This is a genomic window from Nocardioides albidus (genome assembly GCF_006335005.1).
Lineage (GTDB): Bacteria > Actinomycetota > Actinomycetes > Propionibacteriales > Nocardioidaceae > Nocardioides > Nocardioides albidus.
Map to the genome: position 1 here is coordinate 24089 of NZ_VDMP01000021.1, position 57671 is coordinate 81759.

At 70.0% G+C, this 57671-nt stretch carries 52 protein-coding genes and 2 pseudogenes (1 of these 54 cut by a window edge); 21 read left to right on the forward strand and 33 right to left on the reverse strand.

What is annotated here, in order from left to right:
• Positions 1 to 177 (forward strand): annotated as a pseudogene (locus FHP29_RS22605) (keto-deoxy-phosphogluconate aldolase); the annotation flags it as partial.
• Positions 178 to 187: 10 nt separating this feature from the next.
• Here FHP29_RS22605 and FHP29_RS07835 read toward each other — a convergent pair.
• Positions 188 to 622: a nucleoside deaminase gene (locus FHP29_RS07835; protein ID WP_139622475.1), complete on the reverse strand. Its 435-nt coding sequence runs from the start codon at positions 620 to 622 to the stop codon at positions 188 to 190.
• A 94-nt stretch (positions 623 to 716) separates the two neighbouring features.
• On the reverse strand, positions 717 to 1211 hold the full coding sequence (locus tag FHP29_RS07840; RefSeq protein ID WP_139622318.1) for a tRNA adenosine deaminase-associated protein: 495 nt from the start codon (positions 1209 to 1211) through the stop codon (positions 717 to 719).
• Between the two features lie 72 nt (positions 1212 to 1283).
• Between FHP29_RS07840 and upp the strand changes: the two genes are divergently transcribed.
• The 3 genes from upp to pntB all read left to right on the forward strand — a co-directional run bounded on the left by upp (position 1284) and on the right by pntB (position 5041).
• Complete coding sequence (upp, locus tag FHP29_RS07845; RefSeq protein ID WP_139622319.1) at positions 1284 to 1928, forward strand: uracil phosphoribosyltransferase; 645 nt, start codon at positions 1284 to 1286, stop codon at positions 1926 to 1928.
• A 128-nt stretch (positions 1929 to 2056) separates the two neighbouring features.
• Positions 2057 to 3604 (forward strand): Re/Si-specific NAD(P)(+) transhydrogenase subunit alpha, encoded by a 1548-nt coding sequence (locus tag FHP29_RS07850; RefSeq protein ID WP_139622320.1) that lies wholly within the window; start codon positions 2057 to 2059, stop codon positions 3602 to 3604.
• 3 nt (positions 3605 to 3607) lie between these two features.
• Entirely contained in the window at positions 3608 to 5041 is a 1434-nt protein-coding gene (gene pntB, locus FHP29_RS07855) for a Re/Si-specific NAD(P)(+) transhydrogenase subunit beta (protein ID WP_139622321.1), read from the forward strand.
• 67 nt (positions 5042 to 5108) lie between these two features.
• Here pntB and thpR read toward each other — a convergent pair whose 3' ends face one another.
• The 3 genes from thpR to FHP29_RS07870 form a co-directional block, all read right to left on the reverse strand.
• A complete protein-coding gene (thpR, locus tag FHP29_RS07860) occupies positions 5109 to 5669 on the reverse strand; it encodes an RNA 2',3'-cyclic phosphodiesterase (RefSeq protein ID WP_139622322.1) in 561 nt (186 codons plus the stop codon).
• Positions 5670 to 5677: 8 nt separating this feature from the next.
• On the reverse strand, positions 5678 to 6424 hold the full coding sequence (locus FHP29_RS07865) for a VIT1/CCC1 transporter family protein (protein ID WP_420813397.1): 747 nt from the start codon (positions 6422 to 6424) through the stop codon (positions 5678 to 5680).
• Between the two features lie 116 nt (positions 6425 to 6540).
• Entirely contained in the window at positions 6541 to 7686 is a 1146-nt protein-coding gene (locus FHP29_RS07870; protein ID WP_139622323.1) for an acyl-CoA dehydrogenase family protein, read from the reverse strand.
• A gap of 210 nt (positions 7687 to 7896) precedes the next feature.
• Here FHP29_RS07870 and FHP29_RS07875 point away from each other — a divergent pair, with 210 nt between their 5' ends.
• The 4 genes from FHP29_RS07875 (at position 7897) to FHP29_RS07890 (ending at position 12726) form a co-directional block, all read left to right on the forward strand.
• Positions 7897 to 8526: a PadR family transcriptional regulator gene (locus FHP29_RS07875; protein WP_240044385.1), complete on the forward strand. Its 630-nt coding sequence runs from the start codon at positions 7897 to 7899 to the stop codon at positions 8524 to 8526.
• 134 nt (positions 8527 to 8660) lie between these two features.
• On the forward strand, positions 8661 to 9647 hold the full coding sequence (locus FHP29_RS07880; protein WP_139622324.1) for an ATP-binding cassette domain-containing protein: 987 nt from the start codon (positions 8661 to 8663) through the stop codon (positions 9645 to 9647).
• The gene (locus FHP29_RS07885) at positions 9644 to 10396 is read left to right on the forward strand and encodes an ABC transporter permease (protein ID WP_139622325.1); all 753 of its coding nucleotides are present in this window, start codon (positions 9644 to 9646) and stop codon (positions 10394 to 10396) included. Before FHP29_RS07880 ends, FHP29_RS07885 begins: the two co-directional genes overlap by 4 nt.
• A 149-nt stretch (positions 10397 to 10545) precedes the next feature.
• On the forward strand, positions 10546 to 12726 hold the full coding sequence (locus tag FHP29_RS07890; protein ID WP_139622326.1) for a sensor histidine kinase: 2181 nt from the start codon (positions 10546 to 10548) through the stop codon (positions 12724 to 12726).
• Here FHP29_RS07890 and FHP29_RS07895 read toward each other — a convergent pair.
• Together FHP29_RS07895 and FHP29_RS07900 are read right to left on the reverse strand one after the other, a co-directional pair.
• Positions 12689 to 13327: a response regulator gene (locus FHP29_RS07895; protein ID WP_139622327.1), complete on the reverse strand. Its 639-nt coding sequence runs from the start codon at positions 13325 to 13327 to the stop codon at positions 12689 to 12691. The two genes, FHP29_RS07890 and FHP29_RS07895, sit on opposite strands and share 38 nt — an antisense overlap.
• A gap of 106 nt (positions 13328 to 13433) precedes the next feature.
• Entirely contained in the window at positions 13434 to 15593 is a 2160-nt protein-coding gene (locus FHP29_RS07900) for an MMPL family transporter (protein ID WP_139622328.1), read from the reverse strand.
• Between the two features lie 133 nt (positions 15594 to 15726).
• Between FHP29_RS07900 and FHP29_RS07905 the strand changes: the two genes are divergently transcribed.
• Positions 15727 to 16497, forward strand: coding sequence for a TetR/AcrR family transcriptional regulator (locus FHP29_RS07905; RefSeq protein WP_139622329.1), 771 nt, complete (start codon positions 15727 to 15729; stop codon positions 16495 to 16497).
• 21 nt (positions 16498 to 16518) lie between these two features.
• Here the strand turns inward: FHP29_RS07905 and FHP29_RS07910 are convergent, their stop codons facing one another.
• From FHP29_RS07910 to FHP29_RS07925, 4 genes are all read right to left on the reverse strand, one after another.
• A complete protein-coding gene (locus FHP29_RS07910) occupies positions 16519 to 17211 on the reverse strand; it encodes an NAD-dependent deacylase (RefSeq protein ID WP_139622330.1) in 693 nt (230 codons plus the stop codon).
• Between the two features lie 81 nt (positions 17212 to 17292).
• Positions 17293 to 18714 (reverse strand): NAD(P)/FAD-dependent oxidoreductase, encoded by a 1422-nt coding sequence (locus tag FHP29_RS07915; protein WP_139622331.1) that lies wholly within the window; start codon positions 18712 to 18714, stop codon positions 17293 to 17295.
• 4 nt (positions 18715 to 18718) lie between these two features.
• On the reverse strand, positions 18719 to 19228 hold the full coding sequence (locus tag FHP29_RS07920) for a DUF5994 family protein (protein WP_139622332.1): 510 nt from the start codon (positions 19226 to 19228) through the stop codon (positions 18719 to 18721).
• A 65-nt stretch (positions 19229 to 19293) separates the two neighbouring features.
• Positions 19294 to 20868 carry an FMN-binding glutamate synthase family protein gene (locus FHP29_RS07925; protein ID WP_139622333.1) on the reverse strand — a complete coding sequence of 525 codons (1575 nt, stop codon included), beginning with the start codon at positions 20866 to 20868 and terminating at the stop codon, positions 19294 to 19296.
• Positions 20869 to 20937: 69 nt separating this feature from the next.
• Here FHP29_RS07925 and FHP29_RS07930 point away from each other — a divergent pair, with 69 nt between their 5' ends.
• The 7 genes from FHP29_RS07930 to FHP29_RS07960 all read left to right on the forward strand — a co-directional run bounded on the left by FHP29_RS07930 (position 20938) and on the right by FHP29_RS07960 (position 32147).
• Positions 20938 to 21618 (forward strand): lipoyl protein ligase domain-containing protein, encoded by a 681-nt coding sequence (locus FHP29_RS07930; RefSeq protein ID WP_158296515.1) that lies wholly within the window; start codon positions 20938 to 20940, stop codon positions 21616 to 21618.
• Positions 21619 to 21630: 12 nt separating this feature from the next.
• On the forward strand, positions 21631 to 22527 hold the full coding sequence (locus FHP29_RS07935) for a LysR family transcriptional regulator (protein ID WP_139622335.1): 897 nt from the start codon (positions 21631 to 21633) through the stop codon (positions 22525 to 22527).
• Positions 22528 to 22613: 86 nt separating this feature from the next.
• Positions 22614 to 25262, forward strand: a complete 2649-nt coding sequence (aceE, locus tag FHP29_RS07940) for a pyruvate dehydrogenase (acetyl-transferring), homodimeric type (protein WP_139622336.1) — start codon at positions 22614 to 22616, stop codon at positions 25260 to 25262.
• 11 nt (positions 25263 to 25273) lie between these two features.
• Positions 25274 to 26545: a 2-oxo acid dehydrogenase subunit E2 gene (locus tag FHP29_RS07945; RefSeq protein ID WP_139622337.1), complete on the forward strand. Its 1272-nt coding sequence runs from the start codon at positions 25274 to 25276 to the stop codon at positions 26543 to 26545.
• 29 nt (positions 26546 to 26574) lie between these two features.
• On the forward strand, positions 26575 to 29961 hold the full coding sequence (locus tag FHP29_RS07950) for a pyruvate carboxylase (protein ID WP_139622338.1): 3387 nt from the start codon (positions 26575 to 26577) through the stop codon (positions 29959 to 29961).
• 187 nt (positions 29962 to 30148) lie between these two features.
• Positions 30149 to 30850, forward strand: coding sequence for a DUF3885 domain-containing protein (locus tag FHP29_RS07955; RefSeq protein WP_139622339.1), 702 nt, complete (start codon positions 30149 to 30151; stop codon positions 30848 to 30850).
• 139 nt (positions 30851 to 30989) lie between these two features.
• Positions 30990 to 32147, forward strand: coding sequence for a Fic family protein (locus FHP29_RS07960; protein ID WP_139622340.1), 1158 nt, complete (start codon positions 30990 to 30992; stop codon positions 32145 to 32147).
• A gap of 344 nt (positions 32148 to 32491) precedes the next feature.
• Here FHP29_RS07960 and FHP29_RS07965 read toward each other — a convergent pair whose 3' ends face one another.
• Entirely contained in the window at positions 32492 to 32803 is a 312-nt protein-coding gene (locus FHP29_RS07965; protein WP_139622341.1) for a hypothetical protein, read from the reverse strand.
• A 958-nt stretch (positions 32804 to 33761) separates the two neighbouring features.
• Positions 33762 to 33935, reverse strand: a complete 174-nt coding sequence (locus FHP29_RS22615) for a nuclear transport factor 2 family protein (protein WP_139622342.1) — start codon at positions 33933 to 33935, stop codon at positions 33762 to 33764.
• Here FHP29_RS22615 and FHP29_RS23105 point away from each other — a divergent pair.
• Positions 33934 to 34023 (forward strand): annotated as a pseudogene (locus FHP29_RS23105) (hypothetical protein); the annotation flags it as partial. The gene FHP29_RS22615 and the pseudogene FHP29_RS23105 sit on opposite strands and share 2 nt — an antisense overlap.
• Before the next feature lie 65 nt (positions 34024 to 34088).
• Positions 34089 to 34235: a winged helix-turn-helix transcriptional regulator gene (locus FHP29_RS23110; RefSeq protein WP_476703663.1), complete on the forward strand. Its 147-nt coding sequence runs from the start codon at positions 34089 to 34091 to the stop codon at positions 34233 to 34235.
• A gap of 527 nt (positions 34236 to 34762) precedes the next feature.
• On the opposite strand, the gene FHP29_RS07980 is transcribed toward FHP29_RS23110, so the two are convergent.
• A complete protein-coding gene (locus FHP29_RS07980) occupies positions 34763 to 35398 on the reverse strand; it encodes an isochorismatase family protein (protein WP_139622343.1) in 636 nt (211 codons plus the stop codon).
• A gap of 106 nt (positions 35399 to 35504) precedes the next feature.
• Between FHP29_RS07980 and FHP29_RS07985 the strand changes: the two genes are divergently transcribed.
• Positions 35505 to 36458 (forward strand): GlxA family transcriptional regulator, encoded by a 954-nt coding sequence (locus tag FHP29_RS07985; protein WP_139622344.1) that lies wholly within the window; start codon positions 35505 to 35507, stop codon positions 36456 to 36458.
• A gap of 210 nt (positions 36459 to 36668) precedes the next feature.
• Here the strand turns inward: FHP29_RS07985 and FHP29_RS07990 are convergent, their stop codons facing one another.
• The 9 genes from FHP29_RS07990 to FHP29_RS08030 form a co-directional block, all read right to left on the reverse strand.
• Positions 36669 to 37466 (reverse strand): CbtA family protein, encoded by a 798-nt coding sequence (locus tag FHP29_RS07990; protein WP_139622345.1) that lies wholly within the window; start codon positions 37464 to 37466, stop codon positions 36669 to 36671.
• Positions 37432 to 37635, reverse strand: coding sequence for a CbtB domain-containing protein (locus FHP29_RS07995; RefSeq protein ID WP_205013947.1), 204 nt, complete (start codon positions 37633 to 37635; stop codon positions 37432 to 37434). Before FHP29_RS07995 ends, FHP29_RS07990 begins: the two co-directional genes overlap by 35 nt.
• The gene (locus FHP29_RS08000) at positions 37632 to 38069 is read right to left on the reverse strand and encodes a nitrile hydratase accessory protein (RefSeq protein WP_139622346.1); all 438 of its coding nucleotides are present in this window, start codon (positions 38067 to 38069) and stop codon (positions 37632 to 37634) included. The genes FHP29_RS07995 and FHP29_RS08000 overlap by 4 nt, the downstream gene beginning before the upstream one ends.
• On the reverse strand, positions 38066 to 38665 hold the full coding sequence (nthA, locus tag FHP29_RS08005) for a nitrile hydratase subunit alpha (protein WP_139622347.1): 600 nt from the start codon (positions 38663 to 38665) through the stop codon (positions 38066 to 38068). The genes FHP29_RS08000 and nthA overlap by 4 nt, the downstream gene beginning before the upstream one ends.
• A complete protein-coding gene (gene nthB / locus FHP29_RS08010; protein ID WP_139622348.1) occupies positions 38658 to 39368 on the reverse strand; it encodes a nitrile hydratase subunit beta in 711 nt (236 codons plus the stop codon). The genes nthA and nthB overlap by 8 nt, the downstream gene beginning before the upstream one ends.
• Positions 39365 to 40906, reverse strand: a complete 1542-nt coding sequence (locus FHP29_RS08015; RefSeq protein WP_139622349.1) for an amidase — start codon at positions 40904 to 40906, stop codon at positions 39365 to 39367. Before FHP29_RS08015 ends, nthB begins: the two co-directional genes overlap by 4 nt.
• A 143-nt stretch (positions 40907 to 41049) precedes the next feature.
• Positions 41050 to 42195, reverse strand: coding sequence for an acyl-CoA dehydrogenase family protein (locus FHP29_RS08020; protein ID WP_139622350.1), 1146 nt, complete (start codon positions 42193 to 42195; stop codon positions 41050 to 41052).
• Positions 42196 to 42244: 49 nt separating this feature from the next.
• Positions 42245 to 43588, reverse strand: a complete 1344-nt coding sequence (locus tag FHP29_RS08025) for an aldehyde dehydrogenase family protein (protein WP_139622351.1) — start codon at positions 43586 to 43588, stop codon at positions 42245 to 42247.
• Between the two features lie 182 nt (positions 43589 to 43770).
• A complete protein-coding gene (locus FHP29_RS08030) occupies positions 43771 to 44532 on the reverse strand; it encodes an acyl-CoA thioesterase (RefSeq protein WP_158296517.1) in 762 nt (253 codons plus the stop codon).
• Positions 44533 to 44624: 92 nt separating this feature from the next.
• On the opposite strand from FHP29_RS08030, the gene FHP29_RS08035 reads away from it, so the two are divergent.
• Entirely contained in the window at positions 44625 to 45305 is a 681-nt protein-coding gene (locus FHP29_RS08035; RefSeq protein WP_139622353.1) for a TetR/AcrR family transcriptional regulator, read from the forward strand.
• Positions 45306 to 45310: 5 nt separating this feature from the next.
• On the opposite strand, the gene FHP29_RS08040 is transcribed toward FHP29_RS08035, so the two are convergent.
• Together FHP29_RS08040 and FHP29_RS08045 are read right to left on the reverse strand one after the other, a co-directional pair.
• Positions 45311 to 46690 carry an LLM class flavin-dependent oxidoreductase gene (locus tag FHP29_RS08040; RefSeq protein WP_139622354.1) on the reverse strand — a complete coding sequence of 460 codons (1380 nt, stop codon included), beginning with the start codon at positions 46688 to 46690 and terminating at the stop codon, positions 45311 to 45313.
• Positions 46691 to 46796: 106 nt separating this feature from the next.
• Positions 46797 to 47201 carry a PAS domain-containing protein gene (locus FHP29_RS08045; protein WP_139622355.1) on the reverse strand — a complete coding sequence of 135 codons (405 nt, stop codon included), beginning with the start codon at positions 47199 to 47201 and terminating at the stop codon, positions 46797 to 46799.
• A 258-nt stretch (positions 47202 to 47459) separates the two neighbouring features.
• On the opposite strand from FHP29_RS08045, the gene FHP29_RS08050 reads away from it, so the two are divergent.
• On the forward strand, positions 47460 to 49001 hold the full coding sequence (locus FHP29_RS08050; protein ID WP_139622356.1) for a class I adenylate-forming enzyme family protein: 1542 nt from the start codon (positions 47460 to 47462) through the stop codon (positions 48999 to 49001).
• Between the two features lie 61 nt (positions 49002 to 49062).
• Here the strand turns inward: FHP29_RS08050 and FHP29_RS08055 are convergent, their stop codons facing one another.
• The 8 genes from FHP29_RS08055 to FHP29_RS08090 form a co-directional block, all read right to left on the reverse strand.
• A complete protein-coding gene (locus FHP29_RS08055; protein WP_139622357.1) occupies positions 49063 to 50712 on the reverse strand; it encodes an urease subunit alpha in 1650 nt (549 codons plus the stop codon).
• Positions 50709 to 51500: an urease subunit gamma gene (gene ureA / locus FHP29_RS08060; RefSeq protein WP_139622358.1), complete on the reverse strand. Its 792-nt coding sequence runs from the start codon at positions 51498 to 51500 to the stop codon at positions 50709 to 50711. The genes FHP29_RS08055 and ureA overlap by 4 nt, the downstream gene beginning before the upstream one ends.
• Positions 51501 to 51537: 37 nt before the next feature.
• Complete coding sequence (locus FHP29_RS08065; protein WP_139622359.1) at positions 51538 to 52656, reverse strand: class II histone deacetylase; 1119 nt, start codon at positions 52654 to 52656, stop codon at positions 51538 to 51540.
• A 15-nt stretch (positions 52657 to 52671) separates the two neighbouring features.
• Positions 52672 to 53691 (reverse strand): ABC transporter permease, encoded by a 1020-nt coding sequence (locus FHP29_RS08070; RefSeq protein WP_240044406.1) that lies wholly within the window; start codon positions 53689 to 53691, stop codon positions 52672 to 52674.
• Positions 53692 to 53693: 2 nt separating this feature from the next.
• Entirely contained in the window at positions 53694 to 55241 is a 1548-nt protein-coding gene (locus FHP29_RS08075; RefSeq protein WP_205013948.1) for a sugar ABC transporter ATP-binding protein, read from the reverse strand.
• A complete protein-coding gene (locus FHP29_RS08080) occupies positions 55238 to 56377 on the reverse strand; it encodes a sugar ABC transporter substrate-binding protein (protein ID WP_158296518.1) in 1140 nt (379 codons plus the stop codon). The genes FHP29_RS08075 and FHP29_RS08080 overlap by 4 nt, the downstream gene beginning before the upstream one ends.
• Before the next feature lie 312 nt (positions 56378 to 56689).
• Positions 56690 to 57508 carry a maleylpyruvate isomerase N-terminal domain-containing protein gene (locus FHP29_RS08085; RefSeq protein WP_139622362.1) on the reverse strand — a complete coding sequence of 273 codons (819 nt, stop codon included), beginning with the start codon at positions 57506 to 57508 and terminating at the stop codon, positions 56690 to 56692.
• Between the two features lie 43 nt (positions 57509 to 57551).
• Positions 57552 to 57671 carry the end of an SDR family oxidoreductase gene (locus FHP29_RS08090; RefSeq protein ID WP_240044388.1) on the reverse strand. Its footprint extends 648 nt past the window's final position, so only the last 120 of its 768 coding nucleotides appear in the window; the start codon falls outside the window, past its right edge; the stop codon is at positions 57552 to 57554.

Below are 57671 nucleotides of genomic sequence, written 5' to 3' on the forward strand. Positions count from 1 at the left end.
CCCCAGGCCCGGTTCTGCCCGACGGGCGGGATCACCCCCGCCTCAGCCGCGTCCTACTTGGCCCTGCCCAACGTCGGCTGCGTCGGCGGCTCGTGGATCACGCCCGCCGACGCCGTCGCCGCGGGTGACTGGGACCGGATCAGCGGGCTCGCCGCCGAGGCCGCCGCGCTGCGATAGTCCCTGGGCACTACGCGCGCTGGGCGGCGAAGAAGCCGTCGAGCAGGGCAGCGGACTCGTCGGCCAGCACCCCGGCGACCACCTCGGGGCGGTGGTTGAGCCGCCGGTCGCGGACGACGTCCCACAGCGAGCCGACCGCGCCGGCCTTGTCGTCGTAGGCGCCGAAGACCACCCGGTCCACGCGGGCGAGCACGGCGGCGCCGGCGCACATGGTGCACGGCTCGAGGGTGACGACGAGGGTGCAGCCGGTCAGCCGCCACTCGCCCCGCGCGGCGGCGGCCTCGCGGAGGGCGACGACCTCGGCGTGGCCGGTCGGATCGGCGTCACGCTCGCGGACGTTGCGCCCCGTCCCGACGACCACCCCGGCGGGGTCCACGACGACGGCTCCGATGGGCACGTCGCCGGAGGACAGCGCGGCCGAGGCCTCGGCGAGCGCCGCCCGCATCGGCTCCTCCCAGCGGGCGAGCGGGGTGCTCACGCGGGGTCCCCGACGAGTTGTTCGGCGGAGCGAAGCGGGGGAGAAGAACTCGGTGGGGTGCTCACGCCGAGGTGAGGCCGACGGCGTCGTCGAAGAGGTCGCCGAAGCCGAGCCCGCGAGCGATCTCGGAGAGCATCTCGTCGGGGTAGAGCTCGTCGTCGTCGAGGATCGCGGCGAGGTCCATGGCGTTGACGCCGAGGTCGCTGAGCAGCTCGAGGTCGCCGGCCGGCTCGGGGTCGTCCTCGTCCTCCACCGTCGGCAGGCCGAGGTGCTCGACGACGGCGGCCGCCAGCTCCCACTCGGTCGCCGCGGTGACGTCGGAGAGCATGACCCGGGTGCGCGGACCCGCCACCCGCACGACGAAGAAGAAGTCCTCCTCGACCGCGACCAGTCCGACCGCGCCGCCGTCGCCGGGGAACCGGCGCAGCGCAGCGGCCAGGGTCTCGACGTCCGTGGCGTGGTCGGGCGTGAGCTCGGCGACCCGCCACACCCCCTCCTCGCGGTAGGCGGCGAGCGCGAAGTCGACGGACTCGATGGCCGTGCCGCTAGCGGTCATGTCGTCAAGCGTGGCACGGGAACGGGCACAGGGCCAGAGGAATCACAGGGCCAGAGGAATAGGGTGCTCTCCATGCGCACCCTCGTCGTCGACCACCCGCTCGTCGCCCACAAGCTGACCGTGCTGCGCAACAAGGACACCGACTCCCCGACCTTCCGGTCGCTGGCCGACGAGCTGGTGACGCTGCTGGCCTACGAGGCGACCCGTGACGTCCGTGTCGAGCCGGCCGACATCGAGACCCCGGTGGCGCCGACGACGGGCACCCGGCTCGCGACGCCCCGCCCGCTCGTCGTGCCCATCCTGCGCGCCGGGCTCGGCATGCTCGACGGCATGATGCGGCTGCTGCCGACCGCGGAGGTGGGCTTCCTGGGCATGGTCCGCGACGAGGAGACGCTGGCCGCGACGACGTACGCCGAGCGTCTGCCCGAGGACCTGTCCGGGCGCCAGTGCTACGTGGTCGACCCCATGCTCGCGACCGGCGGGACCCTCGCCGCCGCGATCCGGTTCCTCGTGGACCGCGGCGCCGACCACATCACCGCGGTCTGCCTGCTCGCCGCGCCCGAGGGCTGTGCCCGCCTCGAGGAGGAGCTCGCGGACCTTGAGATCCCGGTCACAGTCGTGACGGCCGCGATGGACGAGCGGCTCAACGAGAGGGGCTACATCGTCCCCGGCCTCGGTGACGCGGGCGACCGGATGTACGGCATCGCAGCGGGCTGACCCGGGCTCGTCCCGCTCATCGCGACGGGCATCGCGTAGATGTACGTCACACGTAAGACGGCAACCGCGATGCAGCCTGGCGTGTGTAGGTTGACCAGCGCTGTGTCCACAGAATGGCTGGAGGCTCGATGCTGATCGGCATCCCGCGTGAGTCGAAACAGGGCGAGACCCTGGTTGCGGCGACTGCGAAGACCGTATCCCAACTGTCCAAGCTCGGCTACGAGATCGTCATCGAGTCGGGAGCCGGCGATCTCGCCGACCAGCCCGACAGCGCTTTCACGACGCTCGACGACCCGGCTGTGCGGGTCGGGACGGCCGACGAGGTGTGGGCCGCCGACGTCGTCGTCAAGGTCAACGCCCCCACCGACGAGGAGATCGGCCGGCTCCGTCGCGGCGCCACGATCATCTCGATGATGGCGCCGGGCCGCAGCCCCGAGCTGCTCGAGCGGCTCCAGACCCAGGGCGTGACCGCCCTGGCGATGGACGCGGTGCCGCGGATCTCGCGTGCGCAGTCGATGGACGTGCTGTCCTCGATGGCCAACGTCGCGGGCTACCGCGCGGTCGTCGAGGCCGCCCACGAGTTCGGCCGGATGTTCACCGGCCAGGTCACCGCCGCGGGCAAGATCCCGCCGGCCCGGGTCTTCGTCGTCGGCGCCGGTGTCGCCGGCCTGGCCGCGATCGGCGCCGCGTCCGCGATGGGTGCGGTCGTGCGCGCGTTCGACGTGCGCCCCGAGGTGGCCGAGCAGGTCGAGTCGATGGGCGCGGAGTTCGTCCACGTCGAGTTCGAGGCCGAGGTCTCCTCCGACGGCTACGCCAAGGAGATGACCGCCGAGCAGGTCGCGGCCACCGCCGCGATGTACGACGAGGAGGCGCGCGCCGCCGACATCGTCATCACCACCGCGCTCATCCCCGGACGTCCGGCCCCGTCGCTGATCACCGCCGAGACCGTCGCCGGGATGCGCAACGGCTCGATCATCGTCGACATGGCCGCGGCCAACGGCGGCAACGCCGCGGGCACCGTCGCCGACCAGCGGGTCGTCACCGAGAACGGCGTCACGATCCTCGGCTACACCGACCTCGCCGGCCGGCTCGCCGCGCAGACCTCGCAGCTGTACGGCACCAACATCGTCAACCTCCTCAAGCTGCTGACCCCGGAGAAGGACGGCGCGCTGACGCTGGACTTCGACGACGTCGTCCAGCGCGGCATCACGGTGGTCCGTGACGGCGAGTCGACCTGGCCGCCCCCGGCGGTGCAGGTCTCCGCGGCCCCGGCCAGCGCGGCGCCCGCCGCCGCCGTACCGGCGAAGGAGCCGAAGGCGCAGCTCACCCCGGGCGGCAAGGTCGCCGTCGTGCTCGGCGCGATCGGCCTGTTCTGGCTCATCAACGCGCTGGCGCCGACCGACGAGCTGCGGCGCCACTTCACCGTGCTGATGCTCTCGATCGTGATCGGCTACTACGTGATCGGGAAGGTCGCGCACGCGCTGCACACGCCGCTGATGTCGGTGACCAACGCGATCTCCGGCGTGGTCGTGGTCGGTGCGCTCGTGCAGGTCGCCACCGCCGACAAGCTGGTGCTCGTCATGTCGGCGGTCGCGATCCTGCTCGCCTCGATCAATGTCTTCGGCGGCTTCGCGGTCACGCGCCGCATGCTCGCGATGTTCAGCAAGGGAGCCTGATCCATGGACATCACCTCGATCACCGGTGCGGCGTACATCGTCGCCGCCCTGCTGTTCATCCTCTCGCTGGCCGGCCTGTCCCGGCACGAGTCGGCCCGCAGCGGCCTGACCTTCGGCATCGTCGGGATGGCCGTGGCGCTCCTCGCCACGGTCGTGGGCGTCATCGACGTCAGCGAGTTCCTGCCCACGGGCGGCGACCGGGCGCTGGTCATCATCCTGATGCTCGCCGCGGTCGCGATCGGCGCCGTCATCGGCCTGTGGCGCGCGCGGATCGTCGAGATGACCGGCATGCCCGAGCTGATCGCGGCCCTGCACTCGTTCGTGGGTCTCGCCGCGGTCCTCATCGGCTGGAACGGTCACATCCTGGGCTCGCACGAGTCGATGGACAGCCTGGTCAACATCCACGAGGCCGAGGTCGCGATCGGCATCTTCATCGGTGCCGTCACCTTCACGGGCTCGATCGTGGCCAACCTGAAGCTGTCGGCCAAGATGAAGTCCGCGCCGCTCATGCTGCCGGGCAAGAACCTCATCAACGTCGGTTCGCTGGTGCTGTTCGCGATCCTCACGGCGATCTATGTCTCGCTCGACACCCACGACAACACCTCGGCCGACCTCCTGCTGGGCGTCCTGACCATCCTCGCCCTGGCGCTGGGCTGGCACCTGGTCGCCTCCATCGGCGGCGGCGACATGCCGGTCGTGGTGTCGATGCTCAACTCCTACTCCGGATGGGCCGCGGCCGCGTCGGGCTTCCTGCTCGGCAACGACCTGCTCATCGTCACTGGCGCCCTCGTCGGCTCCTCCGGTGCGTACCTGTCCTACATCATGTGCAAGGCGATGAACCGCTCGTTCATCTCCGTCATCGCCGGCGGCTTCGGCATCGAGGCTCCGGCGGGCGACGACAAGGACTACGGCGAGCACCGCGAGATCCAGGCCGAGGCCGCCGCCGAGCTCCTCGCCGGCGCGTCGTCGGTGGTCATCACCCCCGGCTACGGCATGGCGGTGGCGCAGGCGCAGTACCCGGTCGCCGACCTCACCGCCAAGCTGCGGGCCAAGGGCGTCGACGTCCGCTTCGGCATCCACCCCGTCGCCGGCCGACTGCCCGGGCACATGAACGTGCTGCTCGCCGAGGCCAAGGTGCCCTACGACATCGTGCTCGAGATGGACGAGATCAACGACGACCTCCCCGAGACCGACGTCGTCCTGGTCATCGGCGCCAACGACACGGTCAACCCGGCCGCGGCCGAGGACCCGACCTCCCCCATCGCCGGCATGCCGGTCCTCGAGGTCTGGAACGCCAAGGACGTCATCGTCTTCAAGCGCTCCATGGCCGCCGGGTACGCCGGGGTGCAGAACCCGCTGTTCTTCCGCGAGAACACCCAGATGCTGTTCGGCGACGCGAAGGACAAGGTCGAGGAGATCGTGCACCACCTCAACTGATCCGCGCTGTACGCCGAAGGGCCGGGTCCGCTGCGGCGGGCCCGGCCCTTCGGCGTCTCGGCCCGGATCAGAGCAGGATCTCGGCGAGCGTCTCGTAGCGGGGACTGCGACGCGGTCCCTCACCCAGGTGGGACGCGATCACCTGCACGGACGCGAGGGGCCAGGACGGGCCGGCGTAGGTGTCCAGGAGCCGGACCCAGCGGGTCATCTCGGTGGGCCGCCCGCCGGTGCGGGCGACGGTGACGTGCGGCCGGAAGCGCTGCCCGTCGACCTCGATGCCGCAGGCGACCGCGGCGTTGCGGGCCCGCAGGGACAGGGTCGCGAGGACGTCGCCGTCGGCCATGCCGGCGATGCCGGTCGCGAGCACCCGGGCCTCGGCGACGTTCGGGAAGACCACCGCGCCGGACAACGACAGCTCCACCGGCTCGAGACCGTCGAGGGACTCGGCCAGACGGTCGACGTACGCCTCGACGCGGTGCTCGTCGGCGTCGGCCATGAACGCGAGGGTGATGTGCAGGTGCTCGGGCCGGGTCCAGCGGAAGGGCGCGGAGGAGCGGCGCGAGTCGAGGAAGGCGTCGAGGTGCTCGATCGCCTCGGGCGGCGGCACGACGGCCGTGAACAGACGCATCGGCCGGCTCAGACCTGGGTGCCGACCAGCTGGCCGATGCCGTAGGTGACAGCCATCGCCAGCAGGCCGCCGATCACGTTGCGGATGACGGCGCGGCTGGGCGAGCCGTAGCCGAACCGCGCGCTGAGCCACCCGGTCAGCATGAGCGCCGCGACCACGGCGACCACGGTGACCGCGACCCGGACCTCGGCCGCCACCAGCACGATGGTCAGCAGCGGGAGCAGGGCGCCGAGCGTGAACGACAGCATCGAGGCCAGCGCGGCGTTCCACGGGCTGGTGAGGTCGTCGGGGTCGATGCCCAGCTCGATCTCGGCGTGCGCGGCGAGCGCGTCCTTCGCGGTGAGCTGCTCGGCGACCTGGAGCGCCAGGTCGGGATCGAGCCCCTTGTCGACGTACAGTCCGGCGAGCTCGGCGAGCTCGTCCTCGGGCTCGTCGCGCAGCTCGCGGCTCTCCTTGGCCAGCAGTGCCTCCTCGGAGTCGCGCTGGGTGCTGACCGAGACGTACTCGCCGGCCGCCATGCTCATCGCGCCCGCGGCCAGCCCGGCGATGCCGGCGACCAGGATCGCCGTGCGGTCGCTGGTCGCGCCCGCGACGCCGAGGACGATGCCCGCCGTCGACACGATGCCGTCGTTGGCGCCGAGCACCCCCGCGCGCAGCCAGTTGAGCCGGTCGTTGAAGCCCTCCTGGTGGGGCTCGTCCGCGTGGGGTCCGATCGCCTCGTCCGGTGCTCCTGCCTGCTCATCCACTCCGGTCACCCCTCCATGATCCCCGACGCGGGGCAGGGCGCGCGATCACATTCGGAGGCGGCGGTTCAGCGGGGCGGTTCCCGCGCTTGTCAGGGGTGGCAACACCCCTGACAAGCGCAGGAGACTCAGAGCCCGAGATCGCGCCCGATGAGCTCCTTCATGATCTCGTTCGAGCCGGCCCAGATCTTGGTGACCCGGGCGTCGCGCCAGGCGCGGGCGACGCGGTACTCGTTCATGAAGCCGTAGCCGCCGTGCAACTGGACGCAGTGGTCGAGGACCTCGGACTGCACCTGCGAGGAGAACCACTTGGCCTTCGCAGCGTCGATCGCGGTGAGCGTCTTCTGCGAGTGGTTGAGGACGCACTTGTCGATGTACGCCTCGGCCGCCTCGATGCGGGTGACGAGGTCGGCGAGCAGGAACTTGTTGTGCTGGAAGGTGCCGATCGGCGCCCCGAAGGCCTGGCGCTCCTTGGCGTAGTCGATGGTCTCGAGCAGGATCTGCTTGGCGTGGGCGACGTTGGACACCGCGCAGCCGAGCCGCTCCTGCGGGAGCTTCTCCATCATGTGGATGAAGCCCATGTTGAGCTCGCCGATGATCTCGGCGTCGGTGACCCGGACGTTCTCGAAGAACAGCTCGGCCGTGTCGGACTCCTCCATGCCGACCTTGTCGAGCTTGCGGCCGCGCGAGAAGCCCTCCTGGGTGGCCTCGATGCCGAAGAGGGTGATCCCCTTGGGCCCCTTCTCCGGGTCGGTGCGCACGGCGGTGACGAAGAGGTCGCCGGAGTAGCCGTTGGTGATGAAGGTCTTCGAGCCGTTGATGATCCACGAGTCGCCGTCGCGGACGGCGGTGGTCTTCAGCGCCGCGAGGTCGGAGCCGCCCCCCGGCTCGGTCATGCCGATGCCGAGCAGGATCTCACCGGACGCGACACCCGGGAGCCAGCGCTGCTTCTGCTCCTCGGTGCCGAGCTCCACGATGTACGGCGCCGTGATGTCGGCGTGGATGCCGTGACAGGTGGGGTACGCCGCACCGACCTTGGAGAGCTCCTCCTGCAGGACGGCGTTGAACCGGTAGTCGCCGGCGTCGGAGCCGCCGTACTCCTCGGGGATGCACAGGCCGAGCAGGCCCTGCTTGCCGGCCTCGAGCCAGAACTCGCGCGGCAGCGCCTTGGCCTTGATGTGCTCCTCGGTGTGGGGCAGCACGGAACGGTCCACGAACTCCTTGACGGATGCGCGGAAGGCCTCGTGGTCCTCGTCGTAGATCTCACGCTTCATGGCTCGGACTCTACTCGCGGGTCACTTGCGCGGTCGTTGTCCCCGGGCACAACAACGCGGCCCCGCGGGTTGGTCAGGCGCCCGCCGGCACGACCCGCTTCGGCATGAGCAGGCCGGCCAGGACCAGCCCTGTGCGAGCGCCGCGACGGCGAGGAGGACGGCGTGCAGCGCCGGCAGCCACACGGGGCATTCCCTCCCTAGACTCGGCCCATGGCCGCCCACGACACCCGGATGCTGCTGTTGGGGGCCGTCGCGTTGTTCGAGCCGGTCAACGGCTACCAGATCCGCCGCGAGCTGCTGTCGTGGAGCGTGGACGACTGGGCCCACCTGAACCCGGGCTCGATCTACAGCGGTCTGGCCACGCTGACCAAGCAGGGCTTCATCGTGCGTCACGACCTCGACGACGGCGGGCGGGAGGTGGCCGTCTACGAGTCGACGGCGCAGGGGCGCAGCGAGCTGGAGCGGCTGGTGACCGCCGGCCTCGAGGAGGTCAGCGTCGTGGACCGCAAGGGGTTCAGCGCGGCGTTCGGCCTGCTGCCCCTGGTCCCCGAGGATCAGGCGCTGCGCTCGCTGGTACGGCGCCGGGTGGCGCTCGAGGAGCTCGTCGCCCGCCTCGCGCAGCCGCCCGCCCCCGGCGACGCGCCGCCGCACGCCCTGCGCACCGTCATGCTCTGGCTCGACCTCGCCACCGCGGAGCTCGCCTGGCTGCGCGAGTCGATCGAGGAGATGAAGGCCGGCCGGCTCGCCCTCGACGCGTCGACCTGGACCCCGCCGGCGGACGACCCGGGTTGGCAGATGAACGCCGACCGCGAGCGCTACCGGGCCCTCCTCCGAGGCTGAGTCCGGGCCCGTCCCGGCCACCGATGAATGTCGGCGGTCGGTGCTGTCGTCTCTCCGGGGCGGCACGTTTGACATGCGGTGTTCAAGTTTGAATACTGGCCACTGTTCAACCTTGACTACGAGGGGATTCGACCATGATCCGGGCGCGAGGACTCGTGCAGACCTTCCACAGCGGACGGGGCAAGCAGCGCAAGGAGGTCCACGCCGTGCGCGGCGTCGACCTCGACGTCGCGGAGGGCGAGGTCGTCGGCTTCCTCGGCCCCAACGGCGCCGGCAAGACGACGACGCTGCGGATGCTGACCACGCTGCTCCGGCCGACGGCGGGCACGGCGACCGTGGCCGGCTTCGACGTCGCGACCCAGGCGGTCGACGTACGCCGCAGCATCGGCTACTGCTCGCAGGTCGGCTCGACCTTCTCCGGCGCCTACGCCGGGGACGAGGTCGTCGACCACGGGATGCTCTACGGGATGCCGAGGAGGGCGGCCGTCGCCAAGGGCCACGAGCTCTTCGAGAAGCTGCAGCTCGACGGCCTGTGGCGGCGGATGCCGAAGAACATGTCCGGCGGGCAGAAGCGGCGCCTCGACATCGCGATGGCGCTCATCCACTCCCCCGGCCTGGTGTTCCTCGACGAGCCGACCACCGGACTCGACCCGCAGGCGCGGATCAACCTGTGGCAGCACATCGCCGACCTGCGGGCCAAGGAGGGCGCGACCGTCTTCCTCACCACCCACTACCTCGACGAGGCCGACGCGCTCGCCGACCGCATCGTGATCATCGACAAGGGCGAGCTCGTCGCCAGCGACACCGCCGACAACCTCAAGGCGGCGGTCGCCGGCGACCTCGTCGACCTCGAGGTCTCCACCGACGAGCAGGTCGCCACCGCCCGCGACAAGCTCGCCTCGATCAGCTCCGACGTCGAGGTCGAGGGCCACCACGTCCGCGGCCGGGTGACCCGCGCGGGCAAGGCCGTCCCCGGCCTGCTGCGCGACCTGGAGGGCTCCGGCGTCGCCCTCGAGTCCATCGAGGTCGTCCGCCCCACCCTCGACGACGTCTTCCTCACCCTCACCGGCCGCTCGCTGCGCGACGCCGAGGCCGCGACCACCGAAGGAGCCCCCGAGTGACGACCTTCCTGCGCGAGTCCTGGATCGTGTTCAACCGCCAGCTGCGGATGAACCTGCGCAACCCGGCCTGGGTGATCATCGGGATGCTGCAGCCGGTGCTCTACCTGCTCCTGTTCGGGCCGCTGCTCGAGCCGGTCATCGCCCAGCTCGGCGGCAACAAGTACACCTGGTTCGTGCCGGGCATGCTGGTCCAGCTCGGCATCTTCGGCGCCTTCTTCGCCGGATTCTCCCTCATCGGCGAGTGGCGCGAGGGTGTCATCGAGGCCGAGCGGGTCACCCCCGCACACCGCTCCGCGCTGCTGTTCGGCCGGCTCTACCGCGACCTGCTGCAGCTGTTCGTGCAGGCGGTGATCCTCGTGGTCCTCGGCCTGATCATGGGCATGGACGCCTCGTTCGGCGGGATCGTGGTCGGCGTCGTGCTCACCCTGCTGCTCGGCGGCGCGTGCGCCGCGGCGTCGAACGCGCTGGCCCTCACCACCAAGAGCGAGGACGTGATGGCGCCGGTCATCAACGTCGTGATGATGCCGGTGCTGCTGCTCAGCGGCATCCTCCTGCCGATGAGCTTCGGCGCCGGCTGGCTGGAGCGCACCAGCGACTTCATGCCGATCCGCCACGTCGTCGACGCCGTCCGGTCCGCCTTCTTCGGCGACTTCGACGCCTCGATGCTGTGGGGCGTCGGCTGGACGGTGGTGCTGTTCGGACTCGCGGTGTGGTGGGGCACGTCGGTGTTCAAGAGGGAGAACGCCTGACCGGGCGGCCGCCCGCGCCAGGTCGCCGCCGAGCCACCCGGCACGTGCCCGGGTCCCGTCGGATCGAGCCGTGCCTCACCCGGTGACCAGCGGAACCGAGGACGGCCGACGCCCTGCGCGGGCCCGATCCCGCCCCTAGCATCGGCGGGGTGGAGCCGAGCGCAGCACCGTCGCGCCCGTTCGCCGTCTCCGTCGAGCGCGGCCTCCACATCGCGATCGGTGTGGTCATCCTCGCCAAGACCATCGTCTTCGTCGCGGCGCTGACCGCCCGGCCGTCGTACGACGCGGGCGACGTCCTGCTGTCCCTGGTCGTGGTCGCCAGCGTGGCAACCGCCGGCGTGCACTGCGTCCTGGGCCGGCCCGGCCGTCTCGACGTGGCGCTGTGCACGGTCGCCATGGTGGCGGGAGCGTTGCTCCACCAGGGCAGCACGCCGCCGGTCGGTGCGGCGGACTCCCCGATCATCCACCTCGCCGAGCCGATGCTGCTCGTGGTGGCCGTGCGGATGCGAGCGCTCACCGTGCTGGCCGTCGCCGCCCTCTACGTCGCCCTGCGTTGGGAGACCGGCGGCGATGCGACCGCGCTGCGCTACGGCGTGCAGGAGGCAGCGTTCATCACGGGCACGGTGCTGGCGGTGTTCGTGCTGGTGGGCCTCATGCGCCGCACGGCCGCGCGGGCCGAGGCGGCCCTGCGGGCCGAGGGCGCACGACAGGCGGCGCAGAGCGGTCGCGCGGAGATGGATGCCACCGCGTTCCTGCACGACGAGCTCGTCCCGGCGCTGCTGTCGATCGCCGGCCTTCCGCGGGCCGAGCCGTCGATGGAGGCCGCGGCCACCGCGCTCGACGGGCTCACCACGCCGGCACCGCCCGGGTCGCGGGCCCAGCTCGTCGAGCAGGTCCGGGCGGTCGCGGACAGCAGCGGGCTGGACGTGCTGCTCGTCGTGCGGGGGCGGCGCGCCGCCGTACCCGAGGACGTGCGGGACGCTCTCGTCGGCGCCACCCGCGAGGCGCTGCGCAACGTGGCCCGACACAGCGGCGTGCACCGCGCGACGATCACCGTCGCGCAGCGCCCCGGGCGGGCCCGCGTCAGGGTCGAGGACGACGGCGCCGGCTTCGCCGTCACCCCGGGCGTGGGGCTGCGGGTCGCGGTCACGGGCCGGATCGAGGCCGTGGGCGGCACCGCCCTGGTCGAGAGCGCACCGGGCGCCGGGACGCGGGTGACCCTCGACTGGCGCGCCCGCCGGCTCGCGCGGCTCCTCGGCGCCTCCTCCGACACCGACACCTTCGCCCGGGCTGCGGTCGGCCGACCGGGCCGGGCCGCACTGCAGGCCTGCGGAGTCCTGATGGCCGGGTACGCCGGGTCCGGCCTGCTGCTCGCCGCCGACGGGGTGCGCCAGCCGGCCACCTGGGCGGGCGCGGCCGTCGTCGCGGTCCTCGTCGTGGGCCTCGGGTGGCGGATCGACCGGGGACCGGCGTCCGCCGGCGTCGTCGGCCTCGGCGCCGTCGCGCCGGCGATCGTGCTCGGCCTGGTCCTGCCCACCGTGTCGCACGAAGGCCTGGGCGGCCTGGAGTCGTGGATCGTCGAGTTCACCGCCCTCCCGGCGATGGTCCTGGCCTGGACCATCTCGCTGCGGGTGGTGGCCCTGTTGCTGGCGCCCAACGCCGTGGTCATCTCCCTCGTCGGCATCCAGGCGGGCGTCTCCGCCGCCGAGCTGCCCAACCTGCTGTTCGTCCAACCGCTGAACACCTTCTTCGTCGCGGTCATCATCGGCGTCTGCCGCCGCGCCGGACTGGTGCTCGCCGGCGTCGACGCCGCGACCGGACCCGACCGCGGCAGCGCCGCGCGCCGCCTCCTCGGTCCGCTGCTGCCCGAGGTGGAGCGCACCCTCGCCACACCGACCAGCGCCGAGGCCGCAGCGGACGCGGGCGTGCTGGCGCACTGCGTGCGCGACTGCCTCTACCTGCCCGGCCCGGCCCACCTCGCGTTGCGCGAGGAGCTGCGCCACCTGCGTCGGGCCGGCGCGGACATCGTCGTCACGCTGCACGCGGACCTCGCCGACAGCGCCACCCTCGCCCGCGCCGTCGCGGTCCTGCGCGCCATCGCGCCGCGCCGGGTCACCGTCTCCGGCACCGACCTGCAGACCAGCCTGGTCGTGGTCCCCGCGATCCCGCCGGCTGCGGCGGCGGCCGTCGCCGACGCCCTGCCCCGGACCTGGGTGATGAACCCCGACCCCGACGCCACGCTGTTCTCGGGACCACCCGGCGAGCTGACGGCTGACGCCGCGGAGCCCGACGTCAACCGTCCAGGTGGCCGTCTGCTCGCGCCCGGCTGATCAGGCCGTGCACGTTGCCGGTCTCGACCCCGCCCTCGCGGTAGGCCTTCGCCGCGCGGGCGAGGTGCTCGCGCACCGTCACCTCGCCGATGCCGAGCTGCCGGCCGACCATGCGGTACGGCAGTCCGGCGCTGACGGCGCGCAGGATCTCGATCTGCCGGGGCGAGAGCCGCGTGCCGACGTCCTCGTCGGACAGCAGCATCGTCGCCAGCTGGCTGGAGCAGGCCAGGTCGCCCGCCACCGCGTCCCGGATCGACTGCGCGATCGACTCGACCGGGTCGACCTTGAGGATGAGTCCCGCGGCGCCGGCCCCTATCGCGCGTCGTACGGGCACCGGCCGCTCCTCCGCGGTGAACAGCACGACCACCAGTCCGTGCTCCACGAGGGTCGCGACCGTCTCGTGGGCCGGCGGCTGTCCCGGGATCCTCATGTCGAGCAGCACGACGTCGAGCCCGTCGTGCGCCCGCTCGAGGAGCTCGTCGGCCGATCCCGCGATCGCCACCAGGCGCATGTCCGGGGCCGTCTCCGCGAAGGCCGCGCCGAGCCCCAGCAGCACCACGGGGTGATTGTCGATCGCCCCGACACGGATCAGCCGACTCACGGCCGCGATTATTCGCGGACGCAGGCGGCGGCAGGCGCCGAATCCCGAGTTCTTTGCGTACGGCCCTGTCCGGACTTCCCCTGGTGGGGGAGATCCACGCTCAGGTCTAGACCAGCACGCGGTCCTGCGGGACGCGCGGCGCGTCCGGCGTCCCGACGTCCTCGCGGAAGCCGTGCCGCTCCCACCAGCGGGCGAGCGGGCCGGGCGCCCACCAGTTCCAGCGCCCGAGCAGCTTCATCGTCGCCGGCACCAGCAGCGCGCGCACCACCGTCGCGTCGACCAGGATGGCGACGAGCATCCCGAGGCCGAGCATCTTCATGAAGACGACGCCGCTGAGGCTGAACGCGCCGATCACGACCGCGAGCAGGAGCGCGGCGCTGGTGATGATCCGGCCGGTCTTCTGCACCCCCGTCTGGACGGCGAGGTCGTTGTCCCCGGTCGCGTCCCACTGCTCCCGGACCCGGGACAGGAGGAACACCTCGTAGTCCATGGACAACCCGAACAGGACCGCCAGCATCACGATCGGGTTGGTGAGGTCGAGGAAGCCCTGGGGGGTGAAGCCCAGCAGGCCGGCCAGGTGGCCGTCGCTGAAGATCCAGGTGACGACGCCGAACGAGGCCGTGATCGAGAGGGCGTTCATCAGCACGGCCTTCAGGGGCAGCACCACCGACCCGAAGGCCAGGAAGAGCAGCACCAGCATCACGCCGACGACGATCGCCCCCATCAGCGGGAGGTGGTCGCCGACCGAGCTCGCCAGGTCGACGGTGTCGGCCGTCAGGCCACCCACGAGGGCGTCCGACCCGTCGGGCGCGGCGACCCCGCGCAGGTCGCGGACGACCTGCTGGGAGTGGTCGGTCTGGCTGTTGCCTTCCCACGCCGCGCGCAGCAGCGTGGTGTCGCCCTCGCTCGCCACCGGCCGGACGTCGACCACACCGGGGACGTCGTCCAGCGCTTGCGTGTACGACGTCAGGCCGGCCTCGTCCGCGCCGCGCACCAGGATGTTGGCGGTCGAGCGCTCCGGGCCGAACTCCGCGTTCAGCCGCTCGGAGGCCTGGTGGGAGGGGGTGTCCGCGGGCAGCACGCGGTAGTCGACGCTGCCCCACTTCACGCCGAGGAACGGCGACGCCACGGCGAGCAGCACCACGACCACGGCGGCGGCGACCAAGACCGGGCGGCGCATCACCGCGCGCGCCAGTCGGGCCCACGCGCCGTGGCCGGTCTCGACCGGCGTGGCCCGCTGCAGGAAGGGGATCCGGACCGCGTCGATGCGGGTGCCGAGCAGGGCCAGGACCGCGGGCAGGACGGTGAGCGCGGCGAGCATCGCGATCAGCACGGCCGCGATGCCGCCGTACCCGATCGACTTGAGGAACGTCTGGGGGAACACCAGCAGCGAGCTCATCGCGGCCGCGACGGTGAGGGCGGAGAAGGCGACGGTGCGTCCGGCAGTGGCCATGGTCCGGACCACCGCGCCACGGGTGTCGCCGGGATCGCGGTCGATCTCCTCGCGGAAGCGGGAGACCACGAAGAGGGCGTAGTCGATGGCCAGGCCCAGGCCCAGCAGGGTGATGATGTTGGGCGCGAAGATCGAGACGTCGACGAGCTGGTTGAGACCCGCGATGGTCGCGCGAGCCCCGAGCACGGCGACCAGGCCGACGAGCACCGGCATCAGCGCCGCGACGACGCTGCGGAAGATGACGAGCGACAGGAGCAGCACGATCGGCATCGACACGATCTCCGCGCGCAGGAGGTCGGACTTCGTCTCCTCGTTGACGTCGGTGTAGACCGCGTACGGTCCGGCGAGGTCGGTGTCCAGCGAGCTCGCGCCGACGGCCGGACGGAGCCGGTCGAAGGAGTCGATGAAGTCGTTCTGGCTCTCGCCGGCGAGCGAGACGTAGACGGCGGTCGCGTGACCGTCCTTGCTGACCATCGCGGGGTCGGCGACGTCGTACCAGGTCAGGACGGAGACGACGCTTTCCTGCGGGATGGCGGCGACCGTGCGCCGGACCTCGGCCCGGAAGGCCGGGTCGTCGGCCATCTCGTCCTCGCTGGAGAAGATCACGATCGCGTCGATCGAGCGGTTGCCGAAGGTCGACCGCTCGAGGGCCAGCTCCCGAGCGGACTCGGTGCCGGGGTCGTCGAACCCGCCCGCCGCGAGCTTGTCCTCGAGGCCGATGCCGGCGAGCGCGGCGAGCGCGGTCACCCCGAGCCCGACCAGCAGCACCGCCACGGCCCGGCGCACGACCAGGGCACCCCATCGCTCGATCATGACGACTCCTCCCGAAGGCCGCGTGTACTCGCGTGAACCTCCGTCAGTTTAGTTTACGGCGTAAACGGTAAACAGTGTAAACTGCTGCCGTCAAGTGTTCACCCGGCTGACCGGGTCGATCTCGAGGAGTCCCGTGCCGCATCTCCGCGCACCCACCACCCGCAGGGAACGCCAGCGCGAGGCGACGTACGACGAGATCGTGGAGGTCTCCGCCCGCCTGCTCGCGGAGGGGGCCGATCTGTCCCTGCGCGCGGTCGCCGCGGGGATGGGGATGACCGCGCCGGCGCTCTACCGCTACGTCGCGAACTACCAGCAGCTCGTCGACCTCGTCGCCTTCGAGCTCGACAAGGCGGCGACGGCCGAGTGGGCCGAGGCGGCCTCCCGCTTCCCCGAGGACGACCCGGCCGCGCGGCTCGCGGTCGCCTGCGCACGCTTCCGGCAGTGGGCGCTGGCGAAGCCCCGGGAGTTCGCCCTCGTCTTCGCCAACCCGATCGCCGAGGGGGACAGCGATCGACGCGAGCTGCTCACCCTGTCGACCTCGGGCCATTACTTCACCGACCTGCTCTGGCAGATCTGGGAGATCTACCAGTTCCCCTTCCCGTCGCTCGACGAGCTCGACCCGGTCGTGCGCGAGGCGGTCCTCGACCCGCTGATCCCGGCCAAGGCCGAGCACATCCCTACCGAGGACCGCGGCCTGCTGTGGGTCTACATGCGCGCCTGGTCGGCGCTGTACGGCGTCGTCACGCTGGAGTCCACGGGGCACTGCGACCCGCGCGTGATCGAGTCCGGCCAGCTCTTCCGCGCCACCCTGCTCGACTGGCTCGAGCCGCTCGGCCTGCAACACGAGCGCCCGCGGATCGTCCGGATCCTCGACGAGGAGCTGGCCGTGCCGGGCCCGAGCTGAGCCTGAGCTGAGCCGGGCCGCTCAGGACCAGAGCACCTCGCGGGCCCACACCGGCACCAGATCGCCGGCCCGGCCCTGTCGCGCCTCGTGGAAGAAGTGGCTGCCCTCGCTCGGCTCGAGGTTGAGCTCGAGGGTGCGGGCACCGTGGCGGCGAGCGTGCTGGACGAAGCCGGCCGCCGGGTAGACCGCGCCCGACGTACCGATCGAGACGAACATGCTCGCCTCGGCGAGCGCGTCCGCGATCCGGTCCATCTCGTAGGGGACCTCGCCGAACCACACGACGTCGGGTCGCAGATCGTGGACCCCGCAGCCCGGGCAGGCCGGCTCGTCGCTCAGGGCGCCGGTCCACGGGAAGGTGCCTCCGCAGGACCGGCACAGCGCCTTCAGCAGCTCGCCGTGCATGTGGACGACATGGCGCGACCCGGCCCGCTCGTGGAGATCGTCGATGTTCTGGGTGACCACCAGCAACGCCGAGCCCAGGCTCTCCTCGAGCTCGGCCAGGGCCCGGTGCGCGGCGTTCGGCTCGACCTTGGCGAGCGCGGCCCGTCGCTCGTCGTAGAAGCGCTGCACCATCGCGCGATCGCGCTCGAAGCCCTCCGGCGTCGCGACGTCGTCGACCCGGTGGCCCTCCCAGAGACCGTCCTCGTCGCGGAACGTCGGCACGCCGCTCTCGGCGGAGATGCCGGCACCGGTCAGGACGACGATCTGAGGCACGCTGGGAGGCTACCTGCCACGAGGGTGACCGCCGTCACCCGGCCATCACGCGAGCCCGGGGCGCGGCGGGCGCCGCACCACTCAGGAGTCGAATCCCAGACCGAGCGCGTCGAGGGTGCGCAGCCAGGCGTTGCGGCGGCCTCCCCGCTGATCGGCCCGGTCCAGGGACCACCGGGTGGCCTGGATGCCGATGGAGGCGATCGGCTCCGGAGGGAAGGGGACCGGCATCCGGCGCACCATGTCGAGGCGGGTGCGCTCGGTGTCCAGCCCGGCGAGGCGGTCGAGCATCACGTCGGCCGCGAAGCGGGAGGCCCCCACCCCGAGGCCGGTGAAGCCTGCGGTGTGGGCGACCCGGCCGTTCATGGCCCGCCCGTGGAAGGCGCAGAAGCGGGTCGAGGTGTCGATCGCGCCGGCCCACTGGTGGCTGAACCGCAGGCCCTCCAGCTGGGGGAAGGTCGTGAGGAAGTGCTCCGCAAGGCGTCGGTAGGTCTCGGGGCGCCGCTCATAGGCCGGGCGCACCTTGCGGCCGAAGTGGTAGACGGCGTCGTATCCGCCCCACAGGATCCGGTTGTCGCGGCTGAGCCGGTAGTAGTGGAACTGGTTGGCCATGTCGCCGACGCCCTGGCGGCCCTCCCAGCCGACGGAGGCGAGCTGCTCCGCGGTGAGCGGCTCGGTCATGAGGACGTGGTCGTAGACCGGCACCGTGTGCATCCGGTAGCGCGCCAGCAGGCTCGGGAACACATTGGTGGCGAGGGCGACGCGACGGGCGCTCACGGTGCCGCCGGTCGTGGTGACCCGGACCGGGCCCTGCCTGCCGTCGCCCGAGATGCCGGTGGCACGGGTGCTCTCGAAGATCTCGACGCCGAGGTCGACGGCGACGCGGGCCAGCTCGGTGGCCAGCTTGGCCGGGTGGACCAGCGCGACGTCGGGGTCGAGGACGCCGGCGAGGTAGGTCGGGCTGTCGACCAGCGCGCGCAGCGCGTCGCCCCCGATGACCTCCGCTCCGCTCTCCCTCAGTGCCGCGACCTGGTGGGGCTCGATCGCCACGTCCAGCTCGCCGGTGCGCTCGAAGTCGCAGTCCATCGCGAACTCCGCGACCGTCGCCTCGATCGCCGCCAGGTTGGCGGTGCCGAGCCGCTCGAGCTCGTCGTACTGGTCGGGCCAGCGGGACCGGCCGTTCTCCTCGCCGTGGGTGATGCTGGCCGCGCAGAACCCGCCGTTGCGCCCCGAGGCCGCCCAGCCGATCCGCTGGGCCTCGAGCAGGACCACCCGCCGGTCGGGCTCGCGCTGCTTGGCCAGCACGGCGGTCCACAGCCCGGTGTAGCCGCCGCCGACGACCAGCAGGTCGGTGTCGATCGAGCGGGTGAGGGAGGGGTACGCCGCCCGCTCGCCGAGGTCCTCGATCCAGAAGCAGCCGTCCCGCACGCCTGCGAGCGCATGGTCGACGACGGCCGGGGCGACGGGCGTGCGGGAGAAGACGGTCCCGCGGACGGTGGTTGCCACGGGCCTACCCTGACAGACCGTCGGCCTCCGGTGTCGTGCGGAAGGACGGCGCCCGGCGCTCGCCCCACCACGACCCGCCGTCGTCGGTCCAGTGGTCGGCCGGGTCGACGTCGGGATGCTCGGTCACGAGGGCGAGCAGGTCCGTCGCGGAGTGGGCGTTGCCGGGCGTGGCGGCGGCCAGGAGGGCCTCGTCGCCCTGGTCCTCGCTGAGGTCGGGAGGGACGACGAGCACCCGCAGGACGCTGCCGTCCGCGGTGGTCAGCTCGATGGTGTGCGGCAGGTCCGCGTCGAGCGGTCCGGCCTCGACGCTGCCGCCGGCGACCGGCACCCGGTCCGGCGGGGGCGCGTCCCAGTCCGCCGTGAAGACGAGCGCGCGGACGATCCGGCCATGCTCGGCGGGGAAGTGATCGACCAGATCGGCCAGCTCCACGGCCAGATCGCGGCTCCGCGGCCACCAGCCGCCGTCGAGACGGTCGGCGCCCCCGGCGCGTCCCATCCTCAGGCGCAATGTCATGACGCCCCTTCCGATCGGACCCTTGTCGCCACCCTAGCCGCGCGCACCGCGATCCCGGACCGGTCTCAGCCGGTCGCGGTCGGCGACTCCGGCCGCGAGCCGCCGGTGGGAGCACCGGCCATCAGCGCGGTGATGGCCTCGCGGTCGCGCTCGCACACGCTGCCCCAGCCCGGCTGGTAGCCGACCAGCTCGCGCAGCGAGAGCGTCTCGCGCTGCGCGAAGAGGATCTCGATGTCGCCGGCGTCGATCAGGCCGGGGTGCACCACGCCGCAGGTCTCGCTGACCTTGAGCAGGTCGCGGCGCAGCGTCTTCACGTAGTTGGCGTAGCGCACCGCCTTCAGCGCCGGGTCCAGCCCGTGCGCCAGCCAGGGGTTCTGGGTCGCGACCCCCGTGGGACAGGTGTCGGTGTGGCACTTCTGCGCCTGGATGCAGCCGATCGACAGCATCGCCTCGCGACCGACGTTGACCAGGTCGCAGCCGAGCGCGAGCGCGACGATCGCGTTGTCGGGCAGGCCGAGCTTGCCGGAGCCGACGAAGGCCACGTCGTCGGCGAGGCCGGCGCGCGCGAACGCGGCGTACACGCGAGGGAAGCCGAACCGGAAGGGCAGCGAGACGGAGTCGCTGAAGATCATCGGCGCCGCGCCCGTGCCGCCCTCGCCGCCGTCCACGGTGACGAAGTCGACGCCGCGGTCACCGCGGGCCATGGCGGCGACGAGGTCGTCCCAGAAGTCCATCACCCCCACGGCCGCCTTGATCCCCACCGGAAGCCCGGTCGCGTCCGCCAGGAGCTCGACCCAGTCGAGGAGGCTGTCCACGTCGGAGAACTCCGCGTGCCGCGACGGGCTCACGCAGTCCTTGCCCTCCTCCACGCCGCGGATCTCCGCGATCTCCGCCGTCACCTTCGCGCCCGGCAGGAGCCCGCCGAGACCCGGCTTCGCGCCCTGGCTGAGCTTGATCTCGATCGCGCGCACCGGGGCCCCGGCGACCACGTCCTTGAGCCGGTCGAGGTCGAAGCGCCCGCGACTGTCGCGGCAGCCGAAGTAGCCGGTCCCGATCTGCAGCACCAGCTCTCCACCGTTGCGGTGGTACGGCGACAGGCCGCCCTCACCGGTGTTGTGCAGGCAGCCCGCCAGGGCGGCTCCCCGGTTGAGGGCCTCGATGGCGGTGTGCGAGAGCGAGCCGAAGCTCATCGCGGAGATGTTGACCAGCGACGCGGGCCGGAACGCGCCCCTTCGTCCGCGGGCCGCGCCCACGACCTTGGCGCACGGCAGCGGCGTCTCCTCCCCCGCGTGGGAGCCCGACGGCGGAGCGGTGTCGCCGAAGGTGCGGTGCTTGATGATCGTGTAGCCCTCGGTGTGCTCGACGTCGTTGTCGGTGCCGAAGCCGAAGTAGTTGTTCTCGAGCTTCGCCGAGGCGTAGATCCAGCGTCGCTGGTCGCGGGAGAACGGCCGCTCCTCGTCGTTGCCGGCGACGATGTACTGCCGCAGCTCGGGACCGACGGCCTCCAGCAGATAGCGCGCGTGGCCCAGCACCGGGAAGTTGCGGAGCAGCGCGTGCTGCCGCTGGCGCAGGTCGCGCGCCGCCAGCCCGGCGATGCCGGCGAGTGCGGCGGCCGGGATCGCCCGCGCCCATCGGTTCATGGGCTTGCGCTACCCGACGCGGCACGGGCCATGCCCGTCCGGGCTCCGGAGGCTCGTCCGGCACAATCCATGACCGTGCAGGTGCGCCACGTGACCGGGTCGATCGCCGACTTCCACGCGCGCCCGATCCCGGACGACCTCGCGGAGGCGGAGGTCTGGTCCTTCGAGCCCGACGGGCCGGCGCTCGTCCTCGGCAGCGCCCAGGACCACACGACCGCGGACGCCGCCGCGACCGCCGCGGCCGGCGTGGACGTCGTACGCCGCCGCAGCGGTGGCGGCGCCGTGCACGTCGACCCCGCCCGGTGCGTGTGGCTCGACGTCGTCGTGCCCCGCCACGACCCGCGGTGGAGCGACGACCTCCGGGAGTCGGTCTACTGGCTCGGCGAGGCGTGGCGGCGGGCGCTCGCGACCCTCGGCGTGGAGTCCGAGCTCTACCGCGGCGGCCTCGAACAGACCCCGTGGGGGCGGTTGGTCTGCTTCGCCGCCCTCGGCCCCGGCGAGGTGCTCGTCGAGGGCCGCAAGCTGGTGGGGATCTCGCAGCGGCGCACGAAGGCGGGGGCCCGCTTCCAGTGCATCGCCTACGACCACTGGGACCCGTTCGACGTCCTCGACCTGCTGCAGATGACGAGCGCCGATCGCGCGGCCGCCGGCGCCGACCTGCGCGACCGGGCGACCGGTGTCGGCTCCCGTCTGACGGAGCTCAGGAAGGCGGTCCTCGGCGAGCTGGTTGGCGACAGATCCATGCACTGACAGCATGGGTGCATGGAGCTGGACACGATCCGCGCATTCCTGGCGGTGGCCGACGGCAGCACGGTGACCGAGACGGCGGATCTGGTCCACCGCACGCAGCCCGCGGTCTCGCGGGCCCTCGCGCGCCTCGAGCGGGACGTCGGCACTCCGCTCTTCCAGCGCGTCGGGCGCGGCCTGGTGCTCACCCCCGCCGGCCGCGAGCTCGTCCATCACGCCCGCGAGACCCTCGACTCCTACGAGCGCGGGGTCCGCTCGGTGCAGGACATCACCGCTCCCGACGGGGGCTTCGTCCCGGTCGCCTTCCTCCACACCCTCGGCACCTGGCTGGTGCCGGAGCTGATCCGCACCTTCCGCGCCCGGCGCCCGCAGGTGCGCTTCGACCTGCGCCAGCACGGCGACGCCGGCCTCGTCGACGACCTGCTGGGAGGCGCCGTCGACCTCGCCATCACCGGCGACCTCCCGGAGCCGGGCCAGCTGGAGAGCCGCCGGCTCTTCCTCGAGCCGCTGCGCCTGGTGGTGCCGCCCGACCACCGGCTCGCCGCCCGGCGTACCGCCCGGCTCGCGGACATGGCGGACGAGCAGTTCATCGTGCTCAAGCCGGGCTTCAGCCTGCGTGCCGTCACCGAGGACCTCTGCGCCGAGGTCGGCTTCACGCCGCGGATCGGCTTCGAGGGCGAGGAGGTCGAGACGCTGCGCGGTCTGGTGTCCGCTGGTCTCGGCGTCGCGCTGCTGCCCGAGCCCCGCGGCGGCGCCTCCCCCGCGGCACCGTCGCTGCGGGTCAAGGACGTCCGCGCCTTCCGCGAGATCGGGCTGGCCTGGGTCCGCGACCGGACCCTGCCCCCCGCCTCGGCACACTTCCGCGAGCACGTGCTGCGCACCAGCCGGAAGATCCATGTGTCTGACACATGATTCGTCTCTCATCTAGTCATTGGACGCATAGCGAACCGGCACCGGAGGATGGTGGTGCCCGTCACCCGCCGACCTGAGGACACCCGATGAGCGACATCGACCCCGCCGAGACCCAGGAGTGGCGCGACGCGCTCGCTGCCGTCCTGGAGTTCGAGGGCGAGGCGCGCACGAAGTACCTGCTGGACCAGGTCCTCGAGGAGGCCCAGCGCCTCGGCTCCCGTGTGCCGTTCGTGGCCACCACGCCCTACGTCAACACCGTCCCGGCCGACGGCGAGCCGCTCCACCCGGGCGACCGCGAGGTCGAGCACCGGATCCGCTCCGCGATCCGCTGGAACGCGCTCGCCATGGTGCTGCGCGCCAACAAGGACTCCACCGAGCTCGGCGGCCACCTCGCCAGCTTCCAGTCGGCGGCCACCCTCTACGACGTCGGCTTCCAGCACTTCTGGCACGCCCCGACCGACAAGCACGGCGGCGACCTGGTCTACGTGCAGGGTCATCTCTCCCCCGGCATCTACGCCCGGGCCTTCCTCGAGGGCCGGCTCACCGAGGCCCAGCTCGACAGCTTCCGCCAGGAGACGGGCGGGAACGGCCTGTCGTCGTACCCGCACCCCTGGCTGATGCCGGACTTCTGGCAGTTCCCCACCGTCTCCATGGGCCTGGGCCCGCTGATGGCGATCTACCAGGCGCGCTTCCTGAAGTACCTCCACGCCCGCGGCCTCGCCGACACCGCCGGCCGCAAGGTGTGGGCCTTCCTCGGCGACGGCGAGACCGACGAGCCCGAGTCGCTGGGCGCGATCTCGATGGCCGCGCGGGAGAAGCTCGACAACCTCGTCTTCGTCGTCAACTGCAACCTGCAGCGCCTCGACGGCCCGGTGCGCGGCAACGGCAAGATCATCCAGGAGCTGGAGGGCGTCTTCCGCGGCGCCGGCTGGAACGTCGTCAAGCTGATCTGGGGCTCGACCTGGGACGAGCTGCTCGCCAAGGACACCACCGGCGCCCTCAAGCGCCGGATGATGGAGTGCGTCGACGGGGAGTACCAGACCTTCAAGTCCAAGGACGGCGCCTACGTCCGCGAGCACTTCTTCGGCACCGACCCCGAGCTCAAGGAGATGGTCGCCGGCTGGAGCGACGACGAGATCTGGCGGCTCACCCGCGGCGGCCACGACCCGCAGAAGGTGTACGCCGCCTACGCCGCCGCGAACGCGCACACCGGCTCCCCCACGGTCGTCCTGGCGAAGACCGTCAAGGGCTACGGCCTCGGCGCCGCCGGCGAGGCGATGAACATCAGCCACCAGGCCAAGAAGGTCGCCGAGCCCGCCCTGCGCGCGTTCCGCGACCGGTTCTCCATCCCGATCGGCGACGAGCAGCTCCTCGACCTGCCCTATCTCTCCTTCCCGGAGGGCTCGGAGGAGCACGCCTACCTGCACGCCCGCCGCAAGGAGCTCGGCGGCTACCTGCCCCAGCGGCGGCGTACGTCGGCCCCGCTCACCGTCCCCGGCGTCGAGGCGTTCGCCGCCCAGACCGCCGGGTCCAAGGGCCGGGCGATCTCGACCACGATGGCCTTCGTCCAGATCCTCACCAAGCTGCTGCGCGACCCCGAGGTCGGCCGGCGGGTGGTCCCGATCGTCCCCGACGAGGCCCGCACCTTCGGCATGGAGGGGCTCTTCCGCCAGGTCGGCATCTTCTCGCAGAGCGGCCAGCTCTACACGCCCGAGGACGCCGACCAGCTGATGTTCTACAAGGAGGACGCCAGCGGCCAGATCCTCCAGGAGGGCATCAACGAGGCCGGCGCCATGTCGTCGTGGATCGCCGCCGCCACGTCGTACTCCACCAACGACGCCCCGATGATCCCCTTCTACATCTACTACTCGATGTTCGGCTTCCAGCGGATCGGCGACCTGGCCTGGGCGGCCGGCGACATGCGCGCCCGCGGCTTCCTCCTCGGCGGCACCGCGGGCCGGACCACGCTCAACGGCGAGGGCCTCCAGCACGAGGACGGACACAGCCACCTCCAGGCCGCCACCATCCCCAACTGCGTGGCCTACGACCCGACGTACGCCTACGAGCTGGCGGTGATCGTCGCCGACGGCCTGCGCCGGATGTACGTCGAGCAGGAGGACGTCTTCTACTACCTCACCTTGATGAACGAGAACTACGAGCACCCGGAGATGCCCGAGGGCGTCACCGAGGGGATCCTCAAGGGGATGTACCCGCTGCAGCGGGGCAAGGGCCGCGGCGCCGCGAAGGTCGACCTGCTCGGCTCGGGCACGATCCTGCGCGAGGTGCTGGCCGCGGCCGACCTGCTCGCGAGGGACTTCAAGGTCAAGGCCGACGTGTGGAGCGTGCCGAGCTTCACCGAGCTGCGCCGCGACGGTCTCGCGGTCGAGCGGTGGAACACCCTGCACCCCCTCGAGGAGGCGCGCACGTCGTACGTCGAGCAGTGCCTGTCCGGCGCGAGCGGGACCGTGATCGCGGCGACCGACTACATGAAGTCCTACGCCGACCAGATCCGCGCCTTCGTGCCCGGCAGCTACACCGCCCTCGGCACCGACGGCTTCGGTCGCTCGGACTACCGCCGCAACCTGCGCCGCCACTTCGAGGTGGACCGGCACTTCATCGCCGTCACCGCGCTCCGCCGGCTCGCCGACCAGGGCGCGGTCGCGCCCGAGGTCGTCGCCGAGGCGATCGAGAAGTACGGCATCGACCCCGACCGGGCCGACCCGGCCCACGCGTGAGGACAGTAGAAGTGGACAACTCCGTGGACATCCGCGTTCCCGACATCGGTGACTTCTCCGACGTACCCGTCATCGAGGTGCTCGTCGCCCCCGGCGCCGTCGTACGTGCCGAGGACCCGCTCATCACCCTGGAGACCGACAAGGCCACCATGGAGGTGCCCTCGCCGGTCGACGGCACCATCGTGTCGATCTCGGTCGGCGTCGGCGACACGGTCAGCCAGGGCACGGTGATCGCGGTCGCCGCGACCGCCGCCGCCGAGCCCGCACCGGCTGCCGCGGTCGCGGAGACCCCCGCGCCGGTGGTCGAGGAGGCCGCGCAGAGCGCCCCGGTGGCCGAGGCGGCCGCCCCGACCGCTCCGGTCGGCCGTCCCGAGACCCCCGAGGCCGACGGCCTGCGCGCCACCCCCCTGGTCCGCCGCCTCGCCCGCGAGCTCGAGGTCGACCTGACCGCCGTCAGCGGCAGCGGCCCGAAGGGCCGGGTCACCAAGCAGGACCTGCTCACCCACTACGACCGCAGCGTGGCGCCCGCGGCCGGCGGTTCCCCCGCGGGTGCGGGGATCCCGCCGATCCCGGAGGTCGACTTCTCGAAGTTCGGGCCCGTCCGGCGGGTCCCGCTCTCCCGGATCAAGAAGCTCTCGGGCCCGCACCTGCACCGCTCCTGGCTCAACGTCCCGCATGTCACCCACGCCGACGAGGCCGACATCACCGAGCTCGACGCCTACCGTCGCGAGCTCGACGAGCAGGCGAAGGCCGACGGCTACCGGGTGACTCTGCTCAGCTTCCTGATGAAGGCGGCGGCCTCGGCCCTGCGCAAGCATCCCGAGGTCAACAGCTCGCTGTCCGGCGAGGAGCTGGTGCTCAAGGACTACGTGCACGTCGGCGTCGCCGTCGACACCCCCGACGGACTGATCGTCCCGGTCGTGCGCGACGTCGACCGCAAGGGCATCCTCGAGCTCAGCCAGGAGCTCGGCGAGCTCTCCGCCCGGGCCCGCGACGGCAAGCTCAGCGCCGCCGACCTGCAGGGCGCGACGTTCACGATCAGCAGCCTCGGCGGCATCGGCGGCACGCACTTCACGCCGATCGTCAACGCACCGGAGGTGGCCATCCTCGGCGTCGTACGCTCGAAGATGGCTCCGGTGTGGGACGGCGAGACATTCGTCCCGCGCCTGATGCTCCCGCTGTGCCTGTCCTACGACCACCGTGTCATCGACGGCGCACTGGCCGCCCGCTTCACCGCCCACCTGGCGCACCTGGCCGCCGACGTACGACGCTTGGCCCTCTGACACCCGCACAGCCGACTGCAGGAGGTCTCATGTTCTCGAAGGTCCTCGTCGCCAACCGGGGCGAGATCGCGATCCGGGCCTTCCGGGCGGCGTACGAGCTGGGAGCGGCCACGGTCGCGGTCTTCCCCTATGAGGACCGCGGCTCCGAGCACCGGCTGAAGGCCGACGAGGCCTACCAGATCGGCGAGCGCGGCCACCCGGTGCGGACCTACCTCGACCCGGACGCGATCGTCGCGGCGGCGGTGGCGTGCGGCGCGGACGCGATCTATCCGGGCTACGGCTTCCTGTCGGAGAACCCCGCACTGGCCGAGGCCTGCGCCGCCGCGGGGATCACCTTCGTGGGGCCCTCGGCCGAGGTGCTCACCCTGACCGGCAACAAGGCCCGTGCGATCGCCGCGGCCAAGGCGGCCGGCGTACCCACGCTGGCGTCGGTGGAGCCTTCGACCGATGTCGAAGCGCTCGTGGCGGCGGCCGAGGCGATCCCCGCGCCGCTGTTCGTCAAGGCGGTCGCCGGCGGCGGTGGCCGCGGCATGCGCCGGGTCGACGACCGGGCGCAGCTGCGCGAGGCGATCGAGACCTGCATGCGCGAGGCCGAGGGCGCGTTCGGCGATCCGACGGTGTTCATCGAGCAGGCCGTGGTGGACCCGCGGCACATCGAGGTGCAGATCCTCGCCGACGGCTCGGGCAACGTGATGCACCTCTTCGAGCGGGACTGCTCGGTGCAGCGGCGGCACCAGAAGGTCGTCGAGATCGCGCCGGCGCCCGGCCTCGATCCCGAGCTGCGCGAGCGGATGTGCGCCGACGCGGTGCGCTTCGCCCGCGAGATCGGCTATTCGTGCGCGGGCACGGTCGAGTTCCTCCTCGACCCCGCCGGCAACTACGTGTTCATCGAGATGAACCCGCGGATCCAGGTCGAGCACACGGTGACCGAGGAGGTCACCGACGTCGACCTGGTCCAGGCGCAGCTGCGGATCGCCTCGGGCGAGACCCTCGCCGACCTTGACCTGTCCCAGGACACCGTGCGGCTGCGGGGCGCGGCGCTGCAGTGCCGGATCACGACCGAGGACCCCGCCAACGGGTTCCGGCCCGACACCGGCACCATCACGGCCTACCGCTCCCCGGGCGGGGCGGGCGTGCGGATCGACGGCGGCACGACCTTCACCGGTGCCGAGGTCAGCCCGCACTTCGACTCGATGCTCGCCAAGCTGACCTGCCGCGGACGCACGTTCGAGGACGCGGTCGCCCGTGCGCGGCGGGCGGTGGCGGAGTTCCGGATCCGCGGCGTGGCCACGAACATCCCGTTCCTGCAGGCGTTGCTGGACGACCCGGACTTCGCCGCGGCCTCGACAGGCTCCGTGACCACCTCGTTCATCGAGACCCATCCCCAGCTGCTGACCGCCCGCGCGTCGGGCGACCGCGGCACCCGGCTGCTCACCTACCTGGCCGACGTGACGGTGAACCAGCCGCACGGTCCGGTGCCGGTCTCGGTGGCGCCCGCGGCGAAGCTGCCCGCGGTCGACCTCGCCACCGCGCCGCCGGACGGGTCGCGCCAGCGGCTGCTCGAGATCGGACCCGAGGCCTTCGCCGACGAGCTGCGCGCCCGGTCGGGGGTCGCGGTCACCGACACGACCTTCCGCGACGCCCACCAGTCGCTGCTCGCCACCCGGGTGCGCACCCACGACCTCCTCGGCGTCGCCGGGCACGTCGCGCGGACGACCCCCGAGCTGTGGTCGATGGAGTGCTGGGGCGGGGCGACGTACGACGTCGCGCTGCGCTTCCTGTCCGAAGACCCGTGGGACCGGCTGGCCAGGCTCCGCGAGGCCGTCCCCAACATCTGCCTGCAGATGCTCCTGCGCGGGCGCAACACGGTCGGCTACACGCCGTACCCGACCGCGGTGACCGACGCCTTCGTCGAGGAGGCCGCCGCCACGGGCATCGACGTGTTCCGGATCTTCGACGCGCTCAACGACGTCGAGCAGATGAGGCCGGCGATCGAGGCGGTGCGCGCCACCGGGACCGCGGTCGCCGAGGTCGCGCTGTGCTACACCGGCGACCTCTCCTCGCCGTCCGAGGAGCTCTACACGCTCGACTACTACCTGCGCCTCGCCGAGCGGATCGTCGACGCTGGCGCGCACGTCCTGGCGATCAAGGACATGGCCGGGCTCCTGCGCGCGCCCGCGGCTCACACCCTGGTGACCGCGCTGCGCGGGCGCTTCGACCTGCCGGTGCACCTGCACACCCACGACACGGCCGGCGGCCAGCTCGCCACCCTCACCGCCGCGATCGCCGCGGGCGTGGACGCCGTCGACGCCGCCACCGCCTCCATGGCCGGCACCACCTCGCAGCCGCCGCTCTCCTCGCTGGTCGCGGCGACCGACCACTCGCCTCGGTCGACGGGGCTCTCCCTGTCGGCCGTCAACGCGCTCGAGCCCTACTGGGAGGCCGTACGCCGCCTCTACGCACCGTTCGAGTCCGGGCTCCCCGCGCCGACCGGCCGCGTCTACCGCCACGAGATCCCCGGCGGCCAGCTCTCCAACCTGCGCCAGCAGGCGATCGCGCTCGGCCTCGGCGAGAAGTTCGAGCAGGTCGAGGACATGTACGCCGCGGCCAACGACATCCTCGGCCGCGTCCCCAAGGTCACCCCGTCATCGAAGGTGATCGGCGACCTCGCCCTCGCGCTCGTGGCCGCCGGCGCCGATCCCGCGGCGTTCGAGGCCGACCCCTCGTCGTACGACATCCCGGCGTCGGTCATCGGGTTCCTGCACGGCGAGCTCGGCGACCCGCCGGGCGGCTGGCCCGAGCCCTTCCGCTCCAAGGCGATCGCCGGGCGGCCGTGGAGCCCGCCGGCCGAGACCCTGTCCGCCGAGGACGAGGCTGGCCTGGTCTCGGACCGCCGAGGGACCCTGAACCGCCTGCTCTTCCCCGGCCCGACCCGCGAGTTCGCCGAGGCGCGGGCGAGGTGGGGCGACCTGTCCGTCGTACCGACCACGGAGTTCCTCTACGGCCTCCAGCCCGACACCGAGCACGCCGTCGACATCGACGAGGGCAAGCGGGTCCTCGTCGAGCTCGAGGCCATCAGCGAGCCCGACGAGCGCGGCTACCGCACCGTCCTGGCCCGTCTCAACGGCCAGATCCGCCCCATCTCGGTGCGCGACCGCTCGGTCTCGGCCGAGGTCGCCGCCGCCGAGAAGGCCGACCCCGCCCAGCCCGGCCACGTCGCCGCACCCTTCCAGGGCGCGGTCACCGTGACCGTCGCCGAGGGCGACGAGGTGGCGGCCGGCGACACCGTCGCCACCATCGAGGCGATGAAGATGGAGGCCGCCATCACCGCGCCCATGGGCGGAACGGTGAAGCGGCTCGCCATCCGCGGCACCCAGGCCGTCGACGGGGGCGACCTGATCCTCGAGCTGGCCTGACCGCGATCAGTAGTACCAGGGAAAGCGTGGCACGCTCAGCGGGTGTTGGTGGGCATCGACGGCACTGTGCCGCTGACCTGCGGAAACGTGATTGGCGGCGTTGGCCGTCGACGGCCACAAGCGATTCTCCTGCCACGCTCTTGCTACGCACGCGGGCGGCCCATCCGGCGTCACTACCCTGTTCATCATGCCCGTGCCGAAGGTCGTCGACTCCTTCCGCGCGTGCGTCGCGTTCAAGTCTCTCCAGACGCGCTGGGCGATCAAGAGCCGCTGGCGGCGACTGCGCGGTCACCATGGCGCGTTCAAGCATGGTGAGGTCAGCGGCCGCGCCGCTCACCTCACCGATCTGTGGGATCGGACCTGGCCCGTGGCCAGTCCCCTCGGCTACGAACTGCGGGGTGCGTACAGCGACCGATGGGTCCGGTTCCACAGCCTCCCCGAGCCGAAGCGGTACGCCGACAGTGACGCTGGGTGCGCCGAGATCCTCCGACGCCATCGCACGGTCCTTCGAGAACTCCACGGCTCGGCTGACCTGACCGACCTCTGGGTGATCGCCGTCGACTGGGGCTCGGATGACCTCGCCGCCGGGTGGTCGAAAGGCCGCCTGCCGTCGGCCTGGCCCTGGCAGAGGCGGCAAGCCGAGGATGACCCCGACGCCGCCTTCAACTACTTCTGGGCCTCGTCCGGTTTGGCGGACGCCAGTATCGACTCTCTGTTGCTCGCGGCCGCCGACGACGAGGGCCGTTTCGTCATCGGGGCTCCCGATCTTGAGTGGCTCTACTGCCCGTACGACGGCGGAGCCGACGTTCTACTCCCGAGCGCCGTCGAGCGCGACGCGCTCATGAAGCGCCACGCCGACTGGCTGTCGGCGCATCCTCAGGGACTCTGACCTGTGACCGATGGCGGAGCTCCGAGGAAGAGCGTCCCGTCGCAGAGCTGACCGAGCAACACTGTCCCTTTGTCTCTTAATAAGTGACAAAGGGACGCCTGCGCCCGTAGACTTGACACTTAATAAAGGACATACGGACATGACTTCCCTCTTCGCCACCCCAGACCCGGATCTCGAAGACCAGCAGGCCATCGGGGAGATCCACGAAACGCGCGCATCGCTCGCGGACTACCTACGCGCACCCAAACGCTGGAACGGACTGCTCCGACGCACCTCCACAGCGCGCGCTATCCAGGGCTCCAACACCATCGAGGGCTACACCGTGAGCGAGGAGGACGCCGTCGCGGCCGTCGATGACGAGCCTCCGCTGAGCGCCGACGACGCGACCTGGCTCGAGATCATCGCCTACCGCCGGGTCCTCACCTACGTCCTCAACGTGGCAACGGAGCCAGGCTTCGTGATCGACGAGGCTGTCCTCCGGTCGATGCACTTCATGCTGCTCGATCACGACCTGTCCAAGACACCCGGTCGCTACCGCACCAAGGAGATCTTCGTCCGCGACGACAAGCGCGGCGTCAACGTCTACGCAGGTCCGGACGGCGATCTGGTACCGGAGTTGATGCGTTCGCTGTCCGAGTCGCTGTCGACGCCCACAGCCGACGATCCGTTGGTGCGCGGGGCGATGGCCCACCTGAACCTCGTCATGATCCACCCCTTCCGCGACGGAAACGGGCGCATGGCCCGCGCCCTCCAGACGATGGTGCTCGCACAGGACCAAGTGGTCGAGCCGACCTTCTCCAGCATTGAGGAGTGGCTCGGCAACAACACCCAAGACTATTACGACGTCCTTGCAGCGACCGGGCACGGTGCTTGGAACCCTGGAAACGATGCGACGCTTTGGGTGAAGTTCAACCTGCGGGCGCATCACATGCAGGCTCAGACGATGCGCCGCCGATTCGACGAGGCCGAGATCCAGTGGCGCAAGATCGACGAACTGGTCGCAGAGCACCGCCTCAACGACAGGATCGGCGCAGCGCTCTTCGATGCATTGATCGGGTTGCGCGTGACACGGCCGTCCTACGTGAAGCTCACCGAGTTGGACGAACGGACCGCCACACGAGACTTGGTCAGCGCCGCCAACATCGGCCTCCTGGAAGCACGAGGCGAGCGGCGCGGTCGCCACTACGTCGCCGGCGAACCGCTCCGGCGGATCCAAGCCGCGCTGAGGGCGGACCGCAAGCCCTTGGACGATCCCTATCCGACACTCATCGGCGAGATCCGGCGAGCGCGGCCGTGAAGACACCGTCTAACAACCCCGTAGGGACAGCTGCCCATCGAAATCATCGGCGTCCGGTTGACGGGGTGTGTTTCCGATTAGGAAGCCGTCGACCCAGCGCGTGGCGTCCGGCAGCGCGTCCGACATTTCGCTCTTGGAGACTCTGAAGCTCGCCTGATCCGTCTGGCACCAGGCGGCTATCCGGCCCGGGAAGGTCCGCCATTGCTCACACAGGACGTAGTCGCGTTCGCCCGGGTGATTGCGACATTCGAACCAAAGTGGCTCTTCCAAAGCTCGAATGGCTCTACTGCCCTTACGGGTGGGCCCCGACGTTGTCCCTCAAAGTGCGTTCGAGCGCGACGCCCTCAAGGCTCGTCATGCCGGCTGGTTGTCTTCGTACCCAGGCGGTCTCTGACGATGACACTGCGGCATGCACCAGCCTCGATGCGCTGCACGAACTCGTCGACCCAGGCCACGGCGGCACCCACGTCAGGCAGTACGTCCATGTCCTCGATCACGGTCTCATACAGCGTGTCCCAACCGGCACCAGACTCGATGGTCGGCGGCCATGGTTTCTGGCGCCGGTAGTCGAAGAGCTGGATGCACGTGGCCTTGACCTGCGCGAGGTCGAGGTCTGCGCCCTTGTCGAGCAACTGAAGGTCGACGAGGTCGCGCACTCGCGCGCTGCCAGGCGGCCGAGACCGCATGCAGATTCTGGACGACCTGGTGATCGGCATGCATCACCGGCCCCGGCTTGGGCGCCTTCGAGACCGACCTCGGTGAAGAGCTGCACCAAGCCGCCGGCGAGTTGGTACTCCGGCTCCTCGAAGTCGCTATGGAACCGAGCCAACGGCTGCACGCGAGCAGCGTGGAGATCCTGGGTGAGTTCACAGTTGAGCGAACGGCGGGTGCGGCCCAGACCAATGTCAGAGCCGCACTCGTCAGTGACTCAAGATTCAATGCCCCGGTTCTTCAGGTACCGGGCGGCCACGATCACACCTGTCAGTGAACCAAGAACCACCATGCTCCAGCGAAGTGCTGGGCTGTGATTCAGCCAACCCAGCTGAGCGGCGAGCGCGATCAAGCCGGCCACCAACGCACCGCTCAGCATGCCTGCTGCAACCGATTCCAGTTGAAGTCGCCATTTCTGACGAGGCTGCCTATCCACTAGCGCCACTTGAGGACGAGCTTGGGCTCCGTCGAACCGTCCGCGGGCGATTCTTGCCACGCATCTGCCACGCATGAGGCCCGAACATGCCTCTGACCTGCACAAACGCGCCAGATCAGTAGTACCAGGGGGACGATTCGAGGGGTTCTTGGGCCTTGGTGACTGACACTGGACATGACCGGAAACTCTGTCTGACCTGCGCAAACACGCCCGCCCGTTCGTTGATCGTCGATGGCCAGCAGTGGTCGTTCCGGGACCTTCTGCGGACTATCTGCGGACCGCAGGCGGCTGGTCGTCGTCGCGCCCTCGTTAGTACCAATGCCGCGGAACGAAGCAGTGAGAACACCTTTGGGCGAGGTCACCAGACTTCCGGAACGTGGACTACGCGGGTCCTTCTGATCCGCATGGCTCTGCTGGAGCGTCCGGCGCCGACGACCATCATATGCGTTTCACCTGACCACCGAAGGTCAGGGACGTCCCCAGAACCGGTCCTCGGCTACGCCGTTCTCGGAGAACAGGTGCACCTCGACGATCTTGCCGTCACGGACAGTAAGCAGGTCCACTCCGGTCATGTCCATCGACGCCCCATCGCGGCGGCCGGTGAAGCGCACAGGCACAGCAACCAGCTCGCCGTTGACCATGGCCGGGCCCGTCACCGCGAGCTGGAAGCTCCTCTGGCTGGACGACGGGCCGCTTCGGTTCGGCGCGCTCCGCGAGAGAGTCGACGGCATCAGCGGCAAGGTCCTCACCGAGACCCTGCGCGACCTCGAGCGCGACGGGACCTCACCCGCACTATGTACAACGAGATGCCACTCCGCGTGGAGTACGAACTCACCGCCCTCGGCCAGACCCTGCGCAAGCCCCTCGCCGCGCTCGGGCAATGGGCCGAAGAGCACATCGAGACAGTCCTACGCGCCCGCGACGAATACGACAGCCGCTGAAGACTGCAATCTGTGCGCCGCGGTGAGCACGCCCTCGATCCAGCGATTCAGTGTCCTCACGAGATAGCCATAGGCGGAGACAATCAGGCCCGGCTCGAGCTAAGTCATCCTCCAGCGAGAAGCGAGACGGCCTTGTCGGGGGACAATTCGAGGGCCTTCTGGGGCTTGACGACTGCCGCTGACGGTGATTAGAAAACACGGCCAGACCTGCGCGAACACTGCATGCCGGCCGATGATGGTTGATGGTGAAAATTCGTGGTCCCGTGACGACCATCTGCCGACTGCCGGCTCGCCCCGGTCGCGTGTCGGCGCCGCCCGCCGGGAGCGATTTCCGCTCCCGGCGACCCGCCTCTCCGACTCCGGGTGGGCCGGCCAGGCCAATGCGACGCCAGGAAGGAGCGCTCTACCTTCTGAGGCGAGCACGAGCTCGGTTGCCACTGCCTCTGTCGTGGGCGACGCCACAGGCGTCCGCCCACGACGACCACCATGTTGCTTGGCGGCACTCGTGGACCCGCAGGGTCCGCTCTTCAGCCGGCGAAGGAGGCGCGGCCCTGCATGGCGGAAGTGCCGAGGTCACTCTTGGGCAGCGCGGCTCCAGCGGCGACGGCCTCCGCCCAGGCTTTGGTGCTGGCGACCGCTGCGAAGTTGGAGTGCAGCAGCACGAGCAGGGCCTGGTGCAGCTCGTCGGCGGAGACCTTGCCCGCCTCGTTGGCCAGGTGGATCGCACCGCTCGCATCAGAGAGGATCTCCGCAGCCAGGCCGAGCTCCTCGGCGCCCACCGCTGTGGCGATGTCGCAGTTGTTGGTCATAAAGCCGACGATGGTGATGGTGTCGACCTCCTGCTCGAGCAGCCATGCGGCGACGTCGGTGCCAGCGAAGACGCTGCCCTTGTCCTTGGTCACCCGCTTCCAGGAGGGCTTCAGGCGCCGCTCGATCTCGGGGCGCAACGACCAGCTGTGACTTCCGACGGCGAAGACCGGCGCGCCCTCGGGCAGCTCGTGCTGGACGACGACCACGGGCATGTCCTGGCGCTCCGCGGTATCGAGCGCGGCCAGGATGTTGGCAAGAGACTGCTCGCGTGACGGGGACTGGATCTGGAGGATGCCGTCGAAGTACTCCTGCTGGACGTCGACGACGATCAGCGCGCGGCGGGGCGTGGACACAGAGACTCTCCTGCTTAGGTGGGTGGGGCCTTCCCCTCCACTCTGGTCGCTGCGAGGCGGTACCGTGAGTGGCACGAAAGACGACCTTCGATGAGATCGGGCCACAATGCGCATCGTCGTGCACGCCTTCGACGGCATAACCATGTTCCACCTTGCCGCTCCGCTGCTGGTTTTCGGCGAGGTCAGCCGCCTCGGTCTGGCCGAAGGATGGACTCCCGTCGTGTGGACCGAGGACGGGCACGGCATCCGGACCGCCGAGGGGCTCCGGGTCGAAGCCGTCGCAGGACCCGACGTCGTCGAGGACGCCGACCTCGTGGTGATGCCGTCGTGGCCGAGCGACCTCCCGCCAACCGACGCGGTCCTGGCCGACAGGATCCGCGCCGCGCAGGCGCGGGGCAGCCACATCGCAGGGCTGTGCCTCGGAGCCTTCCCCGTCGTGGACAGCGGGGTCCTCGACGGAAGGGATGTCGTCACCCACTGGGGCGCGGTCGAAGAGCTCGCCAAGCGACGCCCGGATGTGACCGTCACGCCGGCAGCGCTCTATCGGGACCACGGCGACGTCCTCACATCCGCCGGCACGGCGTCGGCAATCGACGCGTGTTTGTCGATCGTGCGCTCGCAGCTCGGATCGACCGCGGCAGCCACCGTCGCTCGCCATCTCGTCGTCGCGCCCCAGCGCGAAGGCGACCAGGCTCAGTACGTCGACCGCCCCATACCGGCGGCGGGGGGCGTGGGCGACCTCGGAACCACAATCGACTGGGCCCTCGCCCACCTCGATGAGCGACTCTCGGTCGACGACCTGGCAGCCCACGCCCGGATGAGCCGGCGCAACTTCACGCGCCGATTCGCGGAGGTCACCGGCACAACACCAGCACGATGGGTCCTCACTCGTCGTCTCGACGAAGCTCGCCGCCTCCTCGAGACGACGACCTGGCCGATCTCCCGCATCGCAGAAGAGTGCGGCTTCAGCAGCGTCGTGACCTTCCGGCAGAACTTCACTACAGCGTTCGCGACGACGCCGACTTCCTATCGACGGCGATTCGCGCCAGCTGGACCATAGGCGTCACCGGTTGCGAGCCGCGCCAGTCCTCCGCGAGGCAGCACGTCGAAGTCTCCGATCAGCAGCCCGACCAGAGCAGGAGTCGCGCGACGATCTCGTCCAACGAGACCTGGCATGGCCGGTCTACGACGTCTCCATCAGAGGCGCCGCGCGGAGCCGAGGATGACTCATCCTCCGATTTGACGACGGGCGCACGGCGTCGCCTCCAGCTCATCGACCCCGAGCCATCAAGCTCACCGACTCACGCTCTCGTTCGCGATGCAGCAACACGCCATGAACGATCCCCATCGTCGTCCACAGGGCGGCCGTCTGCACCAGCGATCCGACACGGAAGTCCCAGACGAGATCAGCAGGAATTACCGAAGGCACTCGCTCCTCGACGTGCGGCACCGAAAAGACGACCAAGGCGCCGATCGCGACCGCCGCTGCAGTCAGGAGCCAGCGCCCCTCCGGCGCGATGCCCCTGTCGACCGCTGCCCGATGGAGCGCGAATACGACTCCGACGAAGAGCACGCCGACCAAGATGATCAACAGATATATCAGCGTCCGCCGGCCCACGGTGTCCGAGCTGCCGATCCCGGGCGGATTAGCCGGCACCATCACGCTCGGCACGGCAGCGACGACGGTGAACGCCAGCGCCGCGAGGCTCAGCGCCCTTCCCAGATCCGTCTCCTCAGAGAAGCGGTGCTGCACACGCGCGTAGATCACGGCGAATGCAAGTCCGAGGAGCACGCCAACGACGAGAACGGTGATCGTGCCCCCGATCTGCTGCTGCAGGCGCGTCACCGTGGCGCCGTGTTCGTGAGCACCCCCGGCCTCGTGCCGGCCGTGCATCTCCTCCTCGAGCAGGATGGCTCGGCCGATGACCGGTTCGACCATCAGCCAGAGGACCACGACAGACGCTAGGCCGCCCGCTGCTCCCGCGACCGCACCACACCTGAGGCGCAGCCCCCAGGACGTCGCAGCCACGGTGTCAGTCGCACGGCACGCCGAGTGCATGCCGTCCATCGTGCGTGACCTCGTGCAGCCACGAGCCCATCTCGGCAGAGAGGAGAGAGTCGTTCCCCTGGAGGATCAAGAACACGGCAAGCAGCGCCACGGCCGCGAGTGCCGAGGCCCAGAGCGGCACGGCCGACGAGGTGGGACGATGGGCGAGGGGGGTGGATTCGATGTTCACGGTGCCTCCGGGATCGACGTCGTCCTCGCGGGGTCGACGGCGATCGGCTCGTAATGCGGTTCGTGATGGTTGCGGTTCTTGGGGGTGGCGAGGACGTCGCAGGTGCGGACCTCCACAGCGTCGCGATCGACCGTCCCCCGCTCGCCCAGCACCGCCTCGAACGCCCGGACCCAGTGCTCGTAGTACGACCATGGGGCACGCGTGGCGGCGGGGGATTCTTCCCACTGCCGGATGGAGGCGATCAGGGCCTGCTGGAACTCGCCCCAGGGATAGCCACCGGCCTCGTAGGCGGCGACGACGAGGGCGAAGGCGCGCAGCTCCCACGGCTCGTCGAAGGCGAGGTCGCCGGAGCGACCCGGGAGATCGCCGACAAGTGTGTCCAGCCCGCGCCGCAGCTCCGCCGTCAGCTCGGCGCCCGCCACCGGGGTCGTCACGAGACCGCCCCGACGGGAGCGACGCCGATCATCGAGTCGCGGGTGACCAACGTGGCGAGCTGCTCCTCCGACCACCCGTCCGTGCCGGCCGGACGCTGGGGCAGCACCCAGTAGCGGATCTCGGAGCTGGAGTCCCAGACGCGGATCTCCCTGGTATCGGGGATCTCGTAGCCGAAGTCCTCGGCCAGCACCTTGCGCGGCGCGCGGACCATGCGGGAGCGGTACTGCGGCTCCTTGTACCAGTTGGGCGGCAGGCCGAGGACGGGCCACGGGTAGCAGGAGCACAGGGTGCAGACGACGGCGTGGTGCACCTCGTCGCTGTCCTCGAGGACCACCATGTGCTCGCCCTGGCCACCTCCGATGCCGAGCTCGGCGCAGGCCGCGGTCGCATCCTGGAGGAGTCGGGCCTTGAACTCCGGGTCGGCCCAGGCCTTGGCGACCACCTTCGCGCCGAGTTGGGGCCCGACCTCGTTCTCGTAGATGTCGACATAGCGGTCGACCATCTCGGTGGTCAGCAGTCCCTGCTCGATGAGCATGGACTCCAGCGCCTTCACCCGCGCCGCGATCTCCTCGGACGTACGGTCGGCTTCACTCACGCTCTGCTCCTTCGCTCTCTCGCACCATCTCGATGTAGGGCTCCCAGACGTCGAAGGTCGAGGAGGTCCGCGGGTCGGCGTACTCCTCGCCCCACAGCTCGGCACCGCTGAGCTGGATCGTGTACAGGTGCTGCGGATCCTCGCCACGCTCGTTGCCCGCGGAGTCGGGGAACACGAAGGACCCGCGGTACGCCACCACCGTGCCGACCTTGCCACGCACGTAGCGGGCCATCCGGGTGTGACCGAGAGGAGCCACGCTGCGGACGCGCACGACGTCGCCCACGCGGAAGCCGACCGGCGCGTCGGTCGGCCGCGTGGCGGGCGCACCATGGGTGGACAGCGCCTCGACGACCGCGATCAGCTCCGGCTTCGGGTCATGGCGCGGGAGCGGCGCGTGCGGGTCGTCCAGGAATGCCTGGGTACGACGATCCAGCTCGGCCGGATCGATCATGCCCTTCGTGATCCCGTGGTGCTCCAACGAGTGGAGCCAGTGCTCGTAGTACGACGTACTCAGGTAGGTCACCGGATCCATCTGTTCGATGCCGTGCCGGAAGGAGTCCAGTCCGCACCAGCCGCCGATCATGCAGGACAGCTGCATCGTGAAGACCGCTCGCTCCCAGTCATGGGTGAACGCCGGCTCCTCGGGCGGCGCCTCGATCCGCCCGAGACCGTCGGTCCCGCCGAGGTCGAACACTCCGTTCATGACGCAACCTCCACTCGGTCGGGGCGCGGGAATCCACCCACCTCGGTCTCGAAAGCATGGGCGACGCGCAGCACGGTGGCGTCATCGAACCGCCTCCCGACGATCATCATCCCGACCGGCAGTCCCCCGACCAGGCCTGCGGGCACCGAGCAGGCGGGGTGCCCGGTGATGTCGAAGGGGGCGGTGTTGGTGAGCATCTCGGTGCCTCGGGCGAGGACCTCGAGCACGCCCGCGTCCGGCTCCGGAAGCGGGGTCGCCCGCATCGGCGTCGTGGGCATCACCAGGACGTCGTGATGGCGCAACGCCTCGTCGTAGGCGGCAGTGAGCTGCCGCTCCAGATTGCGCGCCATCGCATAGTGGCGTCCGTGTCCATTGTCGCGGGCATGGCGGCCGGCCAGCATCGTCATCTGGAGCGACTCCGAGAACGCGGACGGATCCGCCCGCCGCCGGGCACCGTAGTGCGCCATCAGATCGGGGTCGTAGCGACCCTTCCAACCGAAGCCGAAGGTGTTGCCCTCGACGAGCTGGGCGAGCCCGCCCTCGAACGCGATCACGCTGAACAGGGCCGGCGCGGTGGCGTGCCAGGGAACCGACACCTCCTCCACGACCATGCCGGCCGACCGGAGGCTCTCGACAGCAGCGCGGACCGCGTCGTCGACCTCGCCCTCCGAGTTGGCGTGACCGAACCCCTCGGTGACCACCCCGACCCGCAGGCCGGCCGCACCTCTTCCGAGGAGCGTCGCGTAGTCGAACGGCTCCATCGAGGACGGCTGACGTGGGTCGAGCCCGTCCGGACCGGCGATGACCGCGAGCATCTGAGCGGCCTCGGTCACCGTCCGCGCGGTCGGCCCCAGGTGGTCCAGGCTCGGCTCGACCGGCACCGCGCCGGTGTAGGGCACCAGACCCCAGGTGGGCTTGTGACCGACGATGCCCAGCCACGACGCGGGGATGCGGATGGAGCCGCCCTGGTCGCCCGACAGGCCCAGGTCGGCCTCACCGGTCGCGACGAGCACGCCGCTGCCGCTGGAGGATCCGCCGGCCGCCCGGCTCGGATCCCACGGATTGCGCACCGGACCGCTCTTGCTGGTGTGGGATCCCCCGGACATGCAGAGGTCCTCGCACACGGACTTGCCGACGATCACGGCACCGGCCGCCAGCAGCCGCGACACCACGGTCGCGTCCTCACGAGGGACGAAGTCCTCGAGCATCTTCGAGCCGTCCATCATCGGTACGCCGGCGACACTGGTGTTGTCCTTGATCACGACGCGCCGGCCGGCCAGCGGACCGTCGGCGCGGTCCTGGATCTCGGTCCGGACGTACCAGGCACCCCAGGGGTTGTCCGGGTCGTCGGGCCGCGACCACGCGCGCTCAGGAACCGCCGGCGCGTGCTGTGCGTAGAGCGACTCGACGAGGTCCCAGGCCGCCATGGAGTCCTCCGCCACGGCGCGATAGCACTCCAGGTCCGCTGGTGAGATCTCGAGGCCGTAGCCTGCGGCGATCCGCTCGAGAGCCGATGTGGTGGGCCGATCGATGGGCACGTGCCCTCCTTCATCCTGACGGGTTCGTCGATGCTGACGGGCCCGCCGCGGTCGTGGCAACAGAGGGAGCGCAGAGTCGGACCCCCACCCTTGTCGGAATCCTCAAGGCACCGTGGCCGCCGACTGTGGTGGACGCAGCACGGTCACAGACCGAGGTCGCGACCGATCAGCTCCTTCATGATCTCGTTCGAGCCGGCCCAGATCTTGGTGACCCGGGCGTCGCGCCAGGCACGGGCCACGCGGTACTCGTTCATGAACCCGTATCCACCGTGCAACTGCACGCAGTGGTCGAGGACCTCGGACTGCGCTTGGGCAGACCACCACTTCGCCTTGGCCGCATCGATGGCGGTGAGCTCGCCGTGCACGTGCGCCATCACGCACTTGTCGACGTACGCCTCGGCGACCTCGATCTGGGTGAAGAGCTCAGCCAGCAGGAACTTGTTGTGCTGGAAGGATCCGATCGGCTGTCCGAACGCCTGGCGCTCCTTGGTGTACTCCAGCGTCTCGATCAAGATCTGCTTGGCGTGCGCCACGTTGTTGATGGCGGAGCCGAGCCGTTCCTGCGGCAGCCACTGCATCATGTGGATGAAGCCCTGGTCGAGCTCGCCGATGACCTCGGCGTCGGTGACCCGGACGTTGTCGAAGAACAGCTCGGCGGTGTCGGACTCGTCCTGACCCACCTTGTCGAGCTTGCGCCCGCGGGAGAACCCCTCCTTCGAGGTCTCCACCGCGAAGAGCGAGATTCCGCGCGCCTTCTTCTCGGGACTGGTCTTCGCCGCGACCAGGACGAGGTCGGCGGAGTAGCCGTTGGTGATGAACGTCTTGGAGCCGTTGATGACCCACTCGTCGCCGTCCCGCACCGCCGTCGTCTTCAACGCTGCCAGGTCGGACCCTCCGCCCGGCTCCGTCATGCCGATCGCGGAGAGGATCTCTCCGGACGCCATGCCGGGGAGCCACCGCTGCTTCTGCTCCTCGGTGCCCAGCTCGACGAAGTAGGGCGGCACCGTGTCGCAGTGGATCCCGAAGCAGCTGTTGAGGGCGGCGAGGACCTTCGCGGTCTCCTCTCCGAGCACCGCGGCGAACCGGAAGTCCTCGGCACCGCTGCCGCCGTACTCCTCCGGGATGCCGAGGCCGAGAAGGCCCTGCTCACCGGCTGCGAGCCACATCTCGCGCGGGAAGGCCTTGTCCTCCGCGTAGGAGTCGAGGTTGGGGATGACCGAGCGCTCCATGAACTCCCGGACGGACTTCCGGAACGCCTCGTGATCACCGTCGTAGATCTCGCGTCTCACGTGCTGCTGCCTTGCCTCTCGTCATGCGGTCAGTCGGCGTTCCGAACGATCAACGGACGATCCTGACCATCTTCTTGTTGAGGAACTCCTCGATGCCGAGACGGCCGAGCTCACGGCCGAAGCCCGATCGCTTCACACCACCGAAGGGCATCTCGGGTCCCATCGCGTTGACGCCGTTGATGAAGACCATGCCGGTCTCCAGCCGGCTCGCCACCCTGCGTGCCTGCTCGGGGTCGGTCGTGAAGATGTACGAGCCGAGTCCGTAGTCGGTGTCATTGGCGACACGGATCGCCTCTGCCTCGTCGTGGACCTTGAACACCATGGCGACCGGTCCGAAGAGCTCGTCCCGGGCGATGTTGCTGCCCTCGACGCCCGTGAGCACACCGGGGGCGAACCAGGCGCCTCCCTGCTCCTCGGCGCCGGCGAGCGTCGCGCCGTCAGCGACAGCTTGCGACACCTGCTGCTCCAGCCGCTCCGCCGCAGCCAGGGAGGACAGCGGCGCCGCAGGTATCGCCGTCATCCGGGCACTGAACTTCGCCACGAACTCGTCGTACAGGTCCTCGTGGACGATCATCCGCTTGCCCGCGTTGCACGCCTGCCCGGCGTTCCCGACGCGAGCGATCACCGCGGCCTCGACCGTGGCGTCCAGGTCGTCGCTGCTGAGCACGATGAACGGGTCGGAGCCACCGAGCTCGAGGACGACCTTCTTCAGGTGCCGGCCGGCGATCTCCGCGACTGCCGCGCCCGCCCGCTCCGATCCGGTCAGCGACACGCCCTGGACGCGGCGGTCGGCGATCACGGCCTCGATCTGGGCGTTCGTCGCGTAGATGTTGTTGTACGCCCCGGCCGGGAAGCCGGCGTCGGCGAAGAGCGCGGCCAGCGCGGCGGCGGACTCCGGGCACTGGGGGGCGTGCTTGAGGACGATCGTGTTGCCGGCCACCAGGTTCGGCGCGGCGAAGCGGGCGACCTGGTAGACGGGGAAGTTCCACGGCATGATGCCGAGCAGCACCCCGAGCGGCTGCCGCTGGATGAGCGCGGATCCGCCGCCCCACTGCACCGGGATCTCCTCGTCGGCGAGGAAGGCCTCTGCGTTCGCCGCGTAGTAGGCGAAGATGCTGGCGCTGAAGTCGACCTCCATGAGCGCCTGGTCGAGTGGCTTGCCCATCTCGCGGCTGATGATGGCCGCGAGCTCGTCCCGCCGCTCCGCGTGGAGCTCTGCCGCGCGCTGCGTGCACTTCGCCCGGTCGCTGACGGCGGCGTCGCGCGCCCACGTCTCGTAGGCCTCGGCCGCGTTCGCCACGGCCACCATCACCTCGTCGTCGGTGGCCGTCGGATAGGCGCGGACCTCCTCGCCCGTCGCGGGGTCGACCACGGCATAGCGCTGCTCAGACATCCATCTCTCCGTTCGTGAGGGCCGAGGGCCGCTGATGCCAGCGAGTCGCGCTGCGGCGGGGGCGTCGAGGTCGTCGCGGACACGATCGTACGCCCTCAACTGAAAGTGCACTCTCACTCTAGATCGGAGGGGGAGCGGCGGCAAGGGTCTCGGCGAGATTTGTCGCCGTGCTGCCCGAGCGGTCAGAGCTGTCGTGAGCGAAGGGCCTGCGTCACCGTTGGCGATGGTGTCACCGATCGCTGGGTGCGGGCATCGAAGAACACCAGGGTGGAACTCCCCCGAGCGAAGGCCGTGTCCCCGTGCGCCACGACGGAGTCGATGGTCATCGACCGATTGCCGATGCGGGACACCCAGCTCCACACGTCCAGCGCCACCGACTGCGCGAGGTCCGGCCGGTGGAAGTCGACGTCCTTGTGAGCCACCACGGTGGAGGTGGGCTCGAGATCCATCTGCGCCATCAATGCGATCCGCGCCTCCTGCAGGTACTCGAAGACCGCCGTGTCGGCAACCACGCCCTGCGGAGACAGGTCGGCGAAGCGTACGGCGGCCGCCGAGTGGTGGGCCCGCTCGACCAGGTTCGGATCCAGAGCTGGTGCCCGACCGCGTCCCTGCCCAGGTGAGGGCCCGAGGACGACCCTCGATCGGGCAAGCACACGCTGCTCGCCGGGAGCGTCCTCGAAGAGCTCGGCCAGGACCACCGGCTCGCCCTGGGTCGCGTCGAGCCAGGCGCGGGTCGCGACGGTCGAGCCGGTGCCGAACATCAGCGGACTCAGGTAGCTGATCTCCTGACGTCGAACCGCCCACGGATGCTCGCCGACCGCGTCGGCACGGGCATTGAGGAGACGGTGGTGCGCGTCCTCGAAGTAGGCGGCGTACGCGACGTTGTTGACGTGCCCCAGCTCGTCGACGTCGGCCCATCGGAGCTGGACCTCGCATCGGATCACCGATCCATCTCCTCGCAGCGGCCACTCCATCACTCCCCACCTCCCCGGAGGTGCTCCTCTAGACTGCCGCGCAGACCGAAGGAGAGGTGCGCGTGGCATCGGACACTCCCCCGCAGCTGGGTCTGCGGGAGCGCAAGAAGCGGGAAGCGATGGCGCGGATGCGCGCCGCAGCCCGCGATCTGATGTGGGACCGCGGCTACGACGCCGTGACGACCAAGGAGATCGCCGCTCGCGCCGACGTCGGGGAGGCGACGCTGTTCCGCTACTTCCCCTCGAAGCTCGACCTGTTCCTGATGGTCTACGGCGAGGAGTTCGAGCGGGTCATCGACGCCTGCGCCGCGCAGGAGGCTGAGAACCATACGACGCCCTCCCGCGACGCCGGGGCCTACGTCGACCGCATCCTGGCCTGCTACCGGATGTTCGCCGACCTCTACGTGCGGTATCCGGACCTGGCCTTCACCTATGTGAAGGAGTCGTTCGGCGCCCACACCGACGTGGCCCAGAGCGGGCTCACCTACGCGGACCGATGGTTCGAGCTCCTCGAGGCGATCGTCGCCCAGGCCCAGGCCGCGCGGGCATTCGCCGGCATCGACCCGGCGATCATCGTGCAGAACTGTCATGCGCTCTACGTCCACGAGGTGCTCCGCTCCCACGCTCGCGGCCTCTCGTCGGCGAAGCTGCCGGATCGGCTGGCGCACCGCCTCGAGGCGCTGCTGCGTCCGCTCCAGATCCTGCCCAAGGGGAAGTGGCTCGAGCAGCTGGCGTCGATCTGAGCCGATCAAGCCGGCGTGACACCGGATCGCGCCGCCCGCGCGCCCGGGTGGGTGGCCGACAGCCGCTTGTTCCCGGGCCCGGCGATGTACTCCCGCAGGGTCTCGCCCTCGTAGTCCTTCCAGACGCGTCCGCGCTTCTGCAGCTCGGGCACGACCGTGTCGACGAACGCCTCGATGTCGTGGGGCGTGACCGCATAGGACAGGTTGATCCCGTCGAGATCGCCCTCGTCGATCCACCGCTCGATCTCGTCAGCGACAGTCTCGGCGCTGCCGACCAGAACAGGCTCCACTCCGCCGATGCTCATGTGGGCGCCGATGTCGGCGGGCGTCCACTTCCGCGACGGGTCGAGCTTGGTGAACAGGTCGAGGACCGTCTGGATGGCGTTCGTGTCGCCGGCGGCCAACGGGCTGTCCGGGTCGAAGCGCGAGAGGTCGACGCCGGAGAAGCCGCCGAACAGTGCCATGGCCCCTTCAGGAGAGGCGAACTCCTGGTACTCCTGGTATCGGCGTTCGGCCTCCGCGTCGGAGTCTGCGACGACAGCGGTGAGGATCGTGTAGATCTTGACGTCGTCCCGCTTGCGGCCCGCGGCCTCGACCTGGTCGCGGATGTCCTTCGTGATCACCCTGCTGAGCCCGGAGTTGAGCACGTTGACGAACAGTCCCTCACCGTGCTCGGCGGCGAAGGCACGGCCCCTGGACGAGGCGCCCGCCTGGAAGATCACGGGCGTCTTCTGTGGCGAGGGCTCGGACATGTTGAAGCCGTCCACCTCGAAGTAGCGGCCCTTGTGGCGAATGGGGTGGACCTTGTCCGGGTTGACGAAGACACCGCGCTCGCGGTCGAGCTCGACGGCGTCGTCGTCCCACGATCCCTCCCACAGCTGGTACATGACCGACATGAACTCCTCGGCCATCTCGTAGCGCTCGTCGTGCGGCAGCGGCTGCGACCCGAAGTTCCGCGAGGCGCTGGGGAGATAGGAGGTCACCACGTTCCAGCCGACTCTTCCCTTGGTCAGGTGGTCCAAGGTGCTGAAGCGGCGCGCCAGCGGGTACGGGTGCTCGAACGTGGCCGACGCAGTCAGCGCGAAGCCCAGCCGCTCGGTCACCGACGCCATCGCCGAGACGTACTGGAACGGGTCGTTCGCGGGGATCTGCATCCCGTTGCGCAGCGCCGGATCGACCGAGCCCTCGTAGACGTCGTACGGCCCCAGCACGTCGGCGAGGAAGATCGAGTCGAAGCGTCCTCGCTCGAGCGTGCGGGCCAGGTCCAGCCAGTGGTCCAGGTCCTTGTAGCGATGGGCCTGGCTCTGGGGGTGTCGCCACAGGCCCGAGCTCTGGTGCCCCGCCGCGGTCATGTTGAAGGCGTTGAGGGCGATGCGCTTGCTCACTCGTGACTCCTGAACTGTCGAGACGCTTCACTTCGATCGAAGTGCACTCTCAGTTTCTCATGTCAGCGAGCAAAGCGGAAGCGTCGACCGAGGAGTCCTTCCTGGATCAAGCGCCCTTCGCGCCGACTGTCGCGGTGACGTCCTCGACGCCGTGAATGACGTGGGTGATCTCGCCGGTCCCGTCGAACACCGGCTGGTTGACGGGTTGCCAGTAGTGCATCTGGAAGACCCCGTCGGCGTCCGCGATGTCGTAGCGAGTCACCGGCATCACGTGGCCGGCTCTCTCCTCCAGCACCCGCTCGAGGGCCGCGCGCATGGCCGCCGTGCCCGCGGCATCCGGGTCGTCGGGATTGTCCGGGAACACCTCGAACTGGCTCCGCCCGACGACCTCGTCACGAGCTCGCTCGCCCAACGCGGTGTCGGTGATCGCCACGATGTTCCAGTCGAGGTCGAGGACGAGGTAGTTGGCCGGAATGGCGTTGAAGAGGCGCTCGAAGTCGGGTGCGTTCATAGGGAGGCTCCTCGGTGGGGTCGACGGGACTGGGAGCAGTCCAGCATCTGCCCGGACCTGCTGACGAGTACCAACTTCGAACCCATCTCCTTGACTCCGCGCGGCCACAGATGAACCCTTGGCGATAACACAACGTCCGTCACCGAAAGGCTGCGCACTCTCTATGGCGGGTGCTCGCGGAGCCTCCCAGGATCACGTCTGCCACCGGTCCCGCAGACATCTCAGGGATGTGGCTTCGCGCGACGGAGGAGAGTTCACATGGTCAATGCGGTGCAGAACATCTGGCGCCATGCAGACGCGGTGCCCGACCACGTCGCCCTGCGGGTCGACCGGCGCTCTTGGAGCTACGGCGAGCTGCGGGCCCACGCGCGCAACGCCGCGCGTGAACTGGCTGATCGCGGCGTGACCCGCGGCGACCGCGTCCTCATCATGCTCCCGACAAGCGCGGAGTTCGTCTTCGTCTACCACGGGGTGCTGGCGCTCGGCGCTGTCGCCGTCACGGTCAACACCCTGTGCACGCCCCGCGAGGTCGACTACTTCCAATCCGACGCCGAGTGCGTTCTCGCGGTCGGTTGCCCTGACACTCGAGACACCCTTCTCGCCTCACCGTCGTCCGACCGGCCGAACTGGATCGTCGAGCCCGACTCGCTCGTGGCGGCTGGGGCGGCGGTCGACGACGCGATGACCTATGTGGAGGCGGATCCGGTCGATGCCGCCGTCCTGCTCTACACGTCCGGAACCACCGGGAGGCCCAAGGGCGCGGTCCTGACGCACGGCAACCTCCTGGCGTGCGGCCGATCCTTGTCGCAGGTCCAGGGACTCGAGCCGAAGGACCGGGTGGGCACGGCGCTTCCGCTCTTCCACGTCTTCGGGCAGGCCTCGGTGATGGCCTCCGTCCAGCACGCCGGTGCTGCGCTGTCGCTGCTTCGACCGTTCGATGCCGCGCAGATGCTCGACATGGCCGTCTCCCACCGACTGACCATGATGGCCGGCGTGCCGACGATGTGGAACGAGATGCTTCATGCCGACACGCCCATCACGGCCGACGACCTTCCCGACCTGCGCTACTTCCTGACAGGCGGCGCGCCGCTTCCCCACTCCGTCAGGGTCGAGTTCGAGACCCGGTTCGGGGCACGCGTGCTGGACGGCTACGGGCTGAGCGAGACGACCGGAGCCGCCACTGGCCAGCCCCTCGGCGAGGAGCCCAAGGAGGGCAGCGTCGGTCGCGCCGTCCCCGGTTGCCGGCTCGCCATCCTCGGGGTGGATCGTCAGCCGGTGCCCGCCGGTGAGATCGGCGAGGTCGCCGTCCAGGGCCCCAACGTCATGCGGGAGTACTGGAACCGGCCGGACGCCACCGCCGCCGTACGCAGAGGCCCGTGGTTCCTCACCGGCGATCTCGGCCGGATGGACGACGACGGCGACCTGTGGATCGTCGGCCGGCTCAAGGAGCTGATCCTCCGCGGGGGCTACAACGTCTATCCCGCTGAGGTCGAGGGCGTCCTCTACCGCCACCCGGCCGTGGTGGAGTGCGCGGTGATCGGCATTCCCGATGAACGGCTGGGCGAGGAGGTCGCCGCCGTCCTGGTCCTCGAACCGGGTCACGACCTCAACGTGGCCGAGGTGCGCACCTGGCTCGGTGAGCGACTCGCTTCGTACAAGGTCCCGCGCGTCTACCACCTCTGCGACGCCCTCCCGAAGGGCTCGACGGGCAAGATCCTCAAGCGCGCGATCGAGATCGACGACGTCGCACGGCACGGCATCAGGCCGCGCCGCGGCGACAGCACGAAGGCGACCGCCTAGAAGCGACCGGCAGCGGGCGCCCGTCAGGGCCACAGCAGGTCGGGACGTCAGGTAGTGACCTTCACAGGTAGTAGAGCCGCGAGAGCGCGACCTTGTCGGCCGGTCGACTCGACAGGGCGTGACCATCGAAGGTGACCGAGGTCGTGTCGGGGTCGACCTCGACCACGCCTGTGCGTCCGTGGCGAACCATCGCGGACAGGTCGACGGTGCGGGTGTCCCGCACGGCGACGCGGAGTCTCCGGGTCGGTGCCGTGTCCTTGCCGGAGTCGATGCTGGCCTGGCTCACATAGAGGACGGAGAGCTCCATGGCGGCGGCTCCGTGGCCGCCCAGGTGGGGCCCGAGGACGATGGGTTCGGCGAGCGGGATCGAGGCGTTGGGATCACCCGTCGTGCCCCAGGCGGGGAACCCGGACTTCAGGACCATCTCGGGAGTCGTCCCGAAGCGGGCGGGTGACCACAGGACGAGGTCGGCTCGGAGACCGGGCGCGACGCGGCCGATGTCGTGGCTCAGGCCGTGGGCGATCGCAGGATTCGTGGTGAGCTTGGCTAGGTAGCGCAGCACGCGGGCGTTGTCGTGCCGCTCGTGCTCGGCCCCTCGCTCGGCCTTCATCTTGCCCGCGAGGGCGAACGTACGCCGAACCGTCTCTCCGGCCCTGCCCATGCCGAGTGCGTCGGAGGAGGTGATGGGGATGACACCGAGGTCGTGGAGGACGTCCTCGGCCGCCATGGTGGAGGCGCGGATCCGGTCGCGTGCTCGTCGCGTCGCATCGGCCATGTCGTCCGAATGACCGTGCACCGCCAAGATCATGGGCACGTGCTCTGCGATCGCATCCCGGCCGAAGGGGAGGGTGGGGTTGGTCGAGGACGCGATCACGTTGGAGATGCCAGCGAGCCGCAGCACGTCCGGGACGTGTCCGCCACCGCAGCCTTCGACGTGGAAGGCGTGCACGGTCCGTCCACCGATCACGGCCAACGTGTCGGCGACCGAGCCTGACTCGTTGAGCCCGTCGGTGTGCAGCGCGACCTGGACGTCGTACTCGTCGGCGACCTTGAGAGCGGTGTCCAGGGCGCGGGGATGAGCGCCCAGGTCCTCGTGGACCTTGAATCCGCAGACCCCGCCCTCGACGACTGCTTCCACCAGCGCGTGCGGCGTGGAGGACGACCCACGGCCGAGGATTCCGACATTGACCGGCCAGTCGTCGAACGCCGACTGCGCCGCGCGCAGAGCCCACGGCGAGTTCACGCCGACTCCCCACACGCGTCCGAACTCCTGACAGATGACCGTCGTCACGCCGCTGGAGAGTGCCTCCTCCAGGACGCGCGGTGTCAGGAGGTGGACGTGGGTGTCGATCACCCCGGCGGTGAGCAGCATGCCGTCGGCGTCGACGATGGTCGTGCCGGTTCCGACCACGACATCGACGCCGTCGAGTGTGTCGGGATTGCCGGCGCGGCCGATGGCCGAGATGCGCCCTGCCCGGACGCCGATCGAGGTGCGCACGACGCCGAGTTCGGGATCCAGGACAAGCGCATTGACGATGGCTATGTCACACGTCTCCGCCGCGCTCGCTGCCTTGAGGTGGAGCCCGTCCCTCGCGGTCTGAGCGAAGCCCACGGTGAACTCTTCGGTGGGCTTCTCCGCGTCGTGCTCGACCTCGACGACCAGTCCGCTGTCGCCCAGCACCACCCGATCGCCTTGATGGAATCGGGTCATGACTGGGCTGCTTCGTCGCCGGTGGGCCAACCGGTCGTATCCGGAACGCCGGACGTCCCGAGGACGCCGGCCTGTCGGGCACGACGGAACGCCGCGTCGCGCACGGCAGGGTCGTCGAGCCGACCGTCGACATATCCGGAGAAGCCCACGACCACACGATCGCCCCCGATGGGTACGAGATCGACACAATTCGCTACACCTGGGTCGAAGCGGATGTTGGATCCGCCCGCCAACGCCAGCCGCCGTCCGTAGGCGGATGCACGATCAAAGCGCAGCAACGGATTGACCTCGAAGAAGTGGAAATGGGAGGTGACGGTGATCGGCACGGCTCCCGTGTTGGTCACCACGAGTCTGACGACACTCGCCGGATCGAACGCGGCGCCCCGGGATGCGATGGCGGCCACCTCGCCTCGTAGCACCGTGCCGGGAGGCAACCTGCCCGCCTCTGCTGCGCTCAGCGTCGGATCGGGAGGGGATGAGCCGGCGGGGCCGAACGGTTCCGTCACGATGACGAGGCGAGTCCCGTCGTCGAAGGTCGCCTCCACGGCCACCGCGCCCACGGTCTCCGGAACACCGGGCAGCAACTGGGCGCGGGAGAGCGCGTGTCTGCCGGCGACCAGCGCCTCCGTGTGTCTGAGGCCGTCCCTGGCGGCTTCGACCACCGCGTCGGCGACGATCGCCGTGGCCTCCGGGGCGTTGAGCAGAACGCCGCGCTGCAGCCTGCGGCGCGCGAGCTCGGCGACGAGGAAGATCTGGAGGTGGTCGTTCTCTGTCGGCGTCAGGTGCATCGGGGCTTCTTCGTGGGCGACATCGTGGCGTGTTCCGTCAACCGTGCTGGGGCACCCGGCTCACGTTCCTCGCAGCGACCTCGATCGCGGCAGCCTGGTGGGGCAGCAGACCGAGCCCCTCCGTGGTCGCATAGCCGAGGTAGGGGTCGACGACCTCCGTCGCGATGCCGGACAGCTCCTCGAGCACGGCGAGCCCGTAGTAGGGCACAGTCCAGCGGGAATAGCCACCCTCATGCAGGAACACCAATCGCCCGTCACACAACTGGTCTGCGGCCAGCAGCAGCTTCTGCGTGAGCTCCCGATACCCGCTCGAATGCATGAGCATCCTGCCCATGGGGTCCATGTGACCGGCATCGAACCCACAGGGAACGACGATGAGGTCGGGACGGAACCTGTCCAGCGCGGGAAGCACGATCGTGTCGAAGACCTCGTTGTACGCCGCAGCCGAGCAGCCGGCAGGCAGCGGAATGTTCAGGTTCGTTCCTGCCGCCGCACCCTGACCGACCTGGTCCACGAAGCCGTCGTCTGGCGGGAAGAGGCGGTCCTGGTGAATCGAGATGGTGAGCGCCCGAGGCTCGTCGTACAGAGCGGCCTGAGTGCCATTGCCGTGATGCACGTCCCAGTCGACGAGAGCGACCCGGTCCAGCCCACCCTGTTCCAGAACATGCCGAGCAGCGATCGCCGCGTTGGAGAAGATGCAGAAGCCCATCGAACGATCCGGCTCGGCGTGATGCCCCGCAGGGCGCAGCAGGGCGTAGGCGTTGTCCACCTCGCCCCCGACGACCGCGTCGACCGCAGCGATGGCTCCGCCCGCAGCGAGAGAGGCGATCTCGTAGGCGCCACGGGGAACGGGGGCGAAGACGCCGGCCTCCCCACCCATGGGCAGGTCGGAGAGGTCCTTGACCGTCTGGATGAACGCCTCGGGGTGGACGCGACCGAGCTCGGCCTCCGACGCCTTGCGTGCGGCGACCCGGGTCAACTGGTCGAGGAGGCCGCTCACTTCGAGCAGGCTGCGGAACCGCCGTACGACCTCATGGTCATAGACATGCCGATCGGGTTGGATGCTCAAGCCGTCCGGGTGGACGAGGCCCGCGTCCTGACCCAGGTCGAACCATGCGTACTTCTCGTGCCAGACGAATCCGGTGCGTCGTGTCATCGGTGTTCCTTTCCCCTACGCCTTGCCTGCGCGTCGTTGGGAGATTGCGGGGGACACGGCGACGGCCACGAGGAGTGCGACGCCGTTGAAGGTGGGCTCGACCCAGTCCGCCGCGCCGGCGAGAACCAGGCCGTTGACGCTGAAGGCCACGAAGAGGACTCCGAGGAGCGTGCCGACGACGTTGAAGGTTCCAGGCTTGATCGCGGTAGCTCCCAGGAACGCAGCGGACAAGGCGGGAAGGGTGAATCCCGGACCGACCAGCGGATTGGCCGTTCCGGCACGGGCCAGCAACAACACACCCGCGATGCCGCACAGCGCACCGGAGAGCACGAAGCTGGAGAGGACCATGCGGGATACGTCGAGTCCCACCAGGCGTGCTGACGTCGGGCTCGAGCCCACGGACGCGAGGTAGCGCCCGTAGGGCGTGTGACGGAGCAGGTAGTAGACCAGCGCCGAGATGAGGACAAGCGCCCACAGGGTGCGCGGAACCCCCAGCCACAGCCCCGACCCGACGTCGGTCAGAGCTTCAGGGATCCCCGTCGTCAACACCTGGTTCTCCGTGTACAGGCTGATCAGTCCCGCGACGACGGTCGAGGTGCCGAGAGTTGCGATGAGGGCGTTCACGTCGCGATAGGCGACCAGCCAGCCGTTCAGCAGTCCGACGACGGCTCCGGAGAGGACTCCCAGGCAGACGGCGGTGACGAGGGGCAGTTGGTGTGTCGCAGCCGCGCTACCAGTGACGATCGACGACAGGCCGATCATGGCACCCACGGACAGGTCGAACTTGCCGCACGTGAGGGGAAGGATGGAGGCAAGGGCTGCCACGGCGACGACCGATTGGCTGCCGAGCACGTTCCTGATGTTCGCAAGTGTCGGGAACGTCTCCGCCGTCTGCCCGTAGACCGTGAAGAACAGGCACAGCACCGCGAACAGGACGGCGAGCGCGTATTTCTCGAGCTGGGCGAGTAGTTCGGGCCCTCTGCGCGATGTAGTCCGGGTCACCGATCCGACAGTCGCTTCACGATTGGTTGTCATGGTCACGCCACGTTCTCCTCGGACAGGTATGAGAGCTCGGTCAGACGATGGGGCTCGATGTCAGCGCCGGTCACCTCTGCGCAGACTCGTCCCTCCCGCAGGACCAGGACCCGGTCGGCTGCGAGGGCGAGCTCCTCGAAGTCGGAGGTGACGAGCAGGACGGCAGTACCCGCTTCGACGGCGCGTCGGACGTGGGCGTAGATGTCTGCCCGCGCCTGGACATCGACGCCCTGGGTCGGCTCGTCCAGCATCAGGACGAGCGGATCGCGCCGCAGCCACCTGGCGAGCACGATCTTCTGCTGGTTGCCGCCGGAGAGTGTCCCCGCCAGAGCGGCGTCGCTGGCGGGCTTCACGCCGAATCCTGCGATCAGACCCCGAGCATCGGCGCGCTCCCTGCGATGCTGCAGTCGACCCGCTGACCAGTAGCGGGGAACGACGGCAGCCGACAGGTTCTCCCGCACCGACTGGGAGGCGAACAACGCCTCGGCACCGCGGTCCTCCGGCACCAGTCCGAAGCCCGCCCGGATCGCCGCAGCCGGACTGGAGGGCTCATAAGGAGCCCCGTTCAGGCGAATGTCTCCCTCCGTGGCGGGCAGGTCGCCGAACAGTGCCCTCAACAGTCCACTGCGGCCCGACCCCAACAGGCCCGCGATGCCGAGGATCTCCCCCCGATGCAGGTCCAGGTCCACTCCCCGGAGCGGGCCGGCGACAAGTCCCCGTACCGACAAGACGCGCTCCTTGCCGATATCGCCCACCCGAGCAGGAATCATCCGGTCGAGGCTGCGACCTGCGATGAGCTCGACCAACTGCCCTTCGGTCATGCCGGCCACCTCCCGGGTCACCACCTGGGCGCCGTCCCGCAGCACGGTGACCCGGTCGGCGATCTCGAGGATCTCTGAAAGACGATGACTCACGTACACGATCGTCTGGCCCGCTGCGGCGAACTTGCGCAGAGCGCCCAGGAGAATGTCGACCTCCCAGTCCGGCAGCGAGGCGGTCGGCTCGTCCAGGACCAGCACCCCGTCATGAGCACCGTCCTGGTCCTGGAGTGCCCGTGCGATCGCCAGCATCGTGCGCTCTGCTGGACGCAGGGTCGAGACCTGCGAGTCGGGTGAGATGTCCAGGGAGAACCGCTTCAGCACCTCGGCCGCGTGTCGCCGGGTCCTGCGCCAGTCGATGCGACCTCCTGTCGCTCGGGCGAAGCCGCGACCGATCGCGAGATTCTCGGCCACGGTCAGCGAACCGAAGACAGCCGGATCCTGGTGCACGAAGTGCAGCCCAGCGGACCGAGCCAGCGTGGGAGACCATTCGCCGGCATCCGCGCGGACGCCTTGGACCTCGATCGTCCCGCCCGGATCGGCGTCGTAGACCCCGGCCAGCAACTTGATGAGTGTGGACTTGCCCGAGCCGTTGCCGCCCAGCAGTGCGTGCACCTCCCCTCGCCGCACGTCCAGGCTTGCATCACGAAGGACCGTGGTGCCGGCGAAGGTCTTGCTGAGCCCCCTGGTCAACAGCACGACGTCGTCGACGTCAGCGGCAACACCAGTCACGAGATGCCCCAGATCTTGCGGTAGTTGGCCTCGTAGTCCTGTTTGGGCTTGCCGTCCGCGTCCACATTCCCGTCGTAGTACGTCGTCTCACTCGGGAACGGGCCCTTGCTGTCGATCGTCTGGTAACCGATCCCGGAGTCCACCTGGGGCTCCCCCTGCAAGAGGCGGTTCATGCCGTCGATAGCGGCCCAACCCACCCAGCGCGCCGGCGTGCCAGCAATGAAGTCCTGGCCCTTGTTGTCCTGCACGAAGCCGACGTTGGGCGTCAAGCCCTCACCCCCGACGACCAACACATCGTCGTTGCGCCCTGAGGCCACCACGGCCTGTGAGATGCCTGCGGTCAACGCTGCGTCGTAGGGCACGTAGACCACATCGGCCTGCGGGTTCTGGGTCAGCGCCGCCTCGGTCTTCCCCTGGAGCTTCCCCGTCACGAGGTCGGTCAGGGTGAAGGGCACCTTCTTCACGATCTCGCACCCGCCACACTCGGCGACGCGCTTCTCGAAGCCCATGTTCAGGTGCTGCGCGATCAGGATGTCGGTCTCGGTGAACTCGATGATCTTCGCCTCACCGTCCGTACTGGCGATCGCGTAGTCGGCCTGGCTGCGGGAGTAGTGCTCCTCACTGAACTCCTGGTAGGTGATGCCGCCCGCCAATAGCAGTTGCGCGTCGAACAAGGGGGCGCCACCCGAGGCGAGCATCGGGTCGTCGCAGTCGAAGGCGTAGAAGGCGAACGTCTTGACCCCCGCCTGCTTGGCATTCGCCAAGGCGCTCTTCGCGTTGACGCAGTCGATGTTCGCGAGGATGATCCCGTCCGCCTTGGCCGCGATGGCGGAGTTGATCCCGTTCGCATACTCCTCAGGGCTGCCCTTGCCGTCGACGATCGTGACGTCCCATCCGATGGCCTCACCAGCCTCCTTGGCTGACTCTGCAGGCACCGAGCAGCCCTCGGCTGCCATGGTCGAGCAGACCACCCAGATGTTCTGGCCGGCCTGGGGTGCCGGCCCGCTGGCGGGCAGCGGGGCGTCCTGGCCCCCACGGTTCGCCCGCACGGCCGCGGTGGCGTCTGAGAGGACCTCCTCAGAGGTCTTCCCACCGCCTCCGGATCCGCCGGAGCCTCCGCACGCGGAGAGGAACACCAGACCTGCTGTCAGTGATGCCATCAACAACCGATGCCGAGGCTTCCGAGGCGCGCATCCACGCGTACCGGTGATGTGTGTCATGCCACTCCAGTCCAATCGATCGCAGTGCCGCCCGAGCCGTGAGTTAGGTCACGCGGTGGCGATCAGTGTGGGAGGGCCGCCAGCCGGCCGGGAACAGAGGAAGTCCAGCGTTTGCCGTGTCTGTGTCGCAGAATGCGCAACGCTCGGTGAGCGAAGCCCGGCTCGATCAGCGGCTGAGCCGGCGTCCGGGCCGGCGACAGCGAAGGACACCCTGCTCTCACGTCGGATTCACGCGGAATGGAAGAGACTCGAGAACTGGTCTGCCAGCCACGGCCTCGGGCCCGAGGCCGCGACCCCGTCGACGAGGGCAGGCACGTCGGGGCCGAGACGGCCGTAGCTGAGCAGGAGCCAGCTCACGGGGTCTGCGTCGAACCGGACGTCGACCGGTCCGGGGTCGTCGGGGTCCACCGTCAGGGCTCCGTTGTGGAACCGGTAGGTGTGGCTGACGTCCAGACCGCGGAGCTCGAGCCGGTAGACAGCACTGTGTCCCGCCGCCGCGACCGGATCGACCCATCCGGGCATGACCTGGTGGGTTCCTTGCAGAATCAGCGGGACGTGCGCCGGATCGATCGGCCAGTCCTCGCCGACAGTGCCTGCGATGTCGTACCCGTGGACGACGAACTCTCCGAGGAGAGTCCCCAGTGAGCGGTCGGCGCGGATGCGCTGGTTCCCATCGAAGTTCATGAGGCGGGGGGCGCCGCGGAACGAATCGACGAGCTCCACGAACCGACGGGTGTCGGTCGTCAGCATCGCCGCCAGTTGCTGGGCGTCGCGGGTGGGCAGGTTGCGAATCTGCTCGGCGTTGTAGTCAGGCAGCTCCGACGACCGGGCCGGCCATGTCCCGGCGCCCAGGGCAAGTGCGTGGTAGCGCGACGGCTCCATCGCCACGTGGCCGAGCGTGTCGAGGATCGACCAGCCTGGCGTCGCGGCCACCGGCCGATCCGGATCGGCGGCCTTCGAGGCGAGCTGCGCGAACCGCTCAGCCATGGTGAGCACTGCTGTCGCGCGCTTGGCCGACATGATCCTGAAGTCGTCGATGTCGCTCATGCTCGACCTTGCGTACTGCGGCCGATCCCCCGATCGAACCTCCTCATCCTCGAGGTCCTCCGGCCGCGTACAGGACCTGACCGGACACGAATCCGGCCTCCGGACTGACGAAGAAGGACACGCAGTGCGCGATGTCGTCGGGGTGACCCGTCCGGCCGACGGG

Excerpts from the sequence above, each read along its gene's own strand:
- FHP29_RS07835 (WP_139622475.1), bottom strand. The coding sequence starts at position 622 with ATGCGGGCGGCGCTCGCCGAGGCCTCGGCCGCGCTGTCCTCCGGCGAC.
- FHP29_RS07840 (WP_139622318.1), bottom strand. The coding sequence starts at position 1,211 with ATGACCGCTAGCGGCACGGCCATCGAGTCCGTCGACTTCGCGCTCGCC.
- upp (WP_139622319.1), top strand. The coding sequence starts at position 1,284 with ATGCGCACCCTCGTCGTCGACCACCCGCTCGTCGCCCACAAGCTGACC.
- FHP29_RS07850 (WP_139622320.1), top strand. The coding sequence starts at position 2,057 with ATGCTGATCGGCATCCCGCGTGAGTCGAAACAGGGCGAGACCCTGGTT.
- pntB (WP_139622321.1), top strand. The coding sequence starts at position 3,608 with ATGGACATCACCTCGATCACCGGTGCGGCGTACATCGTCGCCGCCCTG.
- thpR (WP_139622322.1), bottom strand. The coding sequence starts at position 5,669 with ATGCGTCTGTTCACGGCCGTCGTGCCGCCGCCCGAGGCGATCGAGCAC.
- FHP29_RS07870 (WP_139622323.1), bottom strand. The coding sequence starts at position 7,686 with ATGAAGCGTGAGATCTACGACGAGGACCACGAGGCCTTCCGCGCATCC.
- FHP29_RS07875 (WP_240044385.1), top strand. The coding sequence starts at position 7,897 with ATGGCCGCCCACGACACCCGGATGCTGCTGTTGGGGGCCGTCGCGTTG.
- FHP29_RS07880 (WP_139622324.1), top strand. The coding sequence starts at position 8,661 with ATGATCCGGGCGCGAGGACTCGTGCAGACCTTCCACAGCGGACGGGGC.
- FHP29_RS07900 (WP_139622328.1), bottom strand. The coding sequence starts at position 15,593 with ATGATCGAGCGATGGGGTGCCCTGGTCGTGCGCCGGGCCGTGGCGGTG.
- FHP29_RS07920 (WP_139622332.1), bottom strand. The coding sequence starts at position 19,228 with ATGACATTGCGCCTGAGGATGGGACGCGCCGGGGGCGCCGACCGTCTC.
- FHP29_RS07925 (WP_139622333.1), bottom strand. The coding sequence starts at position 20,868 with ATGAACCGATGGGCGCGGGCGATCCCGGCCGCCGCACTCGCCGGCATC.
- FHP29_RS07930 (WP_158296515.1), top strand. The coding sequence starts at position 20,938 with ATGACCGTGCAGGTGCGCCACGTGACCGGGTCGATCGCCGACTTCCAC.
- FHP29_RS07935 (WP_139622335.1), top strand. The coding sequence starts at position 21,631 with ATGGAGCTGGACACGATCCGCGCATTCCTGGCGGTGGCCGACGGCAGC.
- aceE (WP_139622336.1), top strand. The coding sequence starts at position 22,614 with ATGAGCGACATCGACCCCGCCGAGACCCAGGAGTGGCGCGACGCGCTC.
- FHP29_RS07950 (WP_139622338.1), top strand. The coding sequence starts at position 26,575 with ATGTTCTCGAAGGTCCTCGTCGCCAACCGGGGCGAGATCGCGATCCGG.
- FHP29_RS07955 (WP_139622339.1), top strand. The coding sequence starts at position 30,149 with ATGCCCGTGCCGAAGGTCGTCGACTCCTTCCGCGCGTGCGTCGCGTTC.
- FHP29_RS07960 (WP_139622340.1), top strand. The coding sequence starts at position 30,990 with ATGACTTCCCTCTTCGCCACCCCAGACCCGGATCTCGAAGACCAGCAG.
- FHP29_RS22615 (WP_139622342.1), bottom strand. The coding sequence starts at position 33,935 with ATGGTCAACGGCGAGCTGGTTGCTGTGCCTGTGCGCTTCACCGGCCGC.
- FHP29_RS23110 (WP_476703663.1), top strand. The coding sequence starts at position 34,089 with ATGTACAACGAGATGCCACTCCGCGTGGAGTACGAACTCACCGCCCTC.
- FHP29_RS07985 (WP_139622344.1), top strand. The coding sequence starts at position 35,505 with ATGCGCATCGTCGTGCACGCCTTCGACGGCATAACCATGTTCCACCTT.
- FHP29_RS07990 (WP_139622345.1), bottom strand. The coding sequence starts at position 37,466 with ATGGACGGCATGCACTCGGCGTGCCGTGCGACTGACACCGTGGCTGCG.
- nthB (WP_139622348.1), bottom strand. The coding sequence starts at position 39,368 with ATGAACGGAGTGTTCGACCTCGGCGGGACCGACGGTCTCGGGCGGATC.
- FHP29_RS08025 (WP_139622351.1), bottom strand. The coding sequence starts at position 43,588 with ATGTCTGAGCAGCGCTATGCCGTGGTCGACCCCGCGACGGGCGAGGAG.
- FHP29_RS08045 (WP_139622355.1), bottom strand. The coding sequence starts at position 47,201 with ATGAACGCACCCGACTTCGAGCGCCTCTTCAACGCCATTCCGGCCAAC.
- FHP29_RS08050 (WP_139622356.1), top strand. The coding sequence starts at position 47,460 with ATGGTCAATGCGGTGCAGAACATCTGGCGCCATGCAGACGCGGTGCCC.
- FHP29_RS08055 (WP_139622357.1), bottom strand. The coding sequence starts at position 50,712 with ATGACCCGATTCCATCAAGGCGATCGGGTGGTGCTGGGCGACAGCGGA.
- ureA (WP_139622358.1), bottom strand. The coding sequence starts at position 51,500 with ATGCACCTGACGCCGACAGAGAACGACCACCTCCAGATCTTCCTCGTC.
- FHP29_RS08065 (WP_139622359.1), bottom strand. The coding sequence starts at position 52,656 with ATGACACGACGCACCGGATTCGTCTGGCACGAGAAGTACGCATGGTTC.
- FHP29_RS08070 (WP_240044406.1), bottom strand. The coding sequence starts at position 53,691 with ATGACAACCAATCGTGAAGCGACTGTCGGATCGGTGACCCGGACTACA.
- FHP29_RS08085 (WP_139622362.1), bottom strand. The coding sequence starts at position 57,508 with ATGAGCGACATCGACGACTTCAGGATCATGTCGGCCAAGCGCGCGACA.